Origin of the sequence: Sporosarcina sp. 179-K 3D1 HS (assembly GCF_047228905.1) — a bacterium.
In the GTDB taxonomy this organism is placed as follows: domain Bacteria; phylum Bacillota; class Bacilli; order Bacillales_A; family Planococcaceae; genus Sporosarcina.
Window position 1 is genome coordinate 1 of the sequence record NZ_JBFEGI010000010.1, and the last position, 57,671, is coordinate 57,671.

A 57,671-nucleotide genomic window follows, 5' to 3' on the forward strand; every position below is an offset into this window, starting at 1 on the left:
CCTTACAGTTCGCGGATTCCCCATGACAGTTCAGACTTTTGCCATGACAGTTTCCCCGGGACATGACAGTTTCGAAGATTGTCCTTACAGTTCGCGGATTCCCCATGACAGTTCAGACTTTTGCCATGACAGTTTCCCCGGGACATGACAGTTTCGAAGATTGTCCTTACAGTTCGCGGATTCCCCATGACAGTTCGGACTTTTGCCATGACAGTTTCCCAACGCCCAAAAAGACCTTGCCGTCATTCCGGCAAAGTCTCTTTTCCGCTCACTTGGTGACAAGGACCGGCAATTGGCTTAGGCGCCAGCCGGTTTTGTTTACATATTCATAAGTGACTTGATAGATTTCTGCTTCAGCCATCCCGGCAATCGGGACATTAAGTTGGAACACTTTTTTATTCTTGGATGAAGTCAATTCCTTGGCCTTCGCTTTGTTCCATTCCAATAAGGAACCGCCATCCGCTTCGATTTGTGCGATTTTCCCTTTGTATTTTATGAACCCGCTGTCTTTCACGTATTGTTTGGCTCCTTTTTTTGTCAGTGACTTTTCCAATTCCGCCATTAACTCCCTTTGGCGGTCCAAATGACCGGCCATGAATCTGTACGGAGTACCTTTATATGTGAAGGATTTATATTCTCCCTCTTTATAATTCCCTCCCGCTTGCACCAAACTTTTTGTCGCGTCCCAGTTCGCCGCCAATTCGACCGCTTTTTCCGGAGTCAACTCCCCATTATGTTTCGAAGCGGCCATTCCGGCTCCTTGAAATGAAAAACAGACTACCGCTAACAATGCCAGCCCCATCATCCATACTTTTTCCAACTCAATTCATCCCTTCCTCTGTGATATTTCATTAGACTTGGATGCTGGAAAAAGGTTTCAATATTCTTCAAATTTTTCCCTGATCATCCAACCTCATCATGTATATGCACCAGTTGAGGAAAGTTGCCAACTTTTATTGAACGGACCTTTATGTTTGCCACTTTCCATTAACCGATCGAATCAACCTGAACAATTGCTCCGCTGTGCGCTGCAAATTAGCCAGCGTCCGGTCGGATTCCATAGCTCCCTCCAAGGAAATGGGAGCATCCAAAATCGGAAAACAGGAGGTCATTCCCGACTGATGCAATTCTGAAAGATCCCCACTCACACTTCCCACCAACGCAATGACCGGGATGTGATACCGCGCAGCGAGCCGCGCCACGCCCGATGGTACCTTCCCCATGGAAGTCTGGGCATCCATTCTGCCCTCCCCGGTTATGACAAAATCCATACCTTTTATCTGTTCTTCCATATGTATTTTTTCAAAAATCAACTCGATACCCGGCTCAAGTTGTCCATTTAAAAACGCTGAAAAAGCAGCACCCAGACCTCCCGCCGCCCCTGCTCCGGCAAATGAATGGACATCCCGTCCAATCTCTTTCTGAACAAATTCCGCAAAGTAGCGCAACCCCGCATCCAGTTTCCGAACGACTTTCTCCGATGCCCCTTTCTGCGGACCATAGACAAATGCCGCGCCATTCGGTCCGTATAATGGATTGTCCACGTCACACGCGACGCGGAACGTGCAATCGTTCAGTTCCCTTATGACTTGTGATAGATCGATGGAGCAAATCTCCGGTAATATGCGTCCCCCGAATTCCACTTCATTCCCAACCGCGTCCTTGAACTGGAAGCCCAGCGCCTGCAGCATGCCGACCCCTGCATCATTCGTCGCACTGCCTCCAAGTCCGATAATGAATTCCCGGCATCCCCTTACTATTGCATCTTGAATCAATTCTCCAACACCATATGTCGTTGTAACCTCCGGATTGCGCTTACCTTCCGGAACTAATGGGAGTCCACACGCTGCCGCCACTTCAATAACCGCTGTCCTTCCATCTCCCAATATGCCATACAGCGCCATGACCTTTTCGCCGAGAGGTCCCGTCACTTCTCGAGACACCATTTTTCCGGAGGTGGCATGAACCAAACACTCCACCGTCCCTTCCCCGCCATCGGCAAGCGGCAGCGATACGATATCGGCATCGGGATACACATTTCGAATCCCCGCGGTAATCGCTTTACTTGCTTCGATCGATGACACACTCCCTTTGAATGAATCGATGGCAATCAGTACCTTCATCTGTATCCCTCCATAAAAAACGGGACTTTTTCAACGTTCGAAAAAGTCCCATGTTCACTTATTTACATGACCATCTCTTCTCCATCATGACTAAATTGCCATAGGATGCCGAACTTGTCTTCCACTTGACCGTAGCATTTACTCCAGAATGTCTCTTGAAGTTCCATCGTGACCGTACCGCCTTCTTTCATCTTCTCAAAAGCGGATGTTAATTCTTCCACATTCTTGCTGACAACGGCAAGGCTAATATTATTTCCCACTGTAAAAGGAGTACCAGGGAACGTATCCGAAAACATGATCACAGTCCCAAAAATTTCAACACGCGAATGCATCACCAAATGCTTTGCTTCTTCAGGCAATGGATACTCCGGATTCGGTGGAGAATCACCGAATGTCATGATTTGCGGTTCTTCTGTACCAAACACCTCAGCATAGAACTCGATTGCTTCCCGGCAGTTTCCATTGAATGTCAGATATACATTGACAGCCATGTTATCCATCCCTTCTATATTCCAGCTTCCACTTATTGTATCATGGACACGCCTAGGAAAACATATACTACCAGAATTTCTTAAAGACTGCATATGGTATAATTACATGGTATTTCTTGTAGAAAGAAGGATTTCAATTGAACTTTATTCAACAATATGTAAATGAAACGTATGGACCTAGAGCAAGCGAAGTCTATGAGATGCCGCTTATTCAATATCTCGTGAAAAAAACAGGATCTGTTAAAGCCTCGAGCAAAGCGCGTGGTTCATTCGCCAACCTCTATGCCCTCTACGTATTAATAGAAGACTACGTCGATAAAGGATTCATGGAGAAGAAAAAATATGCGGATTATGAAGGGATGATGTTCAGCGACGCCTTTAAACGGCAACGTGAATTGCCGTTTGGGGAAAAACTGCAAAATCATGCGCTCAACAGTCGGTGTAATGACGAGTTCCGTAAGTTCTTCACGTCGTTGGGCGAGGTTCCCATCACCCGAAATTTAGAGACGAAGCGCTACTGGATTAATGAAAAACTGCTAAAAAAAGATGAGCTTCATATAGCGAAAGATGTGTTGGCCATTATCGACCGGTATGTGGAATTGAAACTGGAGAACTTCAACACTTTTTTCGACGCTTGCGTGCAGCACAAAGAGAACTACAAAACAGATCCTGCCACTTCGCATGATTTTATCGTCGGCTTATTGAACCCAATGGTCGATGCGCGGATTTTTGAAATCGTTTCGTTTTGCCTGACCAAATTTTTCTATGACGGCAAAACTCTGATTGTCGGGGAATCCAAAGATACGCTAACTGAAGTTCCGGTAACACTGTATAAAACTGGCCGGACAAATGCAAATGACGGCGGCATCGATTTTATCATGAAGCCGTTGGGACGCATTTTTCAAGTGACCGAAGTGTTGGATTTCAAAAAATACTTTCTTGATATCGCGAAGGTCAATTATTTCCCCGTCACTTTCGTTGTCAAAACGGAGCTGAAGCCGGAAGAGGCGACAGAGCGGATTATGGAGCAAGCGAACATCCTCTACCCCGATGAATCGGTCCGTGTGAAATACACTGCCTGTTTTGAAGAAATTATTACGATTCCAACACTGAAAGATTACTTGGAAACGACTATTAAGAAGGACAAACTCGGTGACCTACTAGATGAACTGATTTTGCAATGCAAAGTGGAATATAATTTGGAGTGAATGGGGATTTGAACCCTCGACAGAAACCCCGCATATCTAAAAAGGAGCTCTCAAAAGAGGGCTCCTTGAATATATTTTGGATCATTCGGACCGTCCGAGTGATCTTTTTTTGATTTATTAGTCGTTTTCCGGCTCTTGTCCTTTTGCAAGACTTCTCCTTCGTACGTGTCTGCAATGCCGGTGCGACGGATACCGATTTTAAAAAAGTCTTCATTTAAATCAATGCCAATCGCTTTTCTTCCTAATTTGACAGCAACAGCTGATGTAGTGAACGATCCAGAAAACGGATCCAAGACAACATCGCCTTCATTGCTGGAAGCACGGATGATCCGCTCCAGCAAAGCTTCCGGCTTTTGCGTCGGATGATTTTCATATTCTTCCATTTTATAGCGAACTCGCGGCATTTCCCACACGTTGCCAGGTACTTTCTGCGTATTATAAGGCTGCGGCGGCGTCTTGCGGTAGTCGATCAATTTCCGTTGCGCGCCCGTTTTCGCCTCCACCAATATGTCTTCATAATTGAATGTATAACGGTCTTTTGCACTTTTATTCGCCATTACGATCGGTTCGTACAAGGAGCCGAACATTTTCTTCGACTGCACGCCCGAGCTATCGTACGTCCAAATAATCCGAGACAGGACATGATAATTTTCATTCACATAAATGTCCAAATAGGGCATATGCTGCGTCGCCGTCATGAAATAAAACGTCCCCGTCGGCTTCAGGACACGGAAGCATTCATCGATCCACCGCTTGCACCATGCAATATATTCATGTACATTCGACCAAGAATCTTTATTGTTCCCGAAGTCCTTCCCGATGTTATAGGGAGGATCTGCGAATATCAAATCGACCGATGCATCGTTCATTTTGCCCAAGATGTCCAAACTGCTGCCTTGCGCCACAAAACTACGGTCATTACTCATATGTTGAAATTCCAAGTTGTTAAAAATGCGATCCCACATCAAACGCAACCTCCTATCCTCTTTAGTTTACACTAAAGTGGCTGGGGGAAAAAGATTAGGCTTTACAAGCAAAAAGGAAACAGGCAAAGGAATTTTTCTCCTCCACCTGTTCCATTCGAATCATTTACTGGATAACTCCCTCTACCTTTTCCAAAACCTTTGTCGGCAGAACTTTGCCAGTCACTTCTCCAAATCCGACTCGATAGCCGTCCCCTTGGCACCAGCCGGTGATAGTCAATTCATCATAATATGTGTTTTTGAATTAACGACAAGCACACAACCAATGACTTTCTGTAATTCAAAGACGGGTGTCCCTTTTGGCAGCTGAGCAAATCCAGCGACCAAATATTATCATTCTCTCTCTATATACTCATATTCACACACCTTTCTATATATTATAACTATTTCATTGTATTGGCTCCCCGTTTTCGAATATGTATCTATGGAGAGTCACCTAGTTTTGAACAAGACTATATTAGACAGTTCTCCAAATAAACACTAAAGTGTCAATATATTCCAAATTTCCAGGAGGCGAAGAAATGAAAATTGTAAGACTCGGACATGCGATGTATTTGTTAAAAAGTAATACTAACAAGAACTATTTAATCGATCCATTCTTTGATTTGAATCCCGGCTGCCCTCAACAATATAATACTGCTGAATTTTTCAAAACTGTTGATACTGTTTTTTTGACACATGGTCATTTTGATCATACAAGCGGCCTTCAAAAACTGATAGATTCCAATCCCGAGCTTCTAGTTGTGGCCCCATATGAATTGGCGATGATACTACTTCAAAAAGGGATCCAGAACGTCTTCCCTCTCAATCTTGGAGGATCCATTCAATTGGAAGACGCCGTTGTCACGATGGTTCCGGCAAAACATAGCTCCTCATACGGAGAGACGGAAGGCACCCCGATATACGCCGGAGAGGCAGCGGGATACGTCTTTGAATTCACGGATGGACATACCGTCTATCATTCCGGCGACACCGCCCTTACCTACGACATTAAATTAATTCAAGAGCTCTACAAGCCGACTATAGCAATCCTTTCTTCTTCAGGTCATTTCACAATGGGGCAGCGGGAAGCCGCTTATGCCATCAAAAATTTACTCAATGTTGATTTCGTAATTCCAAGCCATACGTTCCCGTCCAAGGAAACGGCCGCATCGGTTGAAACGCTGGATCAATTAGTGGGCGCATTCCCGATTGTTGAGTTTATGATAGACCGAGATCAGGAGTTGGAAGAATTATTAAAGGACTATGATCGTACTCAAGTCGTTGTCTTAGGCTATGGAGAGGAACATGAATTCATATTAAAACCTGCCCATACTCCAAATTAAAAACACCAACCTCCCAACGTTGACGTTGGGAGGGTTTTCGCAATTGGGTTACCGTCTCATGAGATCAGTAATGGACACAAAAAAACCAACAGCATAAAGCAAAGGAAACGGGCTCTTGGCTCGAATCCGAATCGCTTCATACCGCTGGTTGTTAATCTACTTTTAAGAGATCAGAACTGTATCTTTCACTCGATAGATTAGCCAGCAAATTAATGTCGGGCTCTTTCGCGTCGCATTAATTATATCGAAACTTCAGAAAAGTGCGAGCGCTTCCTTTTAGTTCAGGAAGCTTTTTTATTGATGTTAATTCAACTATAACTAATTTCTTTCTCGGCAACACTTTCCCCGCTTTCGAGTAATGCCAGCCATTTAAAAGTGATCGGAGATCCTTCAAGTTTGTCGAGAGGGCTATTCTCTATTTTGACGGCAACGGTTTTTGCATTTTTCTCATTGAAATAGACAAATGCTATTCCAGACTTCTCATTCATCTTGATTTGATACATGCCCTCTTTCGGAAGCATCGTTCCCTCGGTTGGTACAAACTCGAGCAAGCTAAAGCGGTCTTCCTTTGTAATAATTCGCCGGGAACCTATAATGCCTTGCGTTTCATATTCGCTCCCCATATACAATTTTATGGAATCTACCTCTCCCTCGGTCAGCAGCTCTCGGATATAAGAAGAACTGATCTTTCTATCCTCTACCACCACTTTCGGTAAGACTGACACATCAAATCGGTTTTTTCCCAGCTGTGTCAACATGTCCATATTTCCTTTTCCCCTATGGCCATATGTATAGTCGAAGCCTGCGACCACATGCTTGACGTGCTTGTCCACAATATAGTCCTGGACAAATTGCTCCGGACTGAGTCGGGCAAACTCTTTCGTAAACTCCACGATGTACAGCCGCTCGACCCCAAGCCCTTTCATTTTTTCAATTTTTCCTTCCAAGGACATCAAATAATCAAACTTTCGCCCGCCCAACACTTCTTTCGGATGCGGATAAAAAGTCATAACCGCCAATTGCAATTCTTCCCGCTTTGTAAGCTCCCTAGCCTGTTCAATCAGACACCTATGCCCGATATGAACTCCATCAAAAAAACCAAGAGCCAAAACGGCCGGCTCGCTTACATCATATTCCCTATGTTGCTGATCCAAATAAATCACTTCCATACGAAATCCCCTCCTACAAACGAAAAAGCTATATTCGACTATTCTTAATCCATCTCTTCGACAATCGAATACAGCTTGTTATTTACTTAAGTAAATATGAAGGAGCACTCTCCTTCAGGCTTAAGTAAGTCAGCTTCTTTATCTTTTTACCAATATACATCATTTTTCAATAAATTCAAAGTCAACTGTTGTAAAAATTCAATAAAGGTGAATCTTTCCGGTATTCAATTAAAAACTTTTCGACAAATTTCGCATTTTCCACAACTGTGGATAACTTTGTTCACACTTTCCCGCATCATTCTCATGGGTTTGTGGACAATGTAAACAAATAAGGAACAAGTTATCCACGACTGCGTGTGGATAAAAGAACGGTTGTTCTTACTTCTTTTATTTGGTAGATTGTAGGTAGATCAAGGAAGTTATCTACTATTCTATTGGCCATGTGTATAAAATATGACGAATTGAAAGGAGATTTTTCGTATGATCCATCTGCCGAATGATTTATTAATCGAATCTTACATCAAAGCAAAGACCATCAAGCTACAGCCCGAGTTTATCAAAATGCTGGAAAACGAAATGAGGCGGCGCTTCTTGCTTACTGATGCTACACTGCAGACCCGTACTTCCGACTTGGATTATATCCACTTTCAATCGATTCAGTCATCACAATAGCATGTCCTATACTGCTACTTTTAAAACAATGTTGCCTTCTTAGCTCTTTCCGACTATGATGATAAAGTTGTAGTCTTTGAAAAAGGAGTCGGAAATAGTTGAAAAAAGTAGTAGTTTTGTTGATTCTCTGTCTATGGGCTTTGCCAAATTTCGCGGACGCTTCCGCTGTGAAAGCGGTGAAAATTACAGAAACGACTCCAGTGTTTAATGACAAGCAAAAAGTTGCTGTTTTTCAAAAAGGCACCACCCATACTGCCATCAAGGAATCTGATCGTTTTTATCATACCGTCATCGGAAACGAGGAAGTCAAGTTTTCCAAAATACGCGCAGTAGCCGTGAACAGTGAACCCCAGAACTTGAAAGGGTCACACCCGGTCCGGCTCAAAACGGTAAAAGCGGCGCAGATTTTGGATAAACCTGCATTGAAAGCTAAGGCGATTGGCAGTATGCAGCCAAACACGGTTTTATATGCCCAGCGTCAAAAGGGAAATTACTTTCCAATTATGATCGGCGGCGCCACAGGATATATTCATAAAAATGAAGTACAAATTGATACGGGCATCCCCGTTCTTATGTACCATGACATTGTCCACAAAAAAACGGATCAAAATGTTTCCAAATTGGAAGTGGCCAAGTTTCAAGAGCAGATGGATTATTTAAAGCGTAACCATTGGACAACCATTACGCCAACGGACCTGGAGCTTTGGGTGCAAAAGAAAAAGACGTTGCCGAAAAAGTCCGTGTTGATCACTTTTGATGACGGCTATGAGTCGACCATTCTTTTAGCCTATCCCATCTTGAAGAAACACGGTTTCCAAGCGACATCGTTCATCATTACGAGCCGCGTCAATCGGCCCGGCATGGTGAAGGAAGAAGATTTAATACGAACACAAGACGTGTATTCCTATCAGAATCATACTCACATGTTCCACTTATTCAATACGAAAAGCAATTTAAGTTATCTTCAATCCGAATCACAAGAAGCGATTTACTTGGACATCCTTCAAGCGAACCAAAGCATTGAGGAGATTTTAGGAGACGGATCGAGAGTGACCGCCCATGCCTATCCTTACGGGAAACGGGGACCGCAAGCCGTCCGCGCACTAATGGCATCCGGCATCACAAGCGCTTATACTATTGATGAAGGGAACGTCTTCCAAGGGGATTCCCTTTACTCCCTGAATCGCCAGCGCGTCCATTCGGGCATGTCTTTGAAAGACTTTGCCGATAGATTAGAAGGTAAATAAGAAAATCCCTTGCAAGTCGTTTGATTTGCAGGGGATTTTTTGATTGGGGAATTAGGGGTAACAAACTTACTACATTAACCGATATATAAACCATAAGGTGCTGATCCAATTACCTAAATACAATAACCGAGGTGTTGTCATTGTTTAATAAAGTACATATTCTGCTTGCTATGTTTAGTGTATTCATCATGACTTTTTTCATCCATCAGCCTGCCGAAGCCAGTTCCACGATCAGCGGCACCTTTGTAAGCGTGGATTATGAAGAAGTGCAAATTGATAAAAATACGACCGAAAAACGTCTATCCGGCATCACAATAAAAAATGACTCTGGGCGGACCACAACATTGAATATCGATAAATACGCCAAACTTTATGTCGATACCGTCCCTGTAAAAATCGAAGCGTTCAAACTGGGAATGGAAGTCGAGGCCGAGGTGAACTTACGCCGTGTCAAGACACTCCATGGAAAAACGGGAACCGCTCCCGCCAAAATCGAGCATCGCGATAAAACCATCGTCGGTACAGTGACCCGACTGGATCCGAGGGGTACATCCCTGTCCATTCGCCTGGATAACGGGCAAGCAAAAACGTATTATCTTCGAAACCAAACCGAAGTGTTCAAAGGGACTGCTTTGATGGACCTTAGCGTTTTGTATGAAGGCGACCGGGTGAAACTACTCTTTGATGAATATGATACGAATTTCATTGAATCCATCGAAGTCATCGTTCAAGGGATCAAAGTCGAGTCGCTTTACAAAGGAACGATTTCCCGGATTGATCCGATCAGTAAACGGATTTATCTACGCGATGAGATGATCTTCAAAAATTGGGGTTGGTTTCCGAATACATATAGAAGCAATAGCTTCTACAGCTATTCCCCAACCATCCCGATCTACGTCGGCAATCAACTGATCAAATCAGACCAGCTTCGGCATTATGCCAATCACGATGTCTATTTTGCCACCGTCAGCCAATTTGGCAAAGAAGTTATCGAGAAGATGATTATTAAGAAGAAAAACGAACGAACCTTTTATGAATCGATGACTGCGGTCAATACATCGGCCAAATGGATTTCATTCGACCGCATTGGCAAAATCCCTTTCCACGACGGCACTATCCTGATCCGGAACGGTCAATTAATCGATCCGATCAGCCTGCAATCTAGCGGTAAAGCGTTTGTTGTGACGGAAGGCGGGACGAAGAGTGAGTTTGCAAATGTCGTTCATATAACAAATGACGGCTTCCAAAGCCCGAATCTCGTTAATCACCAGATTTATTTTGGGAAAATCCACTATGCGACTCCGTATGACGTGACATTAACTGAAGTGCTTGAGTTGACGGAAAATGATTGGACAAACGCTTCATCCATCCAATTTTCATATAGCAACGATACAGCTGCAGTTGAGGACTTTTTAGATGATGTGTTGATCGTCAACCCACACGTGGATTTCCATACTTCCCATGTGAATGGAAGATACGGCTATTTCTATGTGGCCGATGGACATATTGTAGCCGCGCATTTGCTTGATAAAAAGATTACTAGTCCGCGAATCGATTCCCTTGTTTCCGTGGGGAGATTCGATGGCTTTACTACTAGTAATAAGAACATCCGGATCCGGAATATCAGCCAATGGACCGGTTCATGGGAAACGGCGCCTGAAATCTCAAGTATGAACCTCCGACAAGCCACCCTGATCCGTGATGGAAAAGTAATCCCGGCTTCCCAATTGAAAAAAGGAGATCGCATCTACGTCCTTCATGAGAGCAGAGTGAAAGGTCGGATTTTGTTAGTGAATTGAGGCATGGTATAGCACCTGAAGTTAGTGCTGACTGGAATGTATGAGCGCTTGTGTAGAGTTATCAGCGCTGACTGGAATATATGAGCGGTTCTCCGGAGTTATCAGCGCTGGACAGACTATATGAGCACTTCTTCGGAATTATCAGCGCTCATTGGAAAACATGAGCCGCGCGCAAGGTTATGAATTACAGATTTTATCAGCATTCACGGGGGCGAGGAATAGTTCCTCCCTCCCTCTTCTTGATTTACAATAAAATGATAAGGAAAAGGTGAAAAATAAATATTATGACCGGAATCTTACAAAAACGCAACCTAGTCTCCAGCCTCTTAGTTCTCTTGTCCCTCTTCCTATTCGTTCCGCAAGCAGCCGCGAAACCACTTGATTATAACGGCGGCGTTAAGAATGAATATACGTACGAGGAAGTATTTTTCCTGACAGGATACCCAATTAGGTTTTCAGGGAAAGCAACAGTTTCCGAAAAACTGAACAAAGACAAACTGACGAATACATACCGCTTCACCCTGACCAGCCCAGAAGGCCATAAGTTGACACGAAGCGTCGTCTATGAGGCAGTCGTGGATGAACGGAAAGACAAAGGACAAACGACATCCCAAACAGATGTCAAAAGCTATTCCGAAAAAGTGACAATCGGCAAAGAGACCTATACATTAGCTGACTATCAGTTCTCCCAAGGAGCGGTGAGCGATAACCGCCCCGCTTCCGACTACTATTCCGGAAATGTCGTCGGTCGAAAAATCTATAAGCATGTTGGAACAGATAAAAAAGAAAACATGATTACCGTCCATATGAGCGGGCGCAATATGGGCTATGAGAACTTCTGGGGCGCTACCGAAACCCAATTCATGGATTTCCAGATTGAAACAAATCGCGGCCAAGCGTTTGTTTCAAGCAAAGTGTCCGATAGCAAATCCAAAGTGCTGCAATATGAGCCTCATGATCCCTCCCTATCCAGCTTTACAGGTGGACATGCGGTCATCAGCAAATCCAATATGATCAGTGAGTATTCGTATGACATCCCGTTTGGTGCAGGAAAAGGGGTTGTTCATTTGAACCAAGAGATGGTTCCGAAGATTGAAAGATTGATTGTCCCAAAATTCCGCGACCTATCAAAACATTGGGCGAAAGATAATATTGAAAAACTATACTCCCTTGGTGTGTTTGATGAAACAACGCAGTTCTTCTCTCCCAACACGCCGATGAAACGTTATCAATATACAGTCGGTGTGTTGAAAGCAGTCGATATCCGAGTATTGGAAGATCCGAAAAGCAAGAAAAAGACTGTGAAAAAAGCGATTTTCAATGATTTGGACGTCAAAGATCCCGACTATGGCTATATTGAAAGCGCAGTTGAAAAAGGGATCATTACAGGCGTTACGCCGGATAAATTTAATCCGGACGGACCGATTACACGTGTCCAAGCAATTGCCATCCTGGTCCGCGCACTTGGTATGGAAGGCCGCGCGCCAAGTCCTGGCTACCGCACCAATTATGTGGATAACCATAAAATTCCTAACTGGGCAAGAGATAGTGTCTATGTTGCAACGGAGCTAGGTCTTGTATCGGGAGATCAATTCAACCGCTTTAATCCGAATGAGCCGTTGACTCGCGCTCAAGCGGCGGCTGTCACGGTGCGTTTCCTGGATTTCCTTGAAAATGATTTAAAACAGAACTATCGGGATGACATGTTGTTTTTTGACTGATGAAAGGGTGTTTTAGATGCTTCATAGACTAAAAAAATTTGGTTCCATTTTTCTAATGTTCCTGTTGCTGACATCTATGAACCCGTTGACACCAAGTGCTGCCCCATTGTTCAAAGATGTCAAAACGGGCCATTGGGCAGCTCCTTCTATTGAATGGGCTGCCGCGGAAGGTCTGACTAGCGGATATCCGGACGGCACTTTTGCTCCCGAGCGACCAATTACCGAAGCACAATTTGTCAGTCTGCTCGTCGCCTTTGATTGCTCCTCGCCAAAATCGTTCGCGGCCAATCCAGGCGAGCATAAGGCTTCGGGCAATTATCGCTATTTGCAACAACGCCAAATTCCGCTCAATGGCTATTACAACACATATTTTCGCGACCAGCCTGTCAAAAAAGGGCAAGCGGCACGCATCATCGCCGCTTACCGTGGTTTTGATTTGAGCGAAGCCGAAGCGGTTCAATTTTTGTATCGGAACGACTTGGCCAATGGAGCGACCGGCAAAAACGATTATCAGGATTACAGCCCGAAGCTTGACATGACACGTGCAGAAGCGGTCTTCCTACTGCACCGTCTTTCCAAGCAAGGCAGTTGTGAAATAACCGGTTTATCCAAACGTCCGAATGGCAGCGACAACAGCAAGAATCCAACGCCGCCGAACTTTAAGGATGACGATACCGTCGTCTTCCAACCGAAGCCGGGCAAACCGAGCGCGACCCTACCGAACGGACCGGCTAACGGGCAATATGTCGAAGTGGATGTCGAGAAGAAAACCTTAATTGCCAATGGGGTCGATTCCACATTCATCACACTATCGCTGTTGGATTGCAATGGAAATCCGATTGCTTATGAGGATTCATCGCCGTTTAAAGTGACGTCGGAACGTGGAGCTAAATTAGATAATAGCTATTTCGGTCACACGGAATATACTTCTGTATACAACAGTGCAGATGAACATAGGCTAATCGAAGCCCAAGCAATCGCATCGAAAGCTTGGGAGGACGTACAGGCGGCAAGGCTGACGGGCAGTATTTCCTTGGTCAATGAAAAAATTCGAATTGCGCAAGCTGCCGATGCGGAAGTGGCCGCCATCCGAGCCAGATTGGACCGGACCGGTTCCTATGTCACTTATCGCACAAGTACGACGACTTCCTCAGATGGACCGGAAGTGACAGTGAAAGTAACGGCGCCGGCAGTGAAGGTAGCGCAGACCGACACGATCTCATTCCACCTTACTAATTCAAATCAAACGAATATGACATGTTACTCGAAACCGGTGACAGTGGAATTGGAATATGTTCCTCAATTGGAATTGCGAATGAAATATGAAGAAGTACGGACCCAGGGATCACCATACTTTATTGTAACGGCAACACTCGCCCGTCCAGGCAATGAAATTATTAGGAGTTTTGATGGAGCGGTAAAACTTCAATCCATGGAAGGCGCCAATTTGCCTAGCGAAGTAAGGTTTTCTAATGGAGTGGCACGCTTTACGGTAAACCCTTTTAATTCTACGAGAACCGTGCGTGATTTAATTACAGCTGAAATCATTACCGATTCCTCGCATTACAGGAGTGAAATTGCGCCACTGCTGAATAAAAAACATAGTCTCGAATTAGTGTATGATCCGCAATTGCGAAACGATGCAAGCTGTTCGGCTAACGATGTGGAAGTGGCGTTCATTCTAGATGCGTCAGGCAGTATGAAACGAAATGACCCAAGGGACCACCGGATTTCAAAATCTAAAGAACTAATTGAAGCTATACTAGCTCCTAAGAATATTGGAACTAAATTCAATTCAAGGGGAACCCATTTGATGAAATGGGATCGTACTTCAGTAAAAAACAGCTTTAACTCAGTTGGACATTCTGGTGGTACAAATATAGCGGACGGATTAAATAAAGCATTCAATGAATTTGATCCGCCCAATGGGAATCGGAAATTTGCCATCCTTCTCACAGATGGACATTCCAACGAGCAAAGAGTAATCAATCAAATCGCAGAAGTGAAAAAGAAAGAAATTAAAGTATTCACGATTGGCCTTGGAAAAAATGTCAATCATAAATTATTGCAAAAGTTGGCGGATGAAACAGGCGGCTACTATTTCCATATCAATGATAGCAGTGAAATCGCTATAGCCTATCAATCGATTTTAGCCGCCATCACATGCGGCACACCACCGCCGACATGCGGGGCATCCGATTTGGCGTTCTCCTCCCCTTCCATTACAAGAACTGGATCCGAAGTTCTGATGTTCACGGAAGTCCGGGAAGGTTGTGGGGAGATTGCGAAAGTGGTTGTACGATTCCATTCGAATCATGGAACCGTTGATTACCAATTGTATGGTAGAGGACAAGATATATTCCGGTTGGATAAGCCAATCCGGGAAATCACTAACTTCGATTTATATACCGAAGGCGAATTCCTCGCATTCGACCGGACCGGCAAACTAGTCGGAGTCCGAAAAGTACCGATTTCTTATGAATAAATGAAAAAAGGTTCCAGCATCATGTGCGCTGGAACCTTTTTTCGATTAGGTAGGGTCGGGTTGGGGAAAGCGTTTCGAAGTTTGAACGCAACGTTTCTAGGTAAGGTAAATACGTTTCGAAAATCAGATGAAACGTTTCGAGGTGAGGACATTTCGTTTAGAACTCGAGGCGAAACGTTGTGAGGTGGACAATTCGTTTAGAAGTTCGGATGAAACGTTGTGAAGTAGGGACACTTCGTTTAGAAGCTCAGTTAAAACGTTGTGAAGTACATTCAAAATGTTGCGAGGTTAGGCGCAATCGGAACATGATTTTTCCCTCTCAACACAAAAGGAAGAAAAGACAAAACGTCTTTTCTTCCCCACTCTTGTAACTGCGCATCCCCTACTTAATTCTCCTCAACCGTCTCTTTCCGTTTTCCAAACCGAAGAAAACGCGGGAATTGCGGAACACGAAACTTCGCTTTCACATTCTCCATCATTAAATATAGCACTGGAATAAGCACCAGGGTGAAAACCGTCGAGAACAGTAATCCAAAGATGATGACAACCGCCATCGGTCTTTGCGATTCCGTACCTTCACCGAGGCCTAAGAAAAGTGGCACCATTCCAAGCACGGTCGTCAATGTTGTCATCAGGATAGGGCGCAAACGGCTCAATCCTGACTGAATGATGGCTTCGTATAAGTCCACGCCTTTTCCACGGAGAATATTGATGTAATCAACCAAAATAATTGCGTTGTTTACAACAATCCCAGCTAGCATGATAAACCCGATAAAGGCGGGTACACTTAAGGACTGGCCGGTGATAAATAACCCTAACAGCACACCGATCACCGTAGTAGGCAGTGAAAACATAATAATGAATGGATGTGCAAACGATTCAAATTGGACAGCCATGACCATGTAAACTAAGAAGATGGACAAAGCAAGCGCCATCGTTAGCTGCATGAATGCGTCCGCCATCTCATCTGCCTGACCGCCCGTGTTAATTTGATAACCGTCAGGCAAATTCATCGTTTCAATCCGTAGATTTACATCCTTAATTACACTTCCCAGATCACGGTCCCGTAAATCTGCTGTAACCCGCATTTGGCGCTCTTGGTTGCTGCGGTTGATTTCCGTAGGACCTTGGCGATATGAAAGGTCAGCTACTGCGGTTAGCGGTACATCCACGCCCTTGTTTGAACGGATCACCATCGTTTCCAAGTCGCGGATCGATTGACGGCTATCCTCCGGCAGCAGAACCCGGACATCAAATTCACTTCCATCATGGCGATAGCGCGTTGCGGTTTGTCCATTGAATGCCAATGTAACTTCATTCATTACTTGCTGATAAGATAGTCCGTATTCACTTGCAATGTTCCGTTTAACCACAATCGTCAGCTCGGGACGCCCTTCACTGAACGAGCTTTCCACGTTCGCAACGCCGTCGATTTCGTCAAGCTCCCACATGACTTGCTGTGATAAATCTTTTAAGACATTCATATCTTTTCCGGTTATATTGATTTGAACAGGCGCACCACCGCCGAGCCCCATATCCATCCCTGTCACCTTGAACTCGGCCCCCGGGATATCTTGGAGCTTGTTATCCAGTTCCGCAATTAACTGCTTTGTAGTCATCGTACGTTCGGATGAAGGAACCAGCTGAATCATATAGGACGCGATATTGGAGCCACCTCCAAATCCGGAACCTCCTCCCGATCCAATTCCAACATAACTGGTGCGAATGATGCCTTTGTAGTTTTGGAGAATAGCGTCCACCTCACCTACGACGGCCTCTGTCTCCTCAAGCTTTACCCCTGCCTGCAACGTTACACTCACTTGGATTTCCCCTGTATCACCTTCGGGAATAAATTCAGCTCCGATAAACGGTGTGACAGCAAAGCTAAGTACAATCAGCAAAAATGTAATCGCAACGGTCGTTTTCCTGAAACGCAATGCAAGTTCCAGCACTTTTTTATACAATGGTTTTACTAGATTGAACCTGCCTTGTTTTCCTTCATTATCTATGCCAAAGTTCGCTTTTGTTTTACCTAGCAATTTGGATGCCAGCATCGGAATGATCGTCAACGAAACGACTAAGGACGCAAACAACGCAAATGCGACTGTATAGGACAATGGCCTGAATAATTGGGACGCCATCCCGCTGACAAATACGATCGGCAAGAAAACGACAACCGTTGTCATCGTGGACGCAAACACGGCCGGGGCCAGTTCAGCCGCCCCTTCCCGGGCCGCGTCCACCAAATTATATCCTTGCTGTCGCTTCGTAAAAATGTTTTCCAAAATAACGATGGAGCTGTCGACCATCATTCCTAGTCCTAGCGCCAAGCCACCCATGGAAAGGACGTTCAGTGTTTCCCCAGTAAAGTACATAAGTGTAAACGTCGCAATGATCGAAATAGGGATTGAAATTGCGATGATAATCGTCGTTCGAATGCTTCGTAGAAAGAGAAATAAAATTCCGATAGCCAAACATCCGCCAATTAACATATTGTTCACGACACTGCTGATGGAATCCCGGATATAATCCGAGGTGTCCATAATGACGGACAGTTCCATGCCCCTACTATTAAGCCTTTCCTGTAAAGCCGGCATACTTTTTAAAAGATTATCCGAAACTTGCACGGAATTTCCATCCGATATCTTCATGACGGATATAACGAGCGCTTCTTCACCGTTTACTTTGGCTATTTGCGACATGGATTTAAAACTATCTTCTACTGTTGCTACGTCAGACACCTTAATGGTCCGACCATCTTGGAGAGATATCATTGTATTTCGAATATCATCGAGAGAAGTGAACTCACCATCAATACGCAATTGTAAATCCTGCGCGCCCCTTCTCAAGTTTCCAGCAGAGGCAGCCCGATTTTCCCCGTTAATGGCTTGAATGACTTGAGCACCTGTCAAATTGTAATGCGCTAATTTGGCACGGTCCAATTCAACTTGAATTTCCCTCGTCTTTCCACCTTCCACCGTAACAGAGGCGACTCCCTCAATCCGTTCAAAATGCGGTCTGACTTCATCTTCTGCAATTTCTTGTAGTCTTTCAAGAGGGGCTCCGCCTAAACCGATCCACATGACAGGAGTCGCTTGCGGATCAATTTTAATAATTTTGGGAGAGCCGGCATCATCAGGCAATGCCCCGGTCACCAAGTCCAGTTTTTCCCGAATATCATTCATCGTGGAATCGATTTTCTTTCCCCAATCAAACTCCAGGATGACAAGCGAAGAACCCGGCGCTGAGGTTGAATTAATTCTTTTCAATCCCTCAATGGAACCTACTGCCTGCTCTATCGGACGTGTAAGGAGTTCTTCCACTTCTTGCGGGGCAGCACCATCATAGCTCGTCGCTACGACCGCCACCGGAACTTCAATTTCTGGCATCAAGTCAATGGCTAGGTTTTTTAAGGAAATCATCCCTAAAACGAGGGCAGCCATCACGAACATGATAATGCCTACAGGCCTTTTCACAGAAAAATCAACGAGGTGTTTCACCTTACTTTTCCTCCTTTACAATCCGAACAGCATCTCCGTTTGCAAGGAGGCTCTGGCCTTTCACTACCACTTCCTCATCCGCCACTATATCACCACTGATAGCCGTGAAATCCGTGTCATAGCGAACCACTTCGACTTCCCTTTCCGTAACCACATTCTCTTTTACCGTAAACACAAAGACTTGATCTTGTCGCTCCACGATTGCTGCCGACGGTACAATTACACTATCCGCAACAAGTACCTCTTCCACCGAAACAGTCGCCACCATCCCAGGACGTAGGGTTTTATCAGGGTTATTCACCCGTACATCTATCGCAAATAGTCTACTTGCATCGGCAGCCGGGGAAATATAGGTTACGGTCCCTTCCATTTTCTCCGTTTGTCCTGCGAATTGGACACTAACGACATCACCGATCTCAAACAGCATTAATTGGTCTGCTGTGACCGTCATTTCCACATCAAGCAAATCCTCGGAAATGATTCGGAGGAATGGTTGCTGTCCCGTTACAAATTCGCCCGCTTTGGTATTAGCAGCCATTACCCTTCCTGAAACAGGAGCGGTAATCACGGTATCATTCAACCGGTTTTGCGCTGCACTTAATGCGATTTGGGCTTGTTTCACCGCAGTCTGAGCATCCTTTATTGAAACCTCGGAATCCCGGATCGTCCCTTCAGCAATTTCAATGTTCAATGTCGCTTGCTCCACCGTCGTTTGCATATTGGTAAGACTGAGTTCACTTTCCATTTGAGTCTGCTTTAATTTCAACTGATCCAGACCAAGCTTTGCTTGCCTTTCAGCCGATTGGGCCTGCTCCAATTGCTGCAAGGAAATTAACCCTTCTTCATACAGTTTGTTCATTCGTTCCGTATTCCGTGTAGCTTCTTCAACCTGTTGCTCCACATTCTCGATTTCTCTCTTTAAGTTGTTCACGTTGTTCTCACGGCCTTCTTTTGCTTCCTCAATGCCGCCCTCAGCTTGTTTTAAACTGACCAGAGATTGCTCCCGGTTTTTTTCAGCCTGCTTTTTCCCGTTCTGTGCTCGGAGCAATGCATTTTCGGCCTGTTGCACACGCGCCTTTTCCACCTCGACAGCAAGCCGCTGTTCTTTGTCGTCCAACTTGGCCAATACTTGGCCTTTCTTTACGAAGGACCCGTTGTCCACTTCGACTTTGATGACTTCCCCTGCCACTTTCGGAAACACTTCAACATCCGATCCCGCCTTTGCCGTTCCGGTTAATTGGTTATTTCCGCTTAACGAGCCGGAATACGCCTTTTCTACGGCAACAGGTGTCGCTTTCACTTCTTGCGCCGCAGTTTCCGGCTTACTACAGCCCGAAAAAATGAACGCAGCACATATGACCATACCGATCCCTATCAATTTATTCATATTTTTCTGTTTCATGTTAGCTTGAATCCCCCTAATTAATGTAGACGCAATCCCTTTTCTACAATAGCAATTTCTTCAAGTTTTAAATAGAAAGCCATTTTTGCCATATACTCATCAAACACAGCTTGCTCATATGCTAATTTTGAACTTTCATAGTCAAATTTTGAAATGAGTCCTAATTCATGTTGAATGGCTAACTTTTCTTCATCCTCTTTCACATTTTCTTTTTTCCAATCTTTTTCTTTAATTAATTCAAACGCATCATCCGCCTGCGCGAACAAGGTGGAGAGATACTTGGTCGTTTCATCTTCAAATTTCTTTTTTTCCTCCAATTTCATTTTTAGTTCTTGTTGGTTCATTCTCTCTAGATATTTCACGTTTGCGTTCTCGTCTTTGTCTTTATCTTTTTCTGCAAGTTTCTCGCCGTCATATTCTAATTTTTCGATATCCTGAGCGATTTTCTTAAGATCATATGAGTTGGCAAGGAAGCTCTTCTTTATTTCCTCCGCTCGATTCGCATCTATTTTTTCCAGCTCCTCCAATTCCGGAGGCGTGAATTCAACATTCAACGTTAAAGCATATCCCAAGTCATGTAAAAGCTTCATTAAATCTTGTTCATACACTTTTTTGATCTTTGTGAGTTCAGTTTCTTGAGTTTTCAATTCTCTTTTCAATTGTCTTACACTCTGGTACGAAACGATTCCCAGATTGCTTTCTTGTTCCGCCTTATAAATATCTTTCTTTATTTTATCGATATATCTTCCTTGTAATGCCAATCCTTCTTTTCTACTCAGCAGATCGATATAACGGCCTTTTACCATATAACGAATGCCTTCCTTTGTTTCTTCCACTTGTAATTGAAGCTTTTTATTGCTGATATCATTTTGCTTCAAGCCCGTTTTCAAGTCTTCAATACTATCCGTGATTTTATCTGTCATTTGTTTGACCTCTGCTTCGAGCGCACTATTCTTATGAATGTTTTCCATTCTCTGATTATGAGTTGCATTGTCAATTTCCAGCTTTAATGGATCATCCGGCGAGAGGTCATCATATGTCTGATCACCGAGCTGTTCCTGATAATGTGGAAGGAGGCCATGTCTGATAATGTCCTCATCCAGAGGAATGGAATTCAAATTACTTTCCGCCTTTTCCTTCTTGTCTTCCAGTTCATCAATGCTGTCATAGGTCATTTCCCGTTGTGCCTTCAAGATTTCGTATTGATAGCCAAGAATGATAATCGTGCGGTCATTTGCCATGGCCCGCTCAATCACCTCATCCAGCGTTAGCGTCAATACCCCTTCCGTCCTGATTCCCTGCTCGTTCACAGGGTACTCCATCCCCATCACAATCGGTGGAGTCGCTAATGAAAACCCACTACATAGGATTCCAACACTTGCTATCACAGCTAACGGCTTTTTCATTTGCTGCCATTCCCCTTCCCTTGTCACATCTCTTTTTCATGTAAGTTTTTAGTAGAGTAGTGCTATCTGTATGTACAATGACTCTTCCAAATTTAGGTTGTCTTGACTCACTATATTATGTAGTCATCTCCATGAACTTTAATCAGCCTTAAGACTGAGATTTGGATAATCATTTCCTGTTCACTAGATTCATGTCATGAAGCGACCTCTTACAGATCTTATAGTTCAATAATACTTGATAGAATACTAGAACGCTATTCATAACAAATTTACAATTCAATTGAAAATGAATATGACTTTTACTCCCTTTCTATCTATCAAACAAAAAAACAGCAGACACTTGTTACTGTGCCTGCTGTTTCTCACAACTATTATCCTATTTCACCGTTACTTCCACGTATATCCCTTTTTTCATTTGCCGGTTTTGAAGGTCTTTTCCGACGGGATGAATGACTAGCAGATAAGCTTTTCCCGATCGCAACGCTTCTTTCGGTATCACGGTTACCGTCTTGTCGTCGACCACTTGATAACTGACGGCCTTTTCTTTTCCACCCAGTTCAAACAATTGAAGTCCGCTTGCCGGAAAAGCCTTCCAGTTCATGCTTTTCGTCATTTCCACGGTGAATGTTTTATCCTTCGGGACGTTTTTCAACTTCCCGTGTGATTGGTAGCCTTTCAATGTTGCGAGCAATTGGTCGCGATGCGAGGTTGCCAATTCTGCTCCCCCCGCAGTCAAGACATGCGGTTTCACGCCGACCTGATCGATCGACCGGCCCCCCGGTGAATAAAAACGGGCGGTTGTCAGCTTCAACGCACTGCCATCTTTGAATTCGAATAATGACTGCATCGTCCCTTTTCCATAACTCGGCTGGCCATAAATGGTGGCCGCTTGCTGCTCCTTCACTGCAGCGGCCACCATTTCGGAAGCGCTGGCGCTAAACGTATTGATCAACATATGAACCGATCCTGTGAACTGTCTTGGCTGGCGAATCGTTTTAACCAACTCCGGCTCCATGTTCCGTTCCCTGAGTTGGAAAGCTTGGTTCGCTTTCGGGAAAAACCCGGTCACTTCCTGGGCAGATGAAATATATCCTCCCCCATTATCACGCAAATCAAAGATCCAGCCCTTCGCGCCCGGTAATGCTCGTATGGCCCGGTCGATTCCCTTTGCCGATTCGGTCGCAAAACTATTAAGTCGGACATAGCCGATTTCGCCGCCTAGCATTTCATACTCCACATTCGGCAGGTTGATGGCCTCGCGCACCAGTTTAATGGTGAACGGTTTAGCTTGCCCTACCCTTTCAGCCGTTATCGTCACACTTGTCTTCTCGGCACCACTTATGACAGAAACGGCTCCCTCCACCGATTTCCCGGTAATACTCCGACCATCCACGTGGGTGATGACGTCCCCTGGCTGGATGCCCGCCCGCTCAGCAGGTCCACCTGGAATTAGGGATGCAACCCGCACTCCTTTATCGTCCGGTTCCAGTACGACTCCGATGCCAACAAATCGGCTTTCAATCTCGTCAATGAATGCTTTATACTCTTTCGCACTCATATATTCCGAATATAAATCCAACTGTCGGACCAGCTCTTTCACTGACTTCTTTTCCAACACGGATGCCGGCACTTCATCCACATAATAATCCCGGACCAATTCCCGGACTTCCTGCAACGGTTCCGCAGAGGCCGACGGGACATACGGGAACAGCACAAAGAATATGGATAAGAGACCCAACCAGATTTGCAAACTTCGTTTCATCGGACTACCTTCCTTCGGCTAGATTCCAAATTTGATTGATTTCATTGTAGCATATTGGAACAATCCGGAAGTTCATTGAAAAATAAAAAATAGATTGTGGTGTACCTTTCATAACACCCGAACTTTTGGCGTAGTTATATTTTAATGGACAGGAGGTAATCAATTGGAAAATTTCTGTACCGGTTGCGGTACCCAACTGGAGGACCAGCAACGCTTTTGCGTTTCGTGCGGCGCGATGAATCCAACGCTTATCGAACCTGAAGTAGCCGAACCAGTAGTCGATCCAAAGATCGCACTACCCAAGACGACAGAATCCGCTCCGTTGGTGAGAACGAAGCCTCAGACAAAGCTTACGGTTCTGCAAAAAGTCCTGTTGTCCCTCGTTCTTTTCATCGCAGCAGCTGTCATAGTCGGCCATTTGACAATCAAATCCATGACGAGTCCGGAAAAGGCAATACTTTCGCTTTACAACGCAATCCTGGATGAAAACGAAACAGCATTCTTTGGAAATATAATCATTCCAAAAGATGTGAACTATGACGCGCATTCCTATATGGCTTACATACGCGAGCAAAAAATGGATCAATTCCATGAGAAGCTATTGGAAAACGCGGAAGCAGTGGCGAAGGATGGAATCACCCGGGTCGTCAAACACGAAGACGGTTCCGAACTTTTTCGCTTGAATGAGAAGAAGTTCCTCTATTTTTATCCGACCGTCAAAGTTTCGGCAATCGGAACAGACGTCAAGATTGAAACTGATCTAGTAAATGGCCGGGTCCATATCAACGGGAAAGATTATGAGCTGCAAAGACAGGATATCGAACTTGGCTCCTTTCTACCGGGGTATTACGAGGTGAAGGCGATAAGTAATGATCCGTTCTTCCCTAATGAAGCTACTTGGACATTTAACGTCAAAAATCTTGGGGAAACCAACGCACTGGCACTTCGTAGCAGCGACCATATGATCGCACTGGACGGCGACTATCCCGATAGCATCGTCTACGTTAACGGAAAGTCGACGGAGAAGACAATTGAGGAACTGAAACAGATCGGACCTATTTTCGAAGATACCGACTTGAAGCTGACTGTCCAAAAAGAAACACCCACTGGGGAAACGGCCGTCAGTTTCGAAGAAATCGTCACGGGAGGCCACCACCTTTATTTCACCTATCCTGGGATATATAGCTTTGTTGTGAAGACACCTGAGGAGATTGGAGAAGAGACGTTTGACCGAGATAAATTGAAGTCCTTCATCATAGACTTTAGGAATAGCTATGAACTGGCATTGAACCGAAAGAAGTTCAGCTTGGTGGAATCGTACTTGGCACCTGGTTCCGTGGCACATAAGGAGCTCAAGGATTTCGTCGCGGATACCGGCGATGACTATTATCAGTACGATTTTTCTGTCAATGAAGTAACAGGAATCAAGCTGATTGGCGAGGAAGCGAATGTTTCAACGTATGAAGAATTCTATTTCACGAACCATTTATACGATGTCATTTTCTACGAGCGGGATAAGCAATACGATATCCATGTGGATGATAACGGTGATTACAAGATCCATAAAATCCATATCTTTGAGACAAAACGGAAACGGTGACATGTCACAAAAAATAAGTGGAGGGATATTATCACATGATTTGCATTCAATGCGGACATTCACAAGAAACAGGAAAGTTTTGCGGGAAATGCGGCACAAGATTTGAGGGTTCCACATCGGGAGTCCCGGTAAATTTAGAGCATGTAACAGCGACAGAAACAATAGCACAAGCTCAGCTTGAACCGAATGTCCATGTCGAGAAACTCAAAGCCCAATCGAAAATGTACGGCTCCTATTTCATGCAGCAATTAAAAAAACCGTCCCGCTCATTCCAAGAAGGGCAAGAAGAATTCACTAACGCATTGATTAGTATCATCCTGTTTTGCGTGCTGACCGCAGGAGCCATCTATACGATGATTCGCAGCGTAGTATCGGGCTTTGTCGAAGTCCCATTTCTGTCCACGATAATCAACAATATGGCGTTCACCTTGGTGTTGATTGCACTAGCACTCATCTCCTTATTCACTATTAACAAATTCTTTGGATCCCAACTGACGTTGAAATCGATTGCCAGCCTATACGGTGCCCATTTATCCTTGCTTCTCGTTACCGCAGCGGCTGCGTTCCTCTTCATGCTAATGAAATCTTATACGTTCGGGAATGTGGCTCTCGCCCTTACAGTGTTGCTGGCCATCTTCATCCTGCCTCTCTACCTGATCAGCACCTTGCTGACGCAAAAACCGACAGGACTCGACCCGCTTTATGGCTTCTTCCTGTACCTGGTCCTATTCCTGATTCTCTTTGCTATTTTCGTGACCATTATGGCCGACTCGGCACTTGGGCAGTTTATAGGCTTGTATCGGGAGTTTGGGTTTTAATAACAAGGGGCTGTCTAATAAGTTAAGTAGAGGATGTGGAATTCCACATCCTCTACTTTTTTACATGAAATATATAGAATGAAGCTACATTCACCGTGAAGGCTAGGGTAACATTGCTGAAAATGAGCCGCCTCAATGTCCATAATTATTAATCTATTACTATGGTACATTCAACAGAGGAGGTAGTCCACCAGTGCTAAATCTACATATGAAAAAACAGTTTCCCAGTGTCCTAGCCGTATTCCTTTGCACTATTCTTTTATTCATCGCCCCACCAATCGGGCAAGCAGCCATTACGGATGAAGCGTTCGATGTGCCGACCGATAAGACTTGGACGGTCACGTTTAATAGTACGGTCAATACAGCAACGGTCAATTCCAACACGATTTACGTCACCGATGTGTCGGGTGTAAAACGAAATGGCGCGCTCAAGGTTTCCACTGACAAAAAGCAAGTCACTATAGCGCCGCCAACCGGGGGCTATACCCATTCTGCAACGTACACCTTACATATTACGTCAGACGCCCGGGGTGAAAACGGAAAGTATTTGTCCGGACTGATCCAAAAACGGTTTACAATCGAAGCTCCACCACCGTACGACGTAGCGACGCTCCAACCGGATGGCCGCACGTCCATCATACGGACATATCCTAACTATGAGTCCGCGCTATCCGCACTAGCGGCGAATCAAGTCATCCTGCAAGCGGGGAACATCATTAAGATGCCAGCCGGTCTCGTCGTAACGAAGCCGACCAAGCAAAGTTCACTCACCATCATTTATGCGGACAAGCAGCTCAAACGACAAGAAACTTATGTGCCCGCTGATACGGAATTGACGTATATCGACTCGACAGATACGTATGTGGAAGTGAATGTGGCGGGCATTCCGCGCTTCATCAAGCACGAGAACAGCCATTTGATTCCCGAAGGAGCCGTCCAAAATCGTTCCTATTATTACCGATCGAGTGACGCACTCTACCATTCTATCTATTCACATAGCACTAAGAAGTTTGCTACATATAATGCGGGTGCAGCACCTTCATTCATGCAGGCGGGCGCACAGTACTACAGCGCAGATGGCAGCCACTTCACCACTGCAGATGGGAAGGAAGCTGGTGTCGCTTATCAATACTTCCAATACTTGCCGATCCGCAGCGTCACTCCTTATTCAGCAGATGAGATCGATGCTTTTATCGTCGATTTGCTGAACCGTCTCGAGGCGCAATACCCGAATAGCTCGACGTATCAGAATGCCTCCACCAAAAGTAAGTTGCTCGGTATCGGCTCTATATTAAAAAAGATTGAGGCAGAACATCATGTCAATGCGCTTCACATTCTTGCCTTGGCACAGCATGAGAGTACGTATGGTCTGAGCGACCGGGCACAGCAATACAATAATCTGTTCGGTCTTTACGTGACGGACGACAATCCGTTGGCAAAACATTTTGATTCGGTGGAACGGAATATCGAAGAACTGATTACCGCCTTCTGGAATAAAAACTATATCCCTCCGAACGGAGCGTACGCGTATGGAGCTGTTTTCGGGAATAAATCCGTCGGAATGAACGTCAAATACGCTTCCGATCCGTATTGGGGCTCCAAAGCGGCGGGCCATCTGTACCGCATCGACAAGGCCATGGGCGGGATAGAAGGCGCGAATGCCTACGAGCTTGGTTTGACGAATACAACGGGGTTGAATGTACGGACCAGCCCCGGAACGAATCACCCGATTGCCTTCACTTACGCAAAATCGGGGATGCCGTTGATCATTCTCGATGACGCACTGCCGGAAAGTCCGTGGATCAAAATCCGCTCTGACTCCACGCATCACGATGAGTTGTATGTACACGGCAGCTATGTGGACAAGCTACCCGTGATCAAATAATGAAAATTCCTTCCCAAATCAATCCGGACTTGGGAGGGATTTTTATTTTCAATATAAGAGATTTCGGAATGATATGGTGTTGTAAAAATTCAATTCAGTTTAACGGTAAATCATGACGTAAAAATAACGAGCGCTTAACATTATGTAAAAGTTTACTGTATTGTTAGTTATTTACCAAATATCACCTGGCTATATCTCTACGTATCGTCCTCCATTTCTCCAAAACCCCCATTCGCTCCACTGTCCCTAAATCAAATACGATGGAAGCACCCGGGAATACAAAGCATCGTGCACGGTCGGAAAGGCCGCACTATTGACCGATTTCGAGAAGGTGTTACAACAGTATGAACCGATGATTTCCGCCACGATTCGCCAATTGCATATTTACCGCGATTTTGAACAGTTCAGGCAAGCAGGCCGCATTGCACTCTGGCAAGCGTGGACCCGCTTCGACAGCGAAAAAGGGAACTTCACTCCATTTGCGCACCGCAGTATCCGAGGTGCTCTGCTGGATGAAATGAAAAGAGAAAACCGATTTTTTGAAAGCAGCGTTCCTATAGAAGACGAACATTTGGAATTTCTACAGGTAAATGAGCAGGCACCCCCAACGCCTTGGACCGACAATCTGTCTGAGGCCATCGAGCAATTACAACCGGAAGAGGGTAAACTCCTCCATTGGCTATTCGTCGACCAACTTACACAAGCGGAATGCGCCAGACGAATCGGCATCACCGTCGCCGGCGTGAAGAAACGAAGGGAGCGGGTCCTGGCTAAATTGAGGGGAGAGGTGGCACGGTAAAGTTTAGTGAGATTGCGCTCGTTGTCTAGTAAAGGGCGGGTTGGACAACTGCATGGCATGGTTGAAAACCTCAGCGTAATGGTTGGACAACTTTGCCCGTTCGTTGGACAATCTGCTTCACCGAACATCAAAATAGGCCAGCGTGGTTATATGCTCCCCCGCTGGCCTATATCCTATTTCATTCAACAACTAAAACAACGCGATCGATTGCTGGGCCTTGCCGTTCCTTAGCCGCAGCAAATCGGCTAGCGTTGTGACGCCCCGTTCTTCCAAGCATCGGAGCACCTCGACGAATAAATGGGCGGTTGTCAGGGCGTCTCCCAAGGCGCGGTGCCGCTCGAATGTCCGGGTTCCGAAAACGTTCGAGTAATTCTCCAAATCTTGCTGATCCCAAGTCGGATTCAAGTAGTTGATCAAATCCATCGTGTCAAACGAGGACGGCGGGTCATACGTCAGCTTTTCGCGTTGCAGCTCGTTTTTCAATACCATTTCGTCGAAGCTGACATGATGCCCAATCCATCCTCCGCTTTGATTTTCCTCGACAAATTGAAAATAAGCCTGAATTGCTTCCAAAGACGACGGAGCCCCCTCCACTTCCCTTTGCGAGATGGAAGTGAGCTTTGTAATATGTTCCGGGATATCGCGGTCCGGATTGACAAATGTCTGGAACGTCCGATCTGTGACATAAAAGCCTTCCACCTGGACCGCTCCGATTTCAATCAGCCGATCATGTGAGGCGATGGAAAAACCGGTCGTTTCGGTATCAAATATCGTAAAGGACATATCCCGCAACTTCGTGTCGAGTTGGAAAGGTCGCTGCAATTCATAAGGCAGTCGTTTTTTTCTCCAAAACAAAGATGTTCCCCTCTTCCTGCCTGTTTCTGGCTAGGCTATTGATCAATTACGCCTCGGCGTAATTGCGTCCAGATTTTGAATCGAGCTTGCTCGATTAACTCCTTTCAAAATCTGTGACATCCGCCGGAGGCTTTAACTTGATTCAGCTGGGTTTGCTGAAGCAAGTTACAGTTTGGACAGTAAATGAGATTGCAAGGAACGTGCCGTGTCCAACATCGTCCGTACTTGATCACGCTCCCACTTCAGGAGGGTTTCCAGTTTGATTTCGGTAGTGATATCCTCACCGCGCAAATGTTTTTTCCAAGACAATTGAATTCGCGTGCCGAGAGCAACTTCGTAGGCATGCCGGACTTCATCCGCAAATCCGGCAGACAACTCCTTCTCCGCCACCAATCCTTCCAACAGTTCTAGCGGAGTCGCATTGATAATCCCTTTATGGATCCCCAAAATCTGCAAGCAATGGTGCATTGGAAATAACGCATGCAGTTTGATATCGATGACTTCCCGCTTCGCTCGACTGCGGAACAACGTCAGGAGCGGCTGATTTAATTGAGGAATCGGCTTTTCCCGTTCTTGTTCGGCCATATAATAGATAAACGTCTGAGACGATTTCACCTGACGTTTCACCATCTCGATAAAATTCTTATGGACCAGCCCATCGCCATATAAGAAGCGGAAGGAGAAGAAATTATAGCCTAATAAAATATCTTCATCGGTCGGTTTCACTGCCCATGTCCGCATACGTTGTCGCCAATCGGAGACCGATCCCCGCCAATGCGCCTCGCTCGACATCATTTTTCCTTTGCAGCGTGCATAGCCTGCCTGTTCCAAATGGGCGACAATCTCCTCCCCGAGCTGCGCAAAATACGATTCGACTTGTTCCCGATCTTTATTCACCAGATCAGCGTAAACGAGGAAGTGATCTTGGTCGGTCAACATGAATTGCTCGCCACGGGCGCCACTTCCCATTTGGTACCATGAGAACGGAACAGGTGGACCGCCCAGTCCCTTGGCTTGCAAGGACTCGACGGCCAATTTGACACAATGGCGGGCGAGCCGGTCATAAAGCCGCGTAATGATTTCAAGCGTATGGATGGTAGAAATCTCATCTTGTATCAAATTGGAAAGGACATCGTAAATGGCCGTCTTTACGACGGGCAGACTTGCAAAGGATGACTCTTCAATCGTCTTCAAAATGCCCATCGATCCCCGGTCGCGCTTGGACATCAAATTCGAGAAAGTCACAACTCCCGCCAGGCGATCCCCTTCAACGACCGGCAAATGCTTGACTCCATAATTATAAAAGGCAGATAACACTTCATAATAGTAGTCATGCCGGGATATGGTGTGTGGATTTTTCGTCATGACATCTCTCGCACATAATATTTCCGAAGTGCCGTTTGCGACAACTCGTTGGACGAGATCCTTTTCTGTTACAATACCCAAAAGTCGTCCATTTTCATCCACCACCATGACAGAGCTGATTTTGTGATCAACCATGAGCTGGGCGATTTCTTGGACCGTCGCCTCCCCACCGACCGTAGTGACCGGTGCTTTCATAAAATCCTGCACACGACGGACAAACGGCTCGCTATCTCCCCAGTCATCCGGCAGTTTTGCCTGCTCGCCTAGCAAAGAATAAGCGGTCGCCAAGCGATTCGACATTTTCCGGAGAATATAATCCCGGACCGTTTCATCACCCAACCTTTGCTGAACGACGGAATAGGGAACTTGCAAACAATGGGAACCTTCCATGATCTCCATTTCCAGCTGATGCCGTTCCAACACCTCGCTGGATTCCCCTAGGAAATAGGAGAAGTTGGAAAACCCAACCAATTGTCCTTCTTGCAGTGCCTCAATCACAACGGGGGATCCGTCATCGCTTTTCACAAAAATATGGACGGCCCCTTTGAGGATCAAAAGCAGCCCCTCTTGCGGTGTCCTGAAATAATCCAACTTCTCGGTAGTGGGAAAATGCTTCAGTTCACAATGGACAATCACTTTCTCAAAATCTTCTTTGGACATAGTCCGAAAAAAGGGTTGCTCGTGAATCTTTTCTAATTGGTCTTTTTGTATCATCGTTTCGATTGTCCTCATCCTTCCCGAATGAAAAACCTCTCTGCCACTTCAGTAAGTTTCAGAGAGGTTGTCCATTTTCAGTTACAATCTCATTTCATTTCCAAATCAACCTTCAAGTTCACGGTAGCCTGTTTCTGCCTTGAATTTCACTTCAGCATAAGGGATGGCCTCCGCGTCATGCTTTTTGGCCCCGATCACTGTGCCGATATACGCAGCGATGAATCCAGCCGGCACGGAGATGATGGCAGGATTCGCGTATGGGAATAAAGGAGTCCCAACAAAGAACGCCTTGCCCACTTCGGGGTGAATGACATTCGGACTGACAGCAACGAGAACCAATGCAACAATTAAACCGGTCAACATGGAAGCGACCGCCCCCGTTGTATTGAACTTTCTCCAATAGATGGTCATCAAAATTGTCGGTACATTGGCGGAAGCCGCAATACAGAAAGCAAGCGAAACGAGGAAGGCAACATTCATCTTCTCTGCACCTAATGCAAGAAGGATGGAAACGACCGCCACGCTGAGAGCCGCAATACGGGCAGCACGCACTTGCTGCTTTTCCGTCACTTTTCCTTTTTTAATGATCTCTCCATAAATATCGTGAGCAATTGCGGACGCACCGGATAAAACAAGTCCTGCAACAACCGCAAGGATCGTAGCGAATGCAACGGCCGCAACGAAGGACTCCAACGCATCTCCACCTAGTACACCGGCAAGCATCGGCGCTGCCATATTACCAGCCGCATTTTCAGCGATAATGGCATCCGCCCCTACGAATTTCGCTGCTCCGAACCCGAGGAAAATGGTCATGACATAGAAAATACCGATGATCCATACCGCGTAGATGACTGAGGAACGTGCCGTCTTTGCATCTTTTACGGTGAAAAAGCGCATTAAGATATGCGGCAAGCCCGCTGTCCCTAGAACAAGGGCAATTAAAACGGAAATCAAGCCAATTGGATCCTTATAAACAACACCCGAATGTAGGAAGGCTTCTCCATGCGGAGTCGCAGTACGCATAGCATCGAACATTCCGATGAAGTTAAAATTGAACTTTAATAGGACGAGGAATGAAATGATGACCGTCCCAGCCATCAGTAAGATAGCTTTTATAATTTGCACCCAACTTGTTGCAGTCATGCCTCCAAATAGTACATAGACTGTCATCATGACACCAACGATTAATACTGAAATCCAATAATCAATACCTAGTAACAATTTAATGAGTGCACCCGCACCGACCAACTGTGCCAACATGTAGAATAATACGATCGTAATCGTGTTAAGAGCAGCCGCTCCACGTACTTTTCTCGCCCCGAAACGGGAACCAATCATATCTGCCATTGTAAATTTCCCTAAATTCCGGAGTGGCTCCGCAATAAGGAATAATACAACGAGATAAGCCGTCAACCAACCGACGCTGTAGTAGAAACCGTCGAAACCATTCAACGAAATGGCACCCGCGATTCCAAGAAAGGAAGCTGCCGATAAATAGTCACCGGCGATGGCCATGCCATTTTGCCAGCCGGTCAATGATCCACCGGCAGTATAGAAATCACTTGCTGTTTGGGTCTGCTTGGCGGCCCAATACGTGACAATAAGTGTAAGTAGGATAACTGAAACGAAAATTAAGATTGAAATGATCCCCACGGCGTTTCCCCCTTTATTCTACAACGTTTTTCTTTAGAATTTCTTCAACATCCTTGTCAAAGTCTTTCGCTTTATTCATATAGATTGAAGTGAATACCCAGACCATGATAAACATGCTAAACGCATATACCCAGGTCCAAGTCATCCAACCAATAGCACGATTCTCAAGTATCTTGGTGTATCCTGTCAAAATTGGAAGTAAAAAATAGGCAGCAAAAAAGAAAATGATGTACGGTGTCGCAAATGTGTTTTTACGTTTGACCAATTGTTTAAATTCTGGAGTTTCAATGATCTTTTCGAAATTCGGTCTGGAATTTCCACGAGCGTTCTTCATGATTTCATCCTCCTCTTCAAATTTTCGGCTAACGAACTCGCGTGCTATCTCCCCCTCCAACTGAAACCGCTTTCATTCCTCTGCCAGTCAAGTAGAAAGGTTAGCCGAAAAATGAAGTAGTTCAACTATTTGTTATAGTACACAAGTTCAGATTAGCAAACTATTTACAAATATTCAACATAAACTTTCGAATATTTGTAATAATTCGATATTGTTTAGTGTTAAAATTATAAAACACCTAACCCCTATGCCATCAAGCTTTGTTCAATCAACAAAGTAAGATTATCACTTTCCTTGGATATACTTTATTTCTTTAATTATTTCCTTGATTATTATCAATAACGCTATTGAAATATAATTAATTCTTATGTCCAAAGTTATGGAGTAATGACTAGGATAATAGAGGGATATAAGATTTGATAATCCTCCTCTACTTCCAGGGGATTGGACATTCCGCAAGGCTTTAGCGGATTTCTTCACCGTTTGGGCGGAATCCTCTCACACTTCGACGGAATCCCGAGATTGGGCGGAATTCCGCAAGGCTTTTGCGGATTTCTCAGGCGGTTGAGCGGAGTTCTTCACCGTTTGGTCGTAATCGGATACTTAAAATTAGAGATAATCCCTTCTTCAGTTTTTCGAAGAAAGGATTGAAATTTTCTTTAATTGTGAAGGAGAAACCTTATAATCCCACGTATATTGAGTAGCTTTTGATTTTCCGATACGAATTAAAGGGAGGGAACGCAATATGTGGCGGGCAGCATGTTTATCTTTTAATTTCAAGAAATCACGGCATTCTTGATTTGTAATGGTACCTTTAAAAAGCATATACCAATCTTTCATGCTATCTACGTACGGCTCTTTAATATCAAGTTTGCAATTCCGGCATGTCCAAAGAATTTTATTCTTACGGAACAGCTGGCTGTTACAATTTGCACATAGGTTCCCTTGAAGAATAGAACCTAAATCCAATTGATATTTCCCAGCAAGTGGATAAGGGTTATACCACAATCTATCTTTATTTAATTCATCAAGCATTCTTTGGAATTGGGATAAAGTCATCGGTGCTTTTCCCTTTTCCCATTTCCTGAGATAGGACCGAAGATGCTTCGCATACACGATTGGCATTTCAGACGGAGCATTTTTCACCAAAGTATTGGTGGCCAAAACAATCAATCCGGTTATTTGCAAATTGTAGTCATTTCTTTTAAACCATATTTCGAGGCCTGCCTTATTATTATTTAGTTGCATCAAAGGACAATTAATAACGATTGATTTGTTTTCGGAATAGATGCTTTCAAAGTGGGGTGGATGAGAAATGTAAGATAACGTACCTGCAATATTCTTGATCTCAAGAATGATCGCATGGGATGGGGTTAAGATCAGGGTATCAATTTGAATGGTAAAACCCGGAGTAATAACTAATTGTAAATCGGTAAAAATAGAAACTGGCTCAGGGAATTCAATGGTTTCCAAATACTTATCAACTCTACATTCTCCTGCGTAGCCAGCCTCGATTCGATAGAGTTGATTTTCAAGATCTTTGTATTTGTCGTGGGTAGGATGAAGACGGGCCAGCAATCTGGGTAGTGCTATTAAAAGTTCTGGCTTTTGTCGATGAATTTTAATAATCCCGATCACTCCTTTTCGGATTATTCGGTGTTCATAATATACGCTATCATTTTCTCCTAGTTTTCACAATAGAAATAGGAGAATACCCCCAAATTTCAATTTTGGTGCCTTGGAGCGGAATTCTACGCCCGTTCGTCGCAATCCTCAACTCCATGGGCGGAGTTCTCACGCACTTTGGCGGAATCCTACGCTCGTTCGTCGCAATTCTCCACACGATGGGCGGAGTCCTTGTCTGCTTTGAACCCCCTGCCCCAAATAAAGTTTACAAACTATCAATTCTTCTATATACTGGGCATGAACCGTAACGTTAAAAAAGAATAGTGTAGAAATAGGTTTTTCATATGGCCGTCCAAGCGGCTGTTTGAAATGAAGAGGGAAGTTGGTGAGAGTCCAACACGAACCCGTCACTGTAATCGATGAGGATGTCCTGCGTATCCACTGTGCGACAGCATGGGAAGGAGTGGGGCGGCCGCTGGAGTCGTAAGTCAGGAGACCTGCCTATTTCGATTGTAAGCTTCCTCGGGGATAGGAATGTTTAGGGTGTCGTAATGGGTTTACCGGCTTACGCCGAACTGCCCGCAACTTCGCTTTATCATGCCATGCGCTTTCCTTCGAGGACAAGCGCTTTTTTGATGTTCACAACTAAGAGGAGGAACGTAGAGTGCACAACATGATGAAACGATGGGGTTTATTTAGTTTGATGTTCGTAGTAGGCATGGTCCTACTAACGGGCTGTGGAACGAAAGAAGAAACCCCAGCAAACCAATCCGCGCCGGATAATACGCCGGACACGAAAGCAACAAGTCAAGCGGAAGAAGCGCTAGCTTTCCCAGTCACATTTACCGATGATGTCGGTCGTGAGGTAACAATCGAAGAAGAACCGGAAACGATCATCTCCGTCCAGACGAGCAATACGGAGATTTTATATGCGCTCGGAGTTGGCGATCGCCTCATCGGGGTGTCCGATTACTGTAACTACCCTCCAGAGGCATTGGAAGTCCAGAAAGTCGGCGGCCAGGACATGGATGCCGAACTGGTCATGACCTTGTTGCCGGATGTTGCCTTTGTTACGAAATACCATTTCGATAAACATGAAGATATTCTAAAGCAATTTGAAGAAGTGGGCATCAAAGTTGTCGTAACCGGCAGTGCCGCTTCATTCGACGATGCGTACCAAACGATGGAAATGATTGCGACCGCCACCGGGACAACGGACAAAGCGGAAGAGATTATCCAAGATATGAAAGACCGTCGTGCTGCCGTTGAAGAGAAAGCAAAAGAAATTACGGACAAAAAGAAAGTATGGGTGGAAGTTTCACCAGCGCCGGACATCTTCACAACCGGTAAAAACACTTTCATGCACGAAATGCTGGAAACAATCAATGCTACGAATGCCGCTGAAGATCAAGATGGATGGGTGAAATTGTCGGAAGAGGAAATCGTCCAACTGAACCCGGATGTCATTATCACTACATACGGCTATTATGTGGATAATCCTGCCGAAGGCGTCTTGGCGCGCGAAGGTTGGGCAGAAGTCAATGCCATTAAAAACGAACAAGTTTTCGATGTCGACAGCGACACGGTTACCCGTCCAGGCCCACGCCTGATTGAAGGAGTCGAGCAACTTGCAAAACTCATTTATCCGGAAGTTTTTGGGGAGTAAAATCGGTTGGCTTTATATGGCAAGTATTGGGGTTGTACTTTGTGCAACCCTTCTTGGCCTATTCGTCAGCAGTGTGAAATTCCCGATTCCCACGATCCTCCATATCGTGGCGGATAAATCATTTGGTCTCGGCTGGCTTACGGATGTCCCGAAAAATGAAGAACTGATCATCTGGAATATCCGGGTCCCGCGCGTATTATTGGCCTTTCTTGTCGGGGCTTCCCTGTCGCTCGCAGGCGCCGCCTTCCAAGGGCTTCTTCGCAATCCGTTGGCCGATCCATACACGATCGGGGTTTCATCCGGGGCAGCGCTCGGGGCCGTAACGGTTTTATTTTTCCAATATACGATTTGGGGATTAGGTAGTTACACATTGCCGATCGTGGCCATTATAAGCGGATTCCTCACCTTATTCGTCGTCTTTGGAATCGTCAGATTGAGCAGCAGGAGTCTCGCCATTGAGACGATCATTCTCGCCGGTATCATTGTCGGAGCCTTCGTCGGAGCACTGACGTCGTTGATGATCTCTCTTGGAGACCGCGATGCGATGACACAAATCATGTATTGGTTATATGGAAGTGTCGCGATGCGCGGGTGGAGCCACGTCCAGCTGATCATCCCCTTCCTTGTCATCGGCTCCATTATCTTGCTCGCCCATTATAGGGAGCTGAATGCCCTCGCACTCGGCGAAGAAGCAGCCGATCATATCGGAGTCAATGTGAAAAGAGGTAAAATCCTCATTTTGATCGGCGCTTCCTTACTGACGGGTTCGGCAGTTGCCGTGTCCGGTTCAATTGGTTTTGTCGGGTTGGTCGTTCCCCATCTGGTGCGACTCATGACCGGGCCAAATCACCGAAATGTCTTGCCTCTGTCCATATTGCTGGGCGGCTCCTTCCTCGTGTTCGCAGATTTGCTCGCGAGGACGATCATTGCTCCGCAAGAACTGCCGATTGGCGTCATCACTGCCTTGATTGGTGCTCCAGTATTTGCTTTACTTTTAATTCGAGATCGAATGGGAAGAGGGGAAAGCCGATGATCACAGTCAAACAGCTAGCAGGCGGTTACGGAAAAAAACCGATTATCCACGATCTTCAATTTGAAATCCAGAAAGGTGAGTTTTTCGCACTGCTCGGACCGAATGGCAGCGGGAAAACCACCCTTTTCAAATTAATTACCGGACAACTTCCTATCGTGTCAGGGTCGATCGCAATCGATGGTAAACCGATGGAGAAGATGTCGAAGCTCGAGAAAGCGCGGAAGGTGGCCGTCCTTTCTCAAGAAAGCAAAGTGACATTCGATTTCACCGTAGAGGAAATAGTAAGTCTCGGCCGTTACCCGCACCAAACCGGCTTTATTAAGAGCATATCCGCAAAAGATCGAAAAGTCATTGATCATGTCATGAACGTGACACGAATTGAGCAGTTCCGCAATTCACAGTTCCGGACATTGAGCGGCGGGGAGAAGCAGCGGGTTTTATTAGCAAAAGCATTGGCTCAAGAACCGGAAATCCTGTTGCTGGATGAACCGACGAATCATTTGGATATCAAGCACACGTTCCAGATTTTGAACATGCTGAAAGAATGGCAACGGACAAAGCAATTGACAATTTTTGCGATTTTGCATGATTTGAACGTGGCCTCCCTCTACGCGGACAGAGTCGCTCTCCTTCATAAAGGATCCTTCCTCGAAGTGGGAGACGTCAATACTTTGCGCAAGGAAGAGCAGTTGAGAAAGGTCTATGAAGTGGACGTTAAAACGCAAGCACATCCAATTGTGGCAAGACCCCAATTGCTTATGACCCCTTCCGTGGAGAGTGTGGTGGACAGCACAAGCTTTTTTAAAAGTTACTCCGTTGATTGCAATGAAGATAGTGTAGGAATCATTTTCAACAAGCCGTTGCGGACATTTTCGAATGCGACGATTGGGAACGGTATCCAATGGCTTCAGCAATTCTTTCTCATCAATTTGCCAGCAGCAGAACACCGCCCAGACCATATGAAAGAATGGATGGAAATGCGCGGTATCCCTGTCGGCCTAGCACTCGGGATCGGCTGTCCGGGTAATTTGGCCAATACGCTGCTTGTTGAGCGGCAAGTCGATGGAGTGGATATCGCCCTTCTGTTGATGTTCGGCAATACCGTCCACGTCCTTTTGTTCATCGATGCCCCGTTAGACGATCGGACCGTATTCGACTTCTACATGGCTGCGACGGAGGCGAAAATGGCCGCCTATCAGAAAGCGGACATCCGATTGGGAATGAACCGATTCGACTGCGTTTCCATCGCCACGAATCAGGATGCAGAGGGACAAGTATCCATTTCACGTGAACAAATTGGAAAACTCGTGGAATCTGTTTTAACGGACGCCCTGCAGCAAAAGTTCAGAAAACCATACATTGTACAGAAAAGGGCGGTGTTTTGATTGAGCAATCGCAGATTAGTCATTGCAGGAACAGGGAGTGGCGTGGGAAAAACAACCGTGACCATCGGCTTGATGGCGGCTTTGATGAGAAAAGGGCTGACGGTCCAAGGGTTCAAGTGTGGTCCGGACTATATCGACCCATCCTATCATACGGCGGTGACGAAACGGGTTTCCCGCAATTTGGACAGTTGGATGCTCGGACGAGATACAGTGTTGGATATTTTCACTCACGCGAGCCGGGATGCCGATATTTCCATCATGGAAGGCGTCATGGGGTTTTTCGATGGCAAAGATCCGAAGACCGATGTCGGCAGCACTGCTGACATCAGTGTCATCACGAAAAGCCCAGTCTTGCTCGTCGTCAATTGTGCGAGCATGGCAAGAAGCGCGGCGGCCATTGTGAAAGGGTTCCAGACGCTATCCTCCGAACCGAACATAGTCGGCGTCATTGCGAACCGAGTTGGCAGCGAAGGTCATTTTAATATTGTGAAAACCGCGATCGAGCAGGAATGTGGCGTTCCGGTCGTCGGGTATCTGAAGCGAGAAAACGGGATTGAAATTCCAGAGCGCAGCCTCGGGTTGATCCCTTCCATTGAACGGGGCGAGTTGGATCCGTTTTTTGATCAGCTGGGTGAGCTTGTGTCCCAAACGGTGGATTTGGATAAACTGCTTGAAATTTCTGCAGTAGAGCCCCTTTCGTTCCCGGAAGCGGATTCGATTTTCACACGTGTTCGAGATCCACTCGTGCGAATTGCCGTGGCGAAGGATGCCGCTTTTAATTCCTATTATAAAGAGAACTTTGAACTTCTTGAATCGTACGGAGCGGAACTCATTTCGTTCTCCCCCTTGGCGAATGAACCCGTGCCTCATGATTGCGACGGTCTTTATATAGGCGGCAGCCTTCCGGCAGAATTCGTTCCGGCAGTCAGCAATAGTGAGCAAACGAAACAATCGATCTTAGACGTAATTGCGGACGGTATGCCAACCTTTGCGGAAGGCGGCGGCTTCAGCTATTTGACGGAATCGATCACGATGACGGACGGAAATGTAGCGGAAATGGCCGGCGTAATTCCCGGAAATGTGACGATGCACACGTCTTTAAAAGCGATCGGCTACCGGGAAATCAAAGGATGTGCGGATAACTTCCTCCTTCCTTCAAACCGGGAAGCGAAAGGACATGAGTTCCACTACTCCACCTTCGAACCGAACTTTCCGATAAAGCACGCCTATGAAACGAAAGGCATGCGCGGGATGAAAGCGGACGGGGTGGCAACGGAGAACCTAGTCGCCGGATTCCCCCAATTCCATTTTGCAACATGCTTGGAAATGGTGGAAACATGGATTGACACTTGTAAGGTTTATCAAAACACGAAGATGGAGGTTGCCGATGAAAAAAAATAAAAAAGGTCTGACCCTCGTATTCACAGGGGACGGCAAAGGGAAAACGACCGCAGCCTTGGGACTGGCCCTGCGCAGCACGGGACGTGGGATGAAAGTACAAATATATCAATTCATCAAATCTCCCCAGCGATCCTACGGCGAGCAAATCGCCTTCAAAAAACTTGGCGTTGAAATTGTCCAGCTCGGCATCGGCTTTACTTGGACCAAAACCCCTGAAGAACATCGCGAAGCCTTGAAAAAAGCTTGGCCCATTGCACGGGACGCTGTCATGAGCGGCGAATACGACGTCGTCATTTTGGATGAACTGAATAATGCACTCGCCATCGACAAATTCCCAATCGACGACGTCCTCCCAAAAGAGGAAGTCCTCGATATGATCCGCAACAAACCCGAACACGTCCACCTCGTCATCACCGGGCGCAGTGCCTTGCCGGAAATCCGGGAACTCGCCGATCTTGTCTCCGTCATCGAACCGGAAAAACACTATTACGAAGACGGCGTTGACGCGGTGAAAGGCATAGAGTTTTGAATGAAAAAGAGGACCTCGCTTGAATAAGGAGGACCTCTTTTTTTCATAGGATTCCAGGTTTCATTAACCGCAAATCGTGTCGGAATCTGGCACCCTTTTCCGGAAACGTGATTGGCAGTCCTCACAATATTTTCCCCGAACCTCACAACATTCCCGCCAAACTTCACAACATTCCTACCGAACCTCACAACACCCGATCCCACCCCCATCAATGTCCCGCCTGGATTTTCTCCACTTCCGCCATCAATGCTTCGCCAATCAAAGGCCTGTATTCACGATATATCGGGTGCATGGCGTCCCGCCACACATCTTTTTCGCCTTCGGTTTGATAGTGGACCTCTAAATAATTGCTGGATTCAATTTTCGATAACATTTCGTCATTCAGCGTCTGGGCATTGTTGCGGAGCCAGTCCGTCGCTTCTTCCATTGCCTCTTGTATGCTCGCTTGGTAGTTCATGGGCAATGATTCCCAGAATTGCGGATTAACCAAGACGACGTAGCCCAAATAATTGTGATTGCTGATAGTCATATACTTTTGTTTTCTATGAAATCCTTTGGAGTAAATATTGGACAATGTATTTTCCGTCCCATCCACCGTTCCGTCATTCAACACGGAATACACTTCATTGAAAGGATGGACGGTCGGCGTGGCGCCGAACAGCTCATACGTGTTTTTCAATACTTCGCTCGGCATGATCCGGATTTTCATGCCTTCCAAGTCTATCGGATAGATGATCGGTTTGATATTATTCGTGATTTGCTTAAAACCATTGTCCCAAAATGCAATCGCTTTATATCCCTGCCGCTCGATGCTGTCGAACAAGAGCCGCCCCATCTCCCCTTCGAATGCTTGTGCCACTTCCTTGTCGTTCTCGAATAAAAACGGCAAATCCATTACTAGCCATTTCGGGTCATGGACGGTCACTTCCGCAAACGCCGGTGCGATCATTTGGATTTCATTCTTCCGTAACGCTTCAAATTCTTCTTGTGCTTTATAGAGCGCCCCGTTCGGTGTCACTTGGACTTCCACCCAGCCGTCCGTCTTTTCCTTGACGAGCTGGGCAAAATAAGTGGCTGCCTGGTCTTTCGGTGTGTTTTTCGCGACGACATGACTGAACCGGATGACGTATTTTTCATTCAAACCTTCGACTTCATTGTCCTTCGCTTCGAAGGCGGGCCGTTCATTCAACCCGAATGCGATATACACAGCTGTTACAATCCCCACGGCAATAAATGAACATATGACAATGATTCCCCTCATTGGTCTCCCCATCCTTCCGCCGGCTTTTCCATCTCCATCCGAAACTCCTGCCGCATCGGCAAACAAATGGAAATGATTGCTCCGGATGGCTTGGCGTCATCAATATAAATATCCCCCTCGACCCGTTCCACAATGGAGTTGATGAGGAACAGGCCGATGCCCCTGCCCTCATTCTCCTTCGTTGAAAAACCTCTCGTGAATAAGCTGTCATGCAAGGAATACGGAATCCCGTCTCCCGTATCCTCGACGCGTACGAGCAACTCATCCTCGGTTTCCCGAATCAGGATCGTCACTTCTTTCGTCTCATTCGCCGATTGGGTCAGCGCCTCGAAACTGTTGTCCACCAAATTCCCCAAGATGACGACCAAGTCATGCACCGTAACGCCTTCCGGATAATTCATGAAATACGTTTCCGGATGCAGGTTGGTGGTAATTCCAAGTTCCCGCCCCCGGCTCACCTTTCCAAGAATCAACCCTTGGATGCTGTCGTCATGGATCTGGTTCGAAAACACATCGGCCAACGATTGTTGTTCATCGGTCAGTTGGAAAATATAATCGAGCGCTTTTTGCCCTTGATCCATTTGGATGAGCCCCGCGATTGTATGGATCTTGTTCGAATATTCATGATTTTGAACACGCAGCGTATCGACGAATACTTGAACACCTGTCAACTCTTTGGCCAACCGGGTCACTTCGGACTTATCCTGGAAAACGGCCAATGCCCCGATTGTTTTATCCCCCACCTTAATCGGGATCCGATTGCTCAAGATCGGTTTGCCTTGAATGAAAAACTCCCGTTGGTACAGCGGTTTGCCCAATTCCAGAATTTCCGGCAAACGCGTGTCAGGAATGGCGTCTTCGATTTTCGTTCCAATAATATCGCCTTCCACGTTCAAAAACTTTTTGGCCACTTCGTTGATGACCGTCACCCTCCGTTGGTCATCAATCGCCACGACCCCTTCATGCATCGCGTTGAAGGTAGCGGTCCGTTCGACGAGCACCCGTGCCAATTCATCCGGCTCCATCTGAAACGTCTGCTTCTTAATATGACTGGCGAGCAACCACGATCCCCAGATGCCGAAAACCGAGGTGATCAGGAAAATAACGAGAGCCGGATTGCCTACTTCACTTATCAACGCCTTGAACGTAGGCAAAATATTCCCGACAACCACTACCCCGACCTGATTCCGTTTTTCATCGACGATCGGCACAAAGGCACGGACCGTATGCGCATTGTCGGCCCGGGCTTTCGACAGATAAATATGCTCAGCGAAGGCCGGGTCCTCATCCCCTCCGTCAAACGGCGTATGCAGCCGTTGCGGAATCGGGTGGGTCAAACGGATGCGATCCATATTGAGAATGACGACATAGTCGACATCGTTCAGCACCCGGATGTTCTCAGCAAGCGGCTGCAATATTTCGGACGCGTTCTCCGCCGTCACTTCCCGCTGCACCGTCTGCATCTGCGCCACCAATTGCGCCGTAATCATCGCCCGATGCGACAACTCCTGCTTTTTCATATCCATCATATAGCCAAGGTAAATAATCCCTGTAATGATCAAAGTGAATAACGTAATGCCGAACGCCAACCCCGTAATCTTCCATCGAATCGGTAAATTCCGTAACCCTCTCAAAGTTGTGCTCTCCATTCTCTTGGTCCATTGTTAGTAGTTTATCATAGAAAGATGGCAAGCCGAATAGGGATTTGATGGGGTGGGGGGCATCTGGCTGATAAGCGGAGTTCTGACGCGATTGAGCATAATCCTTACCACTGGGTGGAATTCTCTTGACTATGGGCGGAATTCTGACGTAGTTGGTCGTAATTCTCCAGTGATTAGGGGGAATTCTACAGTACTCAAGCGGAATCCAGGGGACCGTGGTCTAACGCTTACATTTAGCCGGATTGATTTTTCCGTAGAAAAAGCACACCCTTTCATGTTGAAGGGTGTGCACGTACTCATTTTACATGGAACTGCTTAACCGCTTTCTCTTTCAGCACTTGCTGTTTGAAGGACTTCACATTTTCAACCGTCAAAGTATAGTTGACATTTTTCTCATACCCTTGGCTTGGTGCAAAGACCAATAGCTTGGTTCCAGTTGCGTCTTTGCCAAAAGTGACAGGAACTTCCGAACCTTTATCATTTTTCACAGTAACGGTCTGACCCGTAACAGAAGCAAAATCAAACTCCTGATTGAACGTGACTGTCCACATTTTATTGGCCTTTACAGGATCTCCCTTTAGAACAATCGAGGGCTCCTCGGCATTGCCTCCGCTTTCCAGCTTAATAGTCTCAATATGCCCTGTTTTATTATTATAAAATTGCAGGATATCCCCTTTAACTACAATATCCGTTGTGTGGACTTCGTTTAATTGCTCAAGCCCTGAACCGTCTATTTTTATCTTAAATAGATATCCACTATGCGAATAGTTGCTGAAATAAATCCAATCCTGGTGCAAATCAAAAAATGGAGCCGACTCTTCTATAATTCTTTTCTTACCCGTGCCATTTTTATTTATTTTATATATTCGACCGTCGGATTGACTACGATACAAATAATAGTCTTCTCTTTCAATTGTTTTCCCGAAATCAGTAAAATAACTATACTTCGTGCTCGTCGCAACAGGCCATTTCACCTTTTCCCAAGAATGGTCTTTACTTAATTGAGCAGAAGTGACTAGGAAATATTTGTACCTTACATAATTCGGTGTATTCGGTACTGGGTCATCCCATGTAATATCCATGAAATAAGGTTCCCCATCTAAGTAAACTAGATTCCAAGAGTGCGCTCCGCCATTTCCATACCCGAAAACATATTCATTTTCAATCCCTAGCCGATTCATAAGGAGTTGGGAAGCTTTCGTGTAACCATCACAAACGGCGATGCCCTTTACCAATGCTCCATATGCTGTATAGGAATCCGCTGGAACAGTATCATTCAAAAAGTTATCATAGTCATAAGCAATGGTTAGAGCTAGATAATCATGAATGGCTTTGACTTTGTCGAAATCGGTTTGCCCGGTCTTGATAATCAAAGCTAAGACATCATCAACCTTTGACTGCAAGCGAAGTTGATTTGAACGTACTACATCAGTTGGAACTTTATAATTATATTCGATTTTGCCACTAGACCAAAGTGTAGCCCCATCGTAGTACATAATTTCCGGATTCTCTTCTGTGACCTGGCGAATGAGACTGCCAACTTCTTTGTAAGTAATTTCAGCAGGGTCAAATTTCCCCTCCCTTTCACCCGCCAACAAACTCGTCCGTATCATCTCATACGATTTCGACGCAGCAATCGGTTGGCTCGTAGACATTATCGACCTTTCATTAACCTCATCAACAGTCACTGTGATCGAGTCTGCATAAGTCGCAGTCGGATTTATGTATAGCAATGATATAGCTAATATGAACATCCAAATATAGTTTAGTCTTCTACTTTTCACTAGCCTTTCCCCCTATTTCTTTTTTCACTTAATTATACCAAACAAATACAAAGTTCCTAACCTATTAGTAACAAACTTATCCAAATAAAAAAACACCTCCCCATGCGGAAAATGTCTACACAGAAAAAAGCCCCGTCCATAGCGGGGCAAAATACATTATGATCAATGAATTTCCTCAAAATATTCAACCGTCCTCATAGGATCCCCAATTTTGCGCAATGCCCAAGTCTCCTCCATGTACACTTCCGCCAATTTCGCGAATTTCCCGCCATGTTTTGCGGACCATTCCAAGGCAACGACGCTTTCATACACATCTGCCATCCGCTTGCTCAATTTCTTCGCTTCGTACGTCTGCAGCGCTTCATCGAATTTCGCAAAGGCATCCAAATCCGTTGCCAACCCACTCAATTTCATTTGTAGCGTCCGTTTCCATTGGTCATCCGGCAGCGGATCCATTCGCCGTTCCATCTCCTCGATGAACAATTGATGGGCCGCATATTTATTGACTAAGCGGATGAGCTCCAATCCTAGAATATTGGCGGTCCCTTCCCAGACGGTGAGTACTTGGGCATCCCGCAACAGTCGCGGTGTGACAAAGTCTTCGATATAGCCGTTCCCTCCGTGCATTTCAATCGCTTCATGCGCAAAATGGATGGCCTGCTCCGCCGTCTCTTTTTTCATCAAGGCAATGTACAGCCGATTAAGCACCATTTCCCGACCGGACGCTTTACCCTCCGTCACTTTTTCAAACAGTTGAATCAAATCGAAAACCGCCGCCACTTCGACATGGAGCTTCGCTGCCATCTTGCCGAGTGTGTCCTGGACCATTGGAAATTCGGTCAGCCGTTTGCCAAACGCATTCCGTCGGGAGGCATACACTTTTGATTCCAAATAAGCGCGACGCATAATACCGACCGAAGCAACTGCATTGCAAATCCTAGATAGGTTTAAAGCTTCCATCATATAATAAAACCCTTTCGACGGATCGCCGACGACATAGGCGAGCGCCCCGTCAAACTCTACTTCCCCCGAAGGCACGGCACGGACTCCGAGTTTGTCTTTCAACCGGCGGATTCGCAAACTATTGAGCTGGCCATCCGCATTCCGCCAAGGTACCGCGAACAGCGTCAATCCTTTAGAACCGGCAGGTGCTCCTTCCAGCCGTGCCAATACCATTGCCACGCCGCACATCCCTGCGTTGGAGGCAAAATACTTCTCGCCAAACAAGCGGTACCGGTTGCCCTCTTTTAATGCTGTTACGATATTTGCACCGACATCTGACCCACCCTGGCGTTCCGTCAAAAAGGTGGCCCCTTCATACAACGGGACCTCCCCCGTCGAACAGACATGGGGCAGGAATAATGATCTCACCTGATCGTCGGCGTAATGGTCCAATAAGTAGGCCGTCGCCATCGTCAACGTGACGGGGCAATAAAATCCTGGTTCTGCGTGCGACAACAAATACCCCTGCGCAAAGCTATACGTGTAATTCCCCTTCCCGCCAAGCCCCGGGATTTCCTTATGCACATAGCCGACAATGCCGGTATCATACGTTTCCTGAACTGTCTGCCTATACCCTTCATTGACCCAAACATCCGAAATTTCCTCGCCATATCGGTCATAGCGGAGCAAGCGAGGTTCCCCTTCCCGGTCAGTATGTTTAGCCCGTTCATCTATTACCGTGGCACACCGTTCGCCGAACGATTGCAAATGCGCTTTGGCGTATTCGAGAAATGGTCCATCCAACCGTTCTTCCAAAATTTTATGGAGCGTTTCATCTTCCTTAAAAAAATTCAGCGTCTCGGTTTCCTTCTGTTCCTGAAGCACTTTCACGATACAGTCACTCCTTCACGTAACGGTTGTTTTAATATTTTCCCCGAGGAATTGCGCGGCAAGGCTTCCACTTGTTCAAATAATCGAGGGACTTTGAACTTTGCCAACCGCTCTTCCAAGAAAGCATTTAGTTTAACAGTATCGATAGGTGCATTCGCTGCGAACACCGCTTTGACGGTCTCGCCCCACTCCAGATGCGGAACGCCCACCACCGCCACTTCTTGGATTCCTTCAAATTGCAAAATCGTTTCCTCGATCTCTTTAGGATAAATATTCGTCCCGCCCGTTATAATGACATCTTTTTTACGGTCAACGATCCAAATAAACCCATCGGCATCGAACTTGGCCAAATCCCCCGTCCTGAGCCATTCACCCAAAAACGCTTCCCGGGTCGCTTCCTCATTTTTATAGTAGCCGAGCATATTGCCTTCCCCGCGCAGCACCACTTCACCAATCTCATCAACGCCCACGTCTTCCCCTTGTTCATTGACAATACGAAGTTCCGTATGGAGAGGAGCCCGTCGGCCGACACTGCCCGCCTTTGTCTCATGTTCTTCCGCCAACAGCAACGACCCGCTCGGCCCCGCTTCCGTCATTCCGTATACGCAAACGAGATTGTCCGTGCGAAATGCTCCCTGCAGATGCTTCACTTCTGGAGCGGACAACGGAGCTCCGCCGTAAACCCACCATTTCAAGGAAGAAAGATCGGCTTCTTTCAACCTTGGATGGTTAGCCGTCACCAAATAGGCAACCGGCGCTCCGAAAAAGTGGGTCGTCTTCTCTTGTTCTATTGAATCAATAAAAAGATCAGGAGTGAATGTCGGTGTCAGGACAAGCGTCGAACCAACCATGACACCTGCCATGAGAAATAAATGGAGCGGGGCCGAATGGCTGAGCGGCATCATGAGCAAGATCCGGCTTTCCGGCTTCACTTCCATTTCAACTGCGATCATCGAAGCAACGGTCAAGATATTCCGATAGCTAAACAGGACCCCTTTCGGCTTCCCGGTTGTCCCGGAAGTATATAAAATGGTCGACTCGTCGCCTTCTTTCAAAGAACAAGGGATGGCTTGCTCGTCACCTGCAGCAAGCAAAGTTTCGAAACTCTTCCAGTTGCCGGCTGCTTCCCCTGTCTTAATTAATACGGAAAGCGCTTTCATTTTCTCGATTGCCGGAAATAAAAGCTCATGGGCAATGAGTGCGGTGGCATCCGAATGCTCAGCAATATACTCAATTTCCGGTTGCGTCAGCTTGGCATTGACGGGAACTACGATGGCACCGATTCGTTGGACTGCAAAATAGGCAATGACGAATTCCGGAACGTTCGGCATGAAGAGGATGACTTTATCTCCGGCTTGAACGCCTTCCTGACGCAAAGCATGGCCGAATTGATTCACGTGGCGATTCAATTCCGCATACGAAATGCGATTTCCCATGCAAACAACCGCTTCTGCATTCGGATATTTTCTTGCATTTCGCTCTAATAATTGTGAACTGTTCATCTCTCAAGTCCTCCTTTTAATTTGTTTAACTTTTCAGTGAACTCACTTCGCAGTTGTACCAGCTCTAGCTTTATTTCATAGAGTTCTTCAATCTTTTCCTCGATATCGCGGATTTTTTGATCCCCATATTCAATAGTCCGTTCCAGCTGCTTTCGCCCCGTCCGGTCCCGATCGAACAGCAACACCATTTCTTTGATTTCTTCCAATGAAAAGCCATACTTCTTCCCACGGAAAATCAACTTCAACTTCGCCAGTTCCCGGTTCGAATACAAACGCTGATTCCCTTCCGACCGTTCGGGAGATAACAACCCGACCTCCTCGTAATAACGGATGGTCCGCGTAGACACGCCAAATTGACTCGCCACTTCAGTAATCGACCTCAGCTCCACCACCCCGCTCACTTTTACTAGCAGTATAGCATTGACGTTAACGTAAAGGGCAAGGGGATTTCAGATTTTTTAGAGTTCAATAGTTTTAGATTAGAGGGGGAGTCAGGCAACTGGCGGGAGGATTACTCCCTTCCCTGATAAAATCCCGCTCATGGAGAGGTATTACGACAAATTGCCAGAGAACTACGACCAAACTGCTGAGGATTGCGACCAACAACGGGAGGACTCCGCCTTTCCCTGGTAGAATCCCGGCAAACTACCAATTCCACGAACCGAAAACCACCTCCTAACCAAAAAACTGTCAGGAGGTGGTTTCATTTAATAGCTTCCTACATCAAACTTCATATGGACTTCTTTCTTCAACGGTTGTCCGTTTTGATTGCGGACATCTGTCGTGATGGTCAAATAATGAGCACCGGGCTCCCATTTCGTTGCGGGGGTGATCAATAACTGCTTCGGGTTGGCGGGATTGACGACGGCCGCGAAGGATGTGATCGGTTCGGTCCCGTCCGCCCTTCTGCTGATTGTAACACTTCGTGAAAAGTCTTGATCAGCCGCAAGCGTTTGATTGAACGTCACGGTGAACACTTTTGAATCATAGACCTGCATGGCCGGGAAATCGTACCCGAATTGGATGACGGACTTTTCGTATTCCTCCAATTGGGCATATAGTTTGCTAATATCCAAGGCACCCATACCATAATAGGTATCAAAGCCGGGCATGCCCAAGTCGGTGGCCGACCTTCTCAATAATTGTTCGATTTCATGGGTGGACAAGTCTGGATATAACCCTTTCATCATCGCGACAGTACCTGATACTATCGGTGCTGCAAACGAAGTGCCATCCATATAACGATAGGTTTGGTTCGGAAAAGTGGAGAGGATCTGCTGTCCCGGTGCCACGAGATCGACCTGTTGATTGTACGTGGAAAAGTTCGCTTTGACATTCGATGAATTGATAGCGCCGACCGAAATGACATGATCATACGCTGCCGGATACATGACCGGATTCCCTACCAATGCGTCATTCCCCGCCGCGGCAATCACTGTAATACCCGCATCAACCGCCCGCTGGATTGCTTCATTTTCCAATCGGGAAAACTGATTGCCTCCCAAACTCAAATTGATAATATCGACATCTTGAGAAACGGCATAGTCAATCGCCCGGATTAAATCCGACAAACTGGCTGAGTCCTGATTGAAAATTTTCAACGGTAGAATTGAGACCTGGTAAGGCCCGGCCGCTCCCGCAATTCCTTTCCGATTGTTCAATTGGGCCGCGATGACGCCTGCCACCATCGTGCCGTGCCCTTTCTCATCCGTTACATTTGTCGTGTTGGAATAAAAATTATATCCTCCCGGCGCAATGCGGCTCTTCAAATCCTCATGGGTCAAATCCACCCCCGTGTCGATCACAGCCACGACAATATCCTGTTTCTGCTTTAGCGCCTGATCCCAAAGGATGCCGGCTTTCACATGAGGAATCCACCATTGTTTGCTGTAATGGGGATCGTTTACAGCCATCATCAAACGCCTTTCCATATTCGGCTCGACATACTCGATCAATGGATCTTTCTTCAGCTCCTGCTCGATATCAGCCGGGCTCATCTCCTCCGGAAAAGTCAGCAACTCCACTTGCGGCGCAATCTTCTCAACGGACTCCGTCTCCGGCTGCTCCCTCGCCGCCAATGATCGGGTCGGTTCCTTGTACTTGACGAGCCATTCATTCGGTACCTCCGCGGTTCTTGCAAATCCTGTTTCACTATTTATCAACAAGGAGGCAAGCACGATGAACAACGTCAGAAGCAAAAGATGTCTACCTTTTTTCACGTCTAACCATCCCTTCTAGTAAATTATAAAGTTATTTTCACTTTACTATTTTTATAGAGGGAATGGTAGTAAGGCGCTCACTACCTGACATGAATACAAATAAAAAACTCAGCCTACGTAAACAGGCTGAGTTTTGATTTTAATGAAACACAATCGTTTTATTATTCTCCACAAGTATACGGTCTTCCAAATGCCATTTTACAGCTTTGGCGAGGACACGGCGTTCAATTTGACGACCGATTTTCTTTAATTCGACTACATCATCCCGGTGATCGACTCGCTCAATGTCCTGCTCGATGATCGGACCTTCATCAAGATCATTGGTGACGTAATGGGAAGTCGCGCCAATCAGCTTGACACCGCGGGCGAATGCACGCTCATATGGACGGGCACCGATGAATGCCGGCAAGAAGGAATGGTGAATATTGATGATTTGATTCGGAAAACGCTCTACAAATTCCGGAGTCAGAATCTGCATGTAACGGGCCAAAATGAGTAGATCGACGTCGTACTCTTCCATCAGGCGGATTTGTTCCTCTTCCACTTGTTTGCGAATATCCTTATTCGCCGGAATATAATAAAACGGAATTCCTAGGGCTTCGACCATGTCTCGGGAGTCTTCATGGTTGCTGATCACAACGACGATATCTGTTTCCAAATCGCCGTTTTGCCATTCCCATAATAACTCCATCAAGCAATAAGGCTCTTTCGACACAAATATAGCGGTCCGCTTCCGCTCACTGCCGTAAGCAAAACGATATTCCATCGAATGATGAGCAGCAATCTCTTGAAAATCTGCCTCCATCTGCGCACGTTTCTCCGATAAATTTTCACAATGAAATTCGAGGCGAATGAAAAACGTCCCGCCTTCCGGATCACTCGAGTATTGACTTGATTCTACAATATTCGACTCATGGTCGAATAGGAATTTGGACAGCACCGCAACGATTCCGGGCTGATCCGGACATTTTACGAGTAACCGCCCGTGATTTTCCTTTTTTTTATTTTGCTGAGGTGTTTTTGTATCTGTATTTATGTTGATTGTCATTTTTTTGCACATCTCCTGTAGTAGTTGTCCTAACATATTATTATGCAATATTTTGGAGGTCTTCGCAAATCATTCCTCAGCCATTTTTGACAATCTTTAATTTCCCTAAATCCTTTACATCCGCCACGCCAGACAAAGCCATGGAAATCCGGAATTCCTCCAGTAAGTTGTTTAGGACGTGAGCCACGCCCGCCTGGCCGCCGACGGCAAGTCCGTAAATATAAGGTCGGCCGACCAACACCGCATCTGCTCCCAAGGCCATCGCCTTGACGATATCGGAACCCCGACGGATACCACTGTCGAATAAAACCGGGATTTTGCCATCGACCACTTTCACGACTTCCGGCAAAGCATCGATGCTGGCAATGGCGCCATCCAATTGCCGACCGCCATGATTGGAGACGATCATTCCATCGATCTCGTGTTCCATCGCCAGCTTGGCATCTTCAGGGTGCAAAATCCCTTTCAATAAAATCGGTAACTTCGTCCACTTCCGCAATTCCGCCACCTGTTTCCAACTCAATGACGGATGTAGGATATTTTCCAATATCCCTTGAACAATCGCGTTTTGATCGTTCGAAGGAAGTGAATTCATGAAGACTTCATCCGATTCGTAATTCCCTTGGCCAAACCCATTGGCAAGCGGAGAAAACCGGCTGCGGATATCCTGCTCCCGCCAGCCGATCATCATCGTGTCGACCGTCAACACGATCGCTTCATACCCTGCTTTTTCAGCTCGCTTCACCATGCTGTACGCAATGTCTTCATTTTGCGACCAATACAGTTGATACCATTTCGGGCTCGATCCCGTTACCAAGGCAATGTCTTCGATCGAACAGCTCGACACCGTGCTTTGAATGAAAGGCAGTCCAAGCTCAGCCGCGGCTTTAGCTGTCGCCACCTCTCCTTCCTCTTGCACCATTTTCTGCACACCGATCGGCGCGAGCAACAGCGGAAACGGATAGGTACGGCCATACAAAGTGACCGACGTTTCGACGTGTGATACATCGTTCAAGAATCGCGGTACATAGGAATACTTCGCAAGCGAGGTGATATTATCCCGCATCGTCTGCTCTCCACCCGCTCCAGATTGGATATAGCCGTAAGGGCCGACTTCCAGTTGTTCACGGGCGGCTGCCTCCAATTCAGAAAACGCGGCCGGATACGTCTCCGGCGCATGAATATTCTTCAGCATTGTTTTTTCATGGTTAAATACTGTCATAGTCAGTCCTTCTCCCTCTATGTATTGAATTTTCTTATAGTATACTATACCTTTTCAGTAGACCGGATGGGATCGGAAGAATTTTAATTAAAAAAGCTGCTCCCGGAGGAACAGCCTTCAAACTTTCATTCTACCGGAAAAACCCGGCCCCGTTCATCTTTATAGATCACATGATGGCGTTCGAACTTCGTCGGAGAATCAAGTCCGGCAGCCGATGCCATTCGGAATAAGCCTTCCCGCATCGTCAAAATATAATTGGCGACCCGATATTTTTTCTCATCGATGACGAGTCCCTCCTGCAGCTTCTTATCGGTCGTCGCAACACCGGCCGGGCAATCGTTCGTATGGCAACGATGCGCCATGATGCAGCCGACAGATATCATGAAACTCCGGGCACTTTGCACCAAATCCGCCCCTATGGCAAGCGCAATTGCGGCCTTGTCGGGAGTCGTGATTTTGCCGGACGAAATAATTTTCACGCGTTCCCGCACACCATACTTCCGAAGGGCATCATCCAGTAAAACAAGAGATGAATGAAGCGGTAGTCCGACGCTATCGGCCAAATCTTGATACGTCGCGCCCGAACCGCCTTCCGCCCCGTCCAGCGAAATGAAGTCCGGGCCTTTCCCCGTCTGCTGCATGTAAGAAGCCAATTCCTCCGCATCCTCCTTGCCGCCGACCACGATTTTAATTCCAACCGGCTTACCCGCATGCCCGCGGATTTCATCGATAAAGTCGAAAAGTGACGGATAATCATCGAACTGATGAAACCGGTTCGGGCTATTGATAGTCGTATACGGCACGACATTCCGAATCGCCGCAATCTCTGGCGTCACCTTCTCTCCTTCCACGTGCCCCCCGCGCATTTTTGCACCTTGCGCAAGCTTCAATTCAAAGGCTTTCACCTGCGGAAGTGCGGCTTTTTCAAGGAGCCGTTCCACACTGAATTCTCCTTCTTCCGTCCGATATCCGAATAAACCCGAGCCGATCTGGGCAATGAGGTCCGCACCTCCCTCCAAATGATAAGGTGACAAGCCGCCCTCCCCCGTGTTCATCCACGAGCCAGGCGTCAACCCAATTCCCTTCGACAGAGCAGTAATCGCATGGTCACCAAGCGCCCCATAACTCATCGCCGATTGCCCAAGCAGTCCGCGAACCCGGAAAGGATGCTCGCAATCCGGACCGATCACCACCGCATCTTCCTCCGGAAGGAGCCAAGGCAATGTCGGAACATCCTCCAAATGTTCACGGCGGGAAAATAAATTATCCTCATCCATAATGTACCGCTTCGTATTCACCAAATCGGCATTATCGACCCGCATCTCCTCATTTTGCTTCGTAAACATCGCATTCCGAATATAGTAGCCTGATTCCTGAAAATCCCGCTTCGAGCCGAACCCGATAATGCTGTTCAAATACTTGCCGGGTAATACCATCCGCAAATACTCCTCGCGATTGAATGGCTTGCCATCATTATCATCATCAAATAAATACTGACGCAACTCCGGACCCGTCTTCTCAAAAATATAGCGGACTCGCCCTAAAATAGGATAATTCCGCAAGATGGCATGCTGTTTCTGCATCCGATCATAGAAATATAGAAAAACAGCCGTCAATATCGGCAAGATGATCAGGAAAATCACCAACAATGCCGACGTCATCGAAATACTCTCAAACCAATTCAACGCTCCCCACCCCGCTTATTGTTTTATTCCTTGTTTTACCCTACTGCCTGCTAGATTAATCTAGCTTCTCAATGATTTAGTAGGAGCTTGGAAGGGAATGGGGTAGGAATGTAAAAGTTCCTCCGAGTCGTTGGACATCATCCCGTAATAGTTGGACTGCTCTCCTGGTTCGTTGTACTTCTTCAGAAATTGGTTGGAATACTATCCCTATTCGTTGGAAACTGCCTTAGTTCGATAGAAGCCAATAGCTACTGGACGAATGAGTTGGCCCTGCCGAAGGGAAAGCAATTTGTAGCATCGCTGTAATACGTGTTTAAAGGAACGAAGTCACACCATCATCTACCAAGCAAACACCTCAGCCTTCCCCAAGCTGAGGTGTTTGCTTTTCCCGGACAACAACAGCAACAAAAAGACATGCTCCCCTATAAGAAGCATGTCTGTGCGTACTAATTTTCCGCCGGCCCATGTAAGACGGGCGGCTCTTTTTTCCCGACCCAATTCACGATAACCACACTGCCGATGGCGATAGTGGCTCCGATTAACGAAAGAATGCCGGGAACTTCATGCAGCCAGAGCGAGGCCACAATGATGGCAAATACCGGCTCAACGTACATGACGCTTGTCACAACGCCCGCATCACTTAATGACAGGGCTGTCGCCCATGCCACATAGGCGATGGCAGCCGGGAAGATGCCGACGTAGATGGCCGACATGTTCGCTTCAAACGAGGCGGCTTGGATTCCCTCTACAAGACCCGGGAAAAAGATGAAAAAGGGTAGTGTCCCGGCCCATGTGAAATAAGCGGTCAATTCAATCGGCCGATATCGTTGAAAGAGCGGCTTCTGGTACACAAAAAAGGCTGACGTAGCCAATACGGCAATCAAAATATACACGATGCCTTTTGAGCCGGCAAACGACATTTCACCAGAACCGAGCATAATTAAGAAAGTGCCCAGCATGCCGACAAGCAACCCCACCCATCCAAATGCACTGAGACGTTCCTTCAAGGCAAAAATCGCGATGAGCGCCGTGAAAATGGGAGCCGAGGCAATCATCATCCCTGCCGTGCTCGCTGAAACGGTCTCTTCCCCAAACGTGATCCCAAGTTGATAGACACTGATCCCAATCCATCCCAAGAGGAGAATCTTCCCAATATCTTCTTTCCGAGGAAGTCGAAATGAAGTGCCTGGCCATAACGCATAGATGATAAATATACTGGATGCGATTAAAAAACGGAAAAGCACCAGATGACCGGGGGAATAGCCGCCCAGCAAACTTGCCCGGATCGCTGCGAAGGCTGATCCCCATACGATGACGGAAAACAGGGCGAGCCCGAATGCTTTTTTATTCAATACATACACCTACCTACTTAAGATCAATAACGTCTGTAGCAAACACGCCTACAATGTACTCATGACAATCCCGGCGATAAAAATGGAAGCGGTCGTCACTGTGGTAAAACCTCCGACGAGCATAGGCGACAGGATTTCATTGAAAATATATTCTTCTTCCTCCTTTGTTCGTCCAATACTTCTACTCACTTCTTCACAGATGATGTAATCTCCCGGAAAACCGAACATGGCTGTCAATGCGACAGGAATACCTTTATTTATATCCCACTTTACAAGCTTTGAGCCGATCAACCCGCCCAATATGATACCGACCGCACCAATCGCAAGGATTGTCAAGACGGCAGGGAAGTACTCCACCAACATCTCAAACGTTACCCCATTCATGGAAGCGATAACCGCAAATACGATGGCGAGCATGACGATTCCGAACGAATTCGATTTTTCTAGCATGTTTTCCCGATAAAACCCGACACCCGTCCCTACTAAACCGATAATGAGTGCCCAGAGAGCGTAGTTGATACCTGTTAAATGGTTTAACAACACAGCCAGGGATCCCCCGATAAACAATTGGAATAGCAAAATCGGCTGAGTGGCATAGCGCTCCGGAAGCCAATTCCGTTTTTGTTTGTTCCCAGACTCTGTCGTTGCAGCATGTTCCAATATGGAAGAATGAGACACAGCCATCTGCTGGACGTATTCCGGATTCTCCACAAGCTTTTTTGCATAGCGACGGAGGAAAAACGTCGCGAGCGGTAAACCTACCAATGTCTGCAAACCTAGAATGACAGCAGGGATCGTCACAATGGAGGCCATGCCAAGTTCGCGTAACTTATCCGAAGTGATCAAGAATGCGATTACCCCTCCGCTGATTGTTCCTGTCCCGGATGCGGCTATCGGATAACTGAAAATCGGAGTAACGACAAGAAGGATGGTTATGGTTGATATGCTGACACCAATTAACGCGATAATGACAGATTTGTATTGCTGCTTGATGATCTTAAAAGGAATCAAAGTCCCCATATGTACAATCAAGGGAGCGAACATCAAACCACCTAGTGTGGCAAGAGTGGAATTGCTCATCAGGTCTTCCGGGAACACACCGACCCAAATCAGAACAAGGTAACCGAATAAGGCGACCGCCAACATCG

General features: G+C 46.2%; 42 protein-coding genes and 1 riboswitch (1 of these 43 running past the window's edge). Of the genes, 16 read left to right on the forward strand and 26 right to left on the reverse strand.

The window, feature by feature from the left end; translation table 11 throughout:
* Positions 1 to 268: 268 nt before the first annotated feature.
* The 3 genes from AB1K83_RS13105 to AB1K83_RS13115 all read right to left on the reverse strand — a co-directional run bounded on the left by AB1K83_RS13105 (position 269) and on the right by AB1K83_RS13115 (position 2,614).
* Positions 269 to 820, reverse strand: coding sequence for a DL-endopeptidase inhibitor IseA family protein (locus AB1K83_RS13105; RefSeq protein WP_413058654.1), 552 nt, complete (start codon positions 818 to 820; stop codon positions 269 to 271).
* Between the two features lie 148 nt (positions 821 to 968).
* Positions 969 to 2,123 carry a glycerate kinase gene (locus AB1K83_RS13110; RefSeq protein ID WP_413058655.1) on the reverse strand — a complete coding sequence of 385 codons (1,155 nt, stop codon included), beginning with the start codon at positions 2,121 to 2,123 and terminating at the stop codon, positions 969 to 971.
* Positions 2,124 to 2,185: 62 nt separating this feature from the next.
* Entirely contained in the window at positions 2,186 to 2,614 is a 429-nt protein-coding gene (locus AB1K83_RS13115; protein WP_413058656.1) for a VOC family protein, read from the reverse strand.
* 137 nt (positions 2,615 to 2,751) lie between these two features.
* Between AB1K83_RS13115 and AB1K83_RS13120 the strand changes: the two genes are divergently transcribed.
* Positions 2,752 to 3,822 carry a hypothetical protein gene (locus AB1K83_RS13120; RefSeq protein ID WP_413058657.1) on the forward strand — a complete coding sequence of 357 codons (1,071 nt, stop codon included), beginning with the start codon at positions 2,752 to 2,754 and terminating at the stop codon, positions 3,820 to 3,822.
* Between the two features lie 50 nt (positions 3,823 to 3,872).
* On the opposite strand, the gene yhdJ is transcribed toward AB1K83_RS13120, so the two are convergent.
* Positions 3,873 to 4,787, reverse strand: coding sequence for an adenine-specific DNA-methyltransferase (gene yhdJ, locus AB1K83_RS13125; protein WP_413058658.1), 915 nt, complete (start codon positions 4,785 to 4,787; stop codon positions 3,873 to 3,875).
* Between the two features lie 539 nt (positions 4,788 to 5,326).
* Between yhdJ and AB1K83_RS13130 the strand changes: the two genes are divergently transcribed.
* Positions 5,327 to 6,130: a metal-dependent hydrolase gene (locus tag AB1K83_RS13130; RefSeq protein ID WP_413058659.1), complete on the forward strand. Its 804-nt coding sequence runs from the start codon at positions 5,327 to 5,329 to the stop codon at positions 6,128 to 6,130.
* Positions 6,131 to 6,438: 308 nt separating this feature from the next.
* Here the strand turns inward: AB1K83_RS13130 and AB1K83_RS13135 are convergent, their stop codons facing one another.
* Positions 6,439 to 7,299, reverse strand: a complete 861-nt coding sequence (locus AB1K83_RS13135) for a cytidyltransferase (protein WP_413058660.1) — start codon at positions 7,297 to 7,299, stop codon at positions 6,439 to 6,441.
* 480 nt (positions 7,300 to 7,779) lie between these two features.
* Here AB1K83_RS13135 and sda point away from each other — a divergent pair, with 480 nt between their 5' ends.
* The 5 genes from sda to AB1K83_RS13160 all read left to right on the forward strand — a co-directional run bounded on the left by sda (position 7,780) and on the right by AB1K83_RS13160 (position 15,223).
* Positions 7,780 to 7,971, forward strand: a complete 192-nt coding sequence (gene sda, locus AB1K83_RS13140) for a sporulation histidine kinase inhibitor Sda (RefSeq protein ID WP_413058661.1) — start codon at positions 7,780 to 7,782, stop codon at positions 7,969 to 7,971.
* A 98-nt stretch (positions 7,972 to 8,069) separates the two neighbouring features.
* Positions 8,070 to 9,218: a polysaccharide deacetylase family protein gene (locus tag AB1K83_RS13145; protein WP_413058662.1), complete on the forward strand. Its 1,149-nt coding sequence runs from the start codon at positions 8,070 to 8,072 to the stop codon at positions 9,216 to 9,218.
* A 140-nt stretch (positions 9,219 to 9,358) separates the two neighbouring features.
* Complete coding sequence (locus tag AB1K83_RS13150) at positions 9,359 to 11,017, forward strand: hypothetical protein (protein ID WP_413058663.1); 1,659 nt, start codon at positions 9,359 to 9,361, stop codon at positions 11,015 to 11,017.
* A 284-nt stretch (positions 11,018 to 11,301) separates the two neighbouring features.
* Positions 11,302 to 12,738, forward strand: coding sequence for an S-layer homology domain-containing protein (locus AB1K83_RS13155; protein WP_413058664.1), 1,437 nt, complete (start codon positions 11,302 to 11,304; stop codon positions 12,736 to 12,738).
* Positions 12,739 to 12,754: 16 nt separating this feature from the next.
* Entirely contained in the window at positions 12,755 to 15,223 is a 2,469-nt protein-coding gene (locus AB1K83_RS13160; protein ID WP_413058665.1) for an S-layer homology domain-containing protein, read from the forward strand.
* Positions 15,224 to 15,609: 386 nt separating this feature from the next.
* Here AB1K83_RS13160 and AB1K83_RS13165 read toward each other — a convergent pair whose 3' ends face one another.
* The 4 genes from AB1K83_RS13165 to AB1K83_RS13180 form a co-directional block, all read right to left on the reverse strand.
* A complete protein-coding gene (locus AB1K83_RS13165; protein WP_413058666.1) occupies positions 15,610 to 18,723 on the reverse strand; it encodes an efflux RND transporter permease subunit in 3,114 nt (1,037 codons plus the stop codon).
* A 1-nt stretch (position 18,724) separates the two neighbouring features.
* Positions 18,725 to 20,125, reverse strand: coding sequence for an efflux RND transporter periplasmic adaptor subunit (locus AB1K83_RS13170; RefSeq protein WP_413058667.1), 1,401 nt, complete (start codon positions 20,123 to 20,125; stop codon positions 18,725 to 18,727).
* 20 nt (positions 20,126 to 20,145) lie between these two features.
* Entirely contained in the window at positions 20,146 to 21,531 is a 1,386-nt protein-coding gene (locus AB1K83_RS13175; RefSeq protein WP_413058668.1) for a hypothetical protein, read from the reverse strand.
* 376 nt (positions 21,532 to 21,907) lie between these two features.
* Positions 21,908 to 23,293, reverse strand: coding sequence for a S41 family peptidase (locus AB1K83_RS13180; RefSeq protein WP_413058669.1), 1,386 nt, complete (start codon positions 23,291 to 23,293; stop codon positions 21,908 to 21,910).
* 163 nt (positions 23,294 to 23,456) lie between these two features.
* Here AB1K83_RS13180 and AB1K83_RS13185 point away from each other — a divergent pair, with 163 nt between their 5' ends.
* The 4 genes from AB1K83_RS13185 to AB1K83_RS13200 all read left to right on the forward strand — a co-directional run bounded on the left by AB1K83_RS13185 (position 23,457) and on the right by AB1K83_RS13200 (position 28,395).
* Positions 23,457 to 24,893 (forward strand): TcaA NTF2-like domain-containing protein, encoded by a 1,437-nt coding sequence (locus AB1K83_RS13185; protein ID WP_413058670.1) that lies wholly within the window; start codon positions 23,457 to 23,459, stop codon positions 24,891 to 24,893.
* 35 nt (positions 24,894 to 24,928) lie between these two features.
* On the forward strand, positions 24,929 to 25,711 hold the full coding sequence (locus AB1K83_RS13190; RefSeq protein ID WP_413058671.1) for a hypothetical protein: 783 nt from the start codon (positions 24,929 to 24,931) through the stop codon (positions 25,709 to 25,711).
* Positions 25,712 to 25,904: 193 nt separating this feature from the next.
* A complete protein-coding gene (locus AB1K83_RS13195; RefSeq protein ID WP_413058672.1) occupies positions 25,905 to 27,596 on the forward strand; it encodes a glucosaminidase domain-containing protein in 1,692 nt (563 codons plus the stop codon).
* A gap of 313 nt (positions 27,597 to 27,909) precedes the next feature.
* Entirely contained in the window at positions 27,910 to 28,395 is a 486-nt protein-coding gene (locus AB1K83_RS13200) for a sigma-70 family RNA polymerase sigma factor (RefSeq protein WP_413058673.1), read from the forward strand.
* A 189-nt stretch (positions 28,396 to 28,584) separates the two neighbouring features.
* Here AB1K83_RS13200 and AB1K83_RS13205 read toward each other — a convergent pair whose 3' ends face one another.
* The 5 genes from AB1K83_RS13205 to AB1K83_RS13225 form a co-directional block, all read right to left on the reverse strand.
* A complete protein-coding gene (locus tag AB1K83_RS13205; RefSeq protein ID WP_413058674.1) occupies positions 28,585 to 29,250 on the reverse strand; it encodes a PolC-type DNA polymerase III in 666 nt (221 codons plus the stop codon).
* 165 nt (positions 29,251 to 29,415) lie between these two features.
* Positions 29,416 to 31,347, reverse strand: coding sequence for a DUF294 nucleotidyltransferase-like domain-containing protein (locus AB1K83_RS13210; protein ID WP_413058675.1), 1,932 nt, complete (start codon positions 31,345 to 31,347; stop codon positions 29,416 to 29,418).
* An 87-nt stretch (positions 31,348 to 31,434) separates the two neighbouring features.
* Positions 31,435 to 32,982, reverse strand: a complete 1,548-nt coding sequence (locus AB1K83_RS13215) for a cation acetate symporter (RefSeq protein ID WP_413058676.1) — start codon at positions 32,980 to 32,982, stop codon at positions 31,435 to 31,437.
* 13 nt (positions 32,983 to 32,995) lie between these two features.
* Positions 32,996 to 33,316 carry a DUF485 domain-containing protein gene (locus AB1K83_RS13220; protein WP_413058677.1) on the reverse strand — a complete coding sequence of 107 codons (321 nt, stop codon included), beginning with the start codon at positions 33,314 to 33,316 and terminating at the stop codon, positions 32,996 to 32,998.
* Between the two features lie 627 nt (positions 33,317 to 33,943).
* The gene (locus AB1K83_RS13225) at positions 33,944 to 34,954 is read right to left on the reverse strand and encodes a nuclease-related domain-containing protein (protein WP_413058678.1); all 1,011 of its coding nucleotides are present in this window, start codon (positions 34,952 to 34,954) and stop codon (positions 33,944 to 33,946) included.
* Positions 34,955 to 35,258: 304 nt separating this feature from the next.
* A riboswitch (cobalamin riboswitch) is annotated at positions 35,259 to 35,462 on the forward strand.
* Between the two features lie 153 nt (positions 35,463 to 35,615).
* On the opposite strand from AB1K83_RS13225, the gene AB1K83_RS13230 reads away from it, so the two are divergent.
* From AB1K83_RS13230 to AB1K83_RS13250, 5 genes are read left to right on the forward strand one after another with little or no spacing between them, the layout of a single operon-like run.
* Positions 35,616 to 36,608 (forward strand): helical backbone metal receptor, encoded by a 993-nt coding sequence (locus tag AB1K83_RS13230; RefSeq protein WP_413058759.1) that lies wholly within the window; start codon positions 35,616 to 35,618, stop codon positions 36,606 to 36,608.
* Positions 36,571 to 37,641 (forward strand): FecCD family ABC transporter permease, encoded by a 1,071-nt coding sequence (locus AB1K83_RS13235; RefSeq protein ID WP_413058679.1) that lies wholly within the window; start codon positions 36,571 to 36,573, stop codon positions 37,639 to 37,641. The genes AB1K83_RS13230 and AB1K83_RS13235 overlap by 38 nt, the downstream gene beginning before the upstream one ends.
* Positions 37,638 to 39,026: an ATP-binding cassette domain-containing protein gene (locus AB1K83_RS13240; protein WP_413058680.1), complete on the forward strand. Its 1,389-nt coding sequence runs from the start codon at positions 37,638 to 37,640 to the stop codon at positions 39,024 to 39,026. Before AB1K83_RS13235 ends, AB1K83_RS13240 begins: the two co-directional genes overlap by 4 nt.
* A complete protein-coding gene (locus tag AB1K83_RS13245) occupies positions 39,027 to 40,427 on the forward strand; it encodes a cobyrinate a,c-diamide synthase (protein WP_413058681.1) in 1,401 nt (466 codons plus the stop codon).
* Entirely contained in the window at positions 40,414 to 40,956 is a 543-nt protein-coding gene (locus AB1K83_RS13250) for a cob(I)yrinic acid a,c-diamide adenosyltransferase (RefSeq protein ID WP_413058682.1), read from the forward strand. Before AB1K83_RS13245 ends, AB1K83_RS13250 begins: the two co-directional genes overlap by 14 nt.
* 208 nt (positions 40,957 to 41,164) lie before the next feature.
* Here the strand turns inward: AB1K83_RS13250 and AB1K83_RS13255 are convergent, their stop codons facing one another.
* From AB1K83_RS13255 to AB1K83_RS13310, 12 genes are all read right to left on the reverse strand, one after another.
* Positions 41,165 to 42,217 (reverse strand): DctP family TRAP transporter solute-binding subunit, encoded by a 1,053-nt coding sequence (locus tag AB1K83_RS13255; RefSeq protein WP_413058683.1) that lies wholly within the window; start codon positions 42,215 to 42,217, stop codon positions 41,165 to 41,167.
* Positions 42,214 to 43,851, reverse strand: a complete 1,638-nt coding sequence (locus tag AB1K83_RS13260; RefSeq protein ID WP_413058684.1) for an ATP-binding protein — start codon at positions 43,849 to 43,851, stop codon at positions 42,214 to 42,216. The genes AB1K83_RS13255 and AB1K83_RS13260 overlap by 4 nt, the downstream gene beginning before the upstream one ends.
* A gap of 323 nt (positions 43,852 to 44,174) precedes the next feature.
* Complete coding sequence (locus tag AB1K83_RS13265) at positions 44,175 to 45,662, reverse strand: DUF5050 domain-containing protein (protein ID WP_413058685.1); 1,488 nt, start codon at positions 45,660 to 45,662, stop codon at positions 44,175 to 44,177.
* 162 nt (positions 45,663 to 45,824) lie between these two features.
* The gene (locus tag AB1K83_RS13270) at positions 45,825 to 47,495 is read right to left on the reverse strand and encodes an acyl-CoA dehydrogenase family protein (RefSeq protein WP_413058686.1); all 1,671 of its coding nucleotides are present in this window, start codon (positions 47,493 to 47,495) and stop codon (positions 45,825 to 45,827) included.
* On the reverse strand, positions 47,492 to 48,997 hold the full coding sequence (locus AB1K83_RS13275) for a class I adenylate-forming enzyme family protein (RefSeq protein WP_413058687.1): 1,506 nt from the start codon (positions 48,995 to 48,997) through the stop codon (positions 47,492 to 47,494). The genes AB1K83_RS13270 and AB1K83_RS13275 overlap by 4 nt, the downstream gene beginning before the upstream one ends.
* Complete coding sequence (locus AB1K83_RS13280) at positions 48,994 to 49,380, reverse strand: MerR family transcriptional regulator (protein WP_413058760.1); 387 nt, start codon at positions 49,378 to 49,380, stop codon at positions 48,994 to 48,996. Before AB1K83_RS13280 ends, AB1K83_RS13275 begins: the two co-directional genes overlap by 4 nt.
* Positions 49,381 to 49,704: 324 nt before the next feature.
* A complete protein-coding gene (locus AB1K83_RS13285; RefSeq protein ID WP_413058688.1) occupies positions 49,705 to 51,216 on the reverse strand; it encodes a S8 family peptidase in 1,512 nt (503 codons plus the stop codon).
* Positions 51,217 to 51,355: 139 nt separating this feature from the next.
* The gene (purU, locus tag AB1K83_RS13290) at positions 51,356 to 52,264 is read right to left on the reverse strand and encodes a formyltetrahydrofolate deformylase (RefSeq protein ID WP_413058689.1); all 909 of its coding nucleotides are present in this window, start codon (positions 52,262 to 52,264) and stop codon (positions 51,356 to 51,358) included.
* A 76-nt stretch (positions 52,265 to 52,340) separates the two neighbouring features.
* Positions 52,341 to 53,486 (reverse strand): alpha-hydroxy-acid oxidizing protein, encoded by a 1,146-nt coding sequence (locus tag AB1K83_RS13295; RefSeq protein ID WP_413058690.1) that lies wholly within the window; start codon positions 53,484 to 53,486, stop codon positions 52,341 to 52,343.
* A gap of 125 nt (positions 53,487 to 53,611) precedes the next feature.
* Positions 53,612 to 55,147 carry an FMN-binding glutamate synthase family protein gene (locus AB1K83_RS13300; protein ID WP_413058761.1) on the reverse strand — a complete coding sequence of 512 codons (1,536 nt, stop codon included), beginning with the start codon at positions 55,145 to 55,147 and terminating at the stop codon, positions 53,612 to 53,614.
* Positions 55,148 to 55,617: 470 nt separating this feature from the next.
* On the reverse strand, positions 55,618 to 56,532 hold the full coding sequence (locus AB1K83_RS13305; RefSeq protein ID WP_413058691.1) for a DMT family transporter: 915 nt from the start codon (positions 56,530 to 56,532) through the stop codon (positions 55,618 to 55,620).
* 39 nt (positions 56,533 to 56,571) lie between these two features.
* Positions 56,572 to 57,671 carry the 3' portion of a hypothetical protein gene (locus AB1K83_RS13310; protein ID WP_413058692.1) on the reverse strand. It continues 91 nt past the right edge of the window, so only the last 1,100 of its 1,191 coding nucleotides appear in the window; its start codon lies off the right edge, out of view; its stop codon occupies positions 56,572 to 56,574.

Excerpts from the sequence above, each read along its gene's own strand:
- AB1K83_RS13170 (WP_413058667.1), bottom strand. The coding sequence starts at position 20,125 with ATGAAACAGAAAAATATGAATAAATTGATAGGGATCGGTATGGTCATA.
- AB1K83_RS13115 (WP_413058656.1), bottom strand. The coding sequence starts at position 2,614 with ATGGCTGTCAATGTATATCTGACATTCAATGGAAACTGCCGGGAAGCA.
- AB1K83_RS13295 (WP_413058690.1), bottom strand. The coding sequence starts at position 53,486 with ATGACAGTATTTAACCATGAAAAAACAATGCTGAAGAATATTCATGCG.
- AB1K83_RS13155 (WP_413058664.1), top strand. The coding sequence starts at position 11,302 with ATGACCGGAATCTTACAAAAACGCAACCTAGTCTCCAGCCTCTTAGTT.
- AB1K83_RS13175 (WP_413058668.1), bottom strand. The coding sequence starts at position 21,531 with ATGAAAAAGCCGTTAGCTGTGATAGCAAGTGTTGGAATCCTATGTAGT.
- AB1K83_RS13130 (WP_413058659.1), top strand. The coding sequence starts at position 5,327 with ATGAAAATTGTAAGACTCGGACATGCGATGTATTTGTTAAAAAGTAAT.
- AB1K83_RS13110 (WP_413058655.1), bottom strand. The coding sequence starts at position 2,123 with ATGAAGGTACTGATTGCCATCGATTCATTCAAAGGGAGTGTGTCATCG.
- purU (WP_413058689.1), bottom strand. The coding sequence starts at position 52,264 with ATGACAATCAACATAAATACAGATACAAAAACACCTCAGCAAAATAAA.
- AB1K83_RS13135 (WP_413058660.1), bottom strand. The coding sequence starts at position 7,299 with ATGGAAGTGATTTATTTGGATCAGCAACATAGGGAATATGATGTAAGC.
- AB1K83_RS13230 (WP_413058759.1), top strand. The coding sequence starts at position 35,616 with ATGATGAAACGATGGGGTTTATTTAGTTTGATGTTCGTAGTAGGCATG.
- AB1K83_RS13255 (WP_413058683.1), bottom strand. The coding sequence starts at position 42,217 with ATGAGGGGAATCATTGTCATATGTTCATTTATTGCCGTGGGGATTGTA.
- sda (WP_413058661.1), top strand. The coding sequence starts at position 7,780 with ATGATCCATCTGCCGAATGATTTATTAATCGAATCTTACATCAAAGCA.
- AB1K83_RS13240 (WP_413058680.1), top strand. The coding sequence starts at position 37,638 with ATGATCACAGTCAAACAGCTAGCAGGCGGTTACGGAAAAAAACCGATT.
- AB1K83_RS13300 (WP_413058761.1), bottom strand. The coding sequence starts at position 55,147 with ATGACGTCGGCATTGTTGGTGATTTTCCTGATCATCTTGCCGATATTG.
- AB1K83_RS13220 (WP_413058677.1), bottom strand. The coding sequence starts at position 33,316 with ATGAAGAACGCTCGTGGAAATTCCAGACCGAATTTCGAAAAGATCATT.
- AB1K83_RS13190 (WP_413058671.1), top strand. The coding sequence starts at position 24,929 with ATGATTTGCATTCAATGCGGACATTCACAAGAAACAGGAAAGTTTTGC.
- yhdJ (WP_413058658.1), bottom strand. The coding sequence starts at position 4,787 with ATGTGGGATCGCATTTTTAACAACTTGGAATTTCAACATATGAGTAAT.
- AB1K83_RS13250 (WP_413058682.1), top strand. The coding sequence starts at position 40,414 with ATGAAAAAAAATAAAAAAGGTCTGACCCTCGTATTCACAGGGGACGGC.
- AB1K83_RS13180 (WP_413058669.1), bottom strand. The coding sequence starts at position 23,293 with ATGAAACGAAGTTTGCAAATCTGGTTGGGTCTCTTATCCATATTCTTT.
- AB1K83_RS13160 (WP_413058665.1), top strand. The coding sequence starts at position 12,755 with ATGCTTCATAGACTAAAAAAATTTGGTTCCATTTTTCTAATGTTCCTG.
- AB1K83_RS13210 (WP_413058675.1), bottom strand. The coding sequence starts at position 31,347 with ATGAGGACAATCGAAACGATGATACAAAAAGACCAATTAGAAAAGATT.
- AB1K83_RS13275 (WP_413058687.1), bottom strand. The coding sequence starts at position 48,997 with ATGAACAGTTCACAATTATTAGAGCGAAATGCAAGAAAATATCCGAAT.